A 42,295-nucleotide genomic window follows, 5' to 3' on the forward strand; every position below is an offset into this window, starting at 1 on the left:
CGCGAGTTGGCGGTGCGCCGCTGGGGAGGTGCCGGAATTGCCGAATGGTGATCGGCGTCGGGTCGCCTTGGTGACCGGCGCGGGCGGTCTGCTGGGCCGGACGTTCTGCAGCGCGTACTACCGGGACTACGACATCGTCGCGGTCTGCCGCGATCGGATCCCGCCGGTGCCGTCGCAGGAGGAGTGGTTCATCGATCCGCTCGCGCCGCGAGAGGAGTTGCCCGAGAACGCATCCCGCGTCTTCGTGCTGCGCGCCGACCTGACCCGCGAGGGTGAGGTGGAACGGGTGGTGGATCTGGCGCTGGCGAAGTTCGGCGGGGTGGATCTGCTGGTGAACAATGCCGCGCGGATGGAGATGCAGCCCAACGGCCTGGCCGACGGGGACGGCGCACTGGACGAGTTCGAACCCATGTTCGCCACGAATGTCGGTGTGCCGCTGCGGCTTGCGACCCGGCTCGCGCAACGCTGCTGGATCGGCGCGGACGTGGAGAACCACGAACGCAACCGCAATATCGTCAACGTGTCGAGTCTGTCCGGATCGCAGGTGTATCCGGGCGGGCAGGCCGTCTACTCCGCGACCAAGGCCGCGCTGGACCACCTGACCCGGCATCAGGCATTCGAATTCTCCGAATTCGGGGTGCGAGTGAACGCCATCGCCCCGGACTCGTTCCCGTACCGGGTGCCGACCCAGAAGGTCGCCGGAGCCATCGCCGAACTGGACGCGAGCACGATGACCGGTCTGGTCTTCGGGGTGCTCGGACCGGAATCGGAGCAGACCGGCACCCCGATCACGACCCCGGAGGCCGCGGCGCAGCAGCCCGGCTGACCAGCGCCCGGCATCGGGGTGCGGCGTGTTGCCTCCGACGCCGATCCGGGCGTCCTGCATACTCACAGCTAGTCGACCGAGAGGACCGACGCAGCTCTCCCTCGATCCGAAAGTGCCGAAACGACATGCGAGTCGACGGGCGGGAGATACCGGTCTCCGGCAGCCTCCTGCAACCACACAACCGGCGCACCAGCGACATCCTCCGGGTGATCGGGTCCGCGCTGCTGGTGGTGGTGGTCATCGCGGGATCGCTGATCACCCGGTCGCGCTGGGAGGCCCTGGAACGCTCGGTCTCGGACATCCTGGGCATCCTGACTCCGGAACAGTCCAATCTGGTGTACCTGCTGTACGGCGTCGCGATCTTCGCGCTGCCGTTCGCGATCCTGGTGCGGCTGCTGTTCCGCTGGCAGTGGAAGCTGCTCGGCGGCTATCTGACGGCCGGGCTGATCGCGGTGCTGGCGTTGTCGATCACCGACACCGGGATCTCCGCGCCGCGCTGGCATCTGGCCGAACCGCAGCAGCTCAACACCTTCCTGTCGCAGTTCCTGGACGATCCGCGCTGGATCGCGATGCTGGCCGCGGTGCTCACCGTCGCCAGTCCGTGGCTGCCCGCGTCGTGGCGGCGCTGGTGGTGGGCCGCGCTGCTGGCCTTCGTGCCGCTGCATCTGTTCGTCAGTTTGACGGTGCCCTCGCGGGCGATGTTCGGGCTGGCGGTGGGCTGGTTCGTCGGCGCGGTGATCACGCTCGTGGTCGGCACGCCCGCGCTGGAGGTGCCGCTGGACGGCGCGGTGCGTGTGCTGGGGCGGCGCGGATACACGGTGACCTCGATTCGGGTGGTGCGTCCGGCGGGGCCGGGACCGCTGCTGCTGTCCGCGGATACCGGGCCGAATCATCGGCTGACCATCGAGATGTACGGGCAGAATCAGCGCAGCCGCGGCATGTTGCGGCAGTTGCGGCGGTTCGTGGCGTTCCGAAGTAGTGAGCGCACACCGGTTTTCGCGTCGATGCGGCGCAGTGTGGAACATCGCGCGCTGCTGGGTATCGCGATCGGGGATCTGGGGCTGGCCAGCAACAAGCCGCTCACCGTCGCGGCGCTCGAGCGCGGCTGGACGCTGTACGCGCACACCGTTCCGCGCGGTGAGATCCTGTCGATCTCCGCCGGTGAGGAGGTGCACACCCAGGTCTGGCAGGCGTTGCGGAACATGCATCGCGCCCAGATCTCGCACGGTGATCTGCGCGCCGAGGAGATCCGCATCTCGGAGGGGCGGGTGCTGTTCGGTGGGTTCTCCGCCGCCGAATTCGGCGCCTACGACACCCGTTTCGAATCCGACGTGGCGCAACTGCTGCTGACCACCGGCTCGCTGTTCGGCGCGGAATCCGCCGTGCGCACCGCGATCGAGGTGCTGGGCCGGCAGCTGGTGATCGATGCCTCGCGGCGGCTGACCAAGGCCGCGATCCCCCGGCTGGTGCGCAATTCGGTACACGATCCGGGTGCGGTGATGAAGGAGGTGCGCGAGCAGGTCCTGCATCAGACCGACGAGGATCGGATCGAGGCCGCGCACATCACGCGGTTCTCCCGCAACCAGTTCATCCAGCTGATCCTGCTGATCGGCCTGGTGTACGTGGCGTATCCGTACATCAGCCAGGTGCCGACGTTCTTCACCGAGCTGCGCTCGGCCAACTGGTGGTGGGCGCTGCTGGGGCTGACGGTCTCCGCGCTGACCTACGTGGGTGCGGCGATGGCGCTGTGGGGGTGCGCGGGCGAATCGGTGAATCCGCGCAATCTGCTGCTCATGCAGGTCGCGAACACCTTCGCCGCGACGACCACACCGGCGGGTGTGGGCGGTCTCGCGCTGAGTGTGCGGTTCCTGCAGCGCAGCGGGATGGGGGCGGTGAAGGCGACCGCGGCGGTGGCCTTGCAGCAGGCGGTGCAGGTGATCACGCACGTGGTGCTGCTGATCGTTTTCAGTGTGGCAGCGGGGGTTTCGGCGAATCTGTCGCATTTCGTGCCCAATGCGACGGTGCTGTACTTCGCGGCCGGCGCGCTGCTGGGGGCGCTGGGGATCACCATGTTCGTGCCGACGGTGCGACGCTGGCTGCGCACCGAGGTGCGGCCGCAGCTGGCCGAGGTGGTCAGCGAATTGCGCACGCTCGCACGCGAACCCAGGCGGCTGGCGATGATCGTGCTGGGCTGCGCGTCGATCACGCTCGGCGCCGCCGGGGCGCTGTGGGCCGCGATCGAGGCGTTCGGCGGGCACACCACGTTCGTGACCGTGACCGTGGTGACGATGATCGGCGGGACGCTGGCCTCGGCCGCGCCGACGCCGGGCGGGGTGGGCGCGGTGGAGGCCGCGCTGATCGGCGGGCTGGCGGCGTTCGGGGTGTCGGCGGGGATCGGGGTGCCCGCGGTGCTGTTGTATCGCGTGTTGACGTGCTGGTTGCCGGTGTTCTGCGGGTGGCCGATCATGCGGTGGTTGACGCAGCACGAGATGATCTGAGCGGCAAGCAGTCCCGCATCGCCGCCGGACTTCCGGGAAGCGTCCGCACGGGCGACGATTACTCCGGATGTCGCATCTCCGGAGAAGTCTGCGAACGCCCGGGATTGCACGGCGAGGGCATGATTGCTCCTGAACCGCAACGCGTCCCGTGCCTGGAGACACGAGACTCGTTGCGGTTGAAGCGATCAGCAGATGCCTGCTACGAGCTACGCCGAATAGTCCTTGCGCAGATCGACCTTCACGACCTTGCCGCTGGCGTTGCGGGGCAGTTCGGGGACGATGATCAGATCCTTGGGGTGCTTGTAGCGGGCCAGGTTCTCGTTCAGGAACGGGCCGAGTTCCTCGAGGGTGAGGGTGTCGTCCGGATTCAGCAGGGCGACAACGGCAACCGGCACCTCGCCCCACTTCTCGTGCGGACGTCCGACCACGGCGGCCTCGTGGATCTTGGGATGCGCGAACAGGACGTTCTCCACCTCGGCGCAGTAGATGTTCTCACCGCCGGAGATGATCATGTCCTTTTTGCGGTCCACCACGTAGACGAAGCCCTCCTCGTCCCGGCGGACCAGGTCGCCGGAGTGGAACCAGCCGCCCGCGAACGCCTCCGCGGTGGCCTCGGGCTTGTTCCAGTAGCCCTGCATGAGAGTCGGTCCGCGATAGACGATCTCGCCGATCTCGCCGGGGGCGACGTCGTTCATCTCGTCGTCCACGACGCGGGCCTGGATGGTCGGGATCGGCTGGCCGACCGAACCCAGTTTGCGGATCGCGTCGTCACCCTCGAGCACGCAGGTGATCGGCGACATCTCGGTCTGGCCGAACACCGCGACGTTGCGCGCGTTCGGGAAGCAGTCGTCCATCGCGCGCAGCACGGTGTCCGAGGCGGGCGCGGCGCCCCAGCACAGCATGCGCAGCGCCAGCTTGCGGGTCTTGACCGTCGGCTCCTCGCAGATCATCTGCCACTGCACCGGCACGCAGAACGCCGCGGTGGCCTGCTCCTGCTCGACCGCGTCCAGCCATTCGGTGGCGTTGAACGCGCCGAGCGGATGCAGCACGGTGGTGCCGCCGAGCATGAAATACGGTGTGAGACTGCCGAGTCCGGCGATGTGGAACAGCGGCGAGGTGCAGAAGCCGATCGAGCCCGCGTCCAATTCCATTGCGCGGATACAAGTCAGGGCCTGGGCGTTCATGTTCTCGTAGGACAGCACCGCGCCCTTGGGGCTGCCGGTGGTGCCCGAGGTGTACATGATCAGCGCCGGGGTGTCCTCCGGAATGTCCAGCGGCACATGGGGTTCGCCCTCCTCGACGAGCAGCTCGTCGTAGCCGAGCACGCCCTCGCCGCTCTGCCCGCCGATCACGACGCAGGTCTCCAGCGCGGGCGCCTGCCCCATCACGCCGGTGGCCAGCGGGACCAGCATGGTGTCGGTGACGATGGCCTTGGCGCCGGAATCGGCCACGATGTAGGCGACCTCGGGCGGGGTCAGCCGGAAGTTCACCGGCACCGCGATCGCGCCGAGCGCGTTGATGCCGAAGACGGCCTCGATGTACTCGGTGTAGTTCAACGCCAGCAGCAGCACCCGATCGCCGAACCCGACGCCGCGGCGGGACAGCGCGTCGGCGAAGCGCAGCGACCGCTCGTGGAACTGCCGCCACGTGGTGTCGTGCCCCTTGAACCGGAACGCGACCTGGTCGGGGCGCATCACCGCATGCGTGGCGACCTGATTGTTCCAGTGGTTGCGGCGCGATCGGATCGGCTCGGCGAGCGACTGGGCACCGGTGGTCATGCACGAACTCCCTTCGGAACCGCCGCACGCTCGCGCACCGGCTGCCCCGATGGCGTCCACGGCTGAACAACTGTGAGAATACCAGCTAACTTTTTGCCGTGACAAGGATTACAAAGAGGATCCTAAATCGGTCAGGTCGGTGCAGAACACAGCAGCTCAGATCATTTATTTACATCTGTCAGAAACCTCCGGAATTTCTCCGGCACCCTGAGAGCGCGAGTTAACCGCGCAAACTTACGCTTACATCAAGGGTTGTCCCAGCCCGCTCGGGCATGCCACTATCGACGCATTCGGGCAGGGAGCCGCGGACGGCGCGAGCACCAGATCCGACGGCGGCGATCCCTGGAAAACTCCGCAGCGTCACCGGGGTCGTCGCCGATCGACTCGAGCAGGAGGACATCGATGTTGCGCACCAGGTTCACCGAGCGATTCGGCGTGGAACATCCGATCGTGCAGGGCGGGATGATGTGGGTCGGCCGGGCCGAACTCGTCGCCGCGGTGGCCAACGCCGGTGGTCTCGGCTTCATCACCGCACTCACCCAGCCCACCCCGGACGATCTGCGCCGCGAGATCGAGCGCACCCGCGAGCTGACCGACAAGCCGTTCGGCGTGAACGTCACCATCCTGCCCTCGATCAACCCGCCGCCGTACGAGGAGTACATGAAGGCGATCATCGAGTCGGGCGTGAAGATCGTCGAGACCGCGGGCAGCAACCCCGAACCGTTCCTGCCCTACTACAAGGACGCCGGAATCAAGGTGCTGCACAAGTGCACCAGCGTGCGGCACGCGCTCAAGGCCGAGCGGATCGGCGTGGACGGCGTGTCCATCGACGGTTTCGAATGCGCCGGACACCCGGGTGAGGACGATGTGCCCGGTCTGGTGCTGATCCCCGCGGCCGCCAAGGCGCTGGAGATCCCGATCATCGCCTCCGGCGGCATCGGCGACGCGCGCGGACTGGTCGCGGCGCTGGCGCTGGGCGCGGACGGGGTGAACATGGGCACCCGCTTCATGTGCACCCAGGAGTCGCCGGTGCATCAGAAGGTCAAGGAGCAGATCGTCGCGCAGGGCGAGCGCGACACCCAGCTCATCTTCCGCACCATGAACAACACCGCCCGCGTCGCGGACAACGAGATCAGCCGCAAGGTCGTCGAGATCGAGAAGGCCGGCGGCGTCTTCGAGGACGTGCGGGACCTGGTCGCCGGTGCGCGCGGACGCCGGGTATTCGAGGACGGCGATCTGAACGCGGGCATCTGGACCGCCGGACAGGTCCAGGGCCTCATCGATGACATCCCCACCTGCGACGAGCTGATCTCGCGCATGGTGAGCGAGGCGGAGGGCCTGATCACCGATCGACTGGCGTCGTTCGTGCGCTGAGACCGTCCGCGGTGCGGCCGGCCGAGGGGTAGGTCCCCGGTCGGCCGCACCCATGTCCGGGGTGAATATGCCTGTGGCTCAGGCGCGTTCGGATCAGGCGCGTTCGGCGACCGCGTTGAAGTCGTGGCTGGCGATGATCTCGATCCCCGGCGGTACGGCGTGCAGGCGCTGGACGGTTTCGAAGGCGCGGTCCCGGTCGGCGTCGGCGAGTTGTCCGGGCATGGGGGCCTTCTCGCGAATCAGCTTGATCTGCAAGGTGTTCCACACCGCGTCACCGGCCAGCAGCACGTGCGTGCCGTCGTTCACGGCCAGCAGCACGCCGATGCTGCCCGGGGTGTGCCCGGCCAGATCCAGCAGCACCACCGAACCGTCGCCGAACAGATCGTGACTGGCCGGGAAGGTCAGCACCGGCGGGCCCTCCAGGTGCAGCGGCTGCACCGCGCGGTCGCGCAGCGGGCCGCGCACCACGCCGTAGGGGGCGGTGCCGCCCGTCATCGCCCACTCGTATTCCACTGCCGGAACACGCAATTCGACCGATTCGGGAAGTTCCAGCAAACCGGACACGTGATCCCAGTGCAGATGGGTCGCGATGGTGAAGTCGATGTCCGAACCGGACAGATTCCGCCCGGCCAGCGCGTCCTCGAGTCCCAGCACCGGTTTACCCGGGGCAACGAACATTCCCATCGGGAAAGGCAATCCGGGCACCACCCGCTTGTGCACGTCCGCGCACATCGCCGGGTCGATCACGAACCGGGCGCGGGGATGTTCGACCAGGAACGCGCCCATGCCCATGGGGAGCGTGCCGAGGCTGCGCACGCCCTCGGCGACCAGCGCGGTCGGCGCGGAGGTGCGCGCCTGCAACAGCGCGGTGAGGCGAACCAGGTTGCGCGGGTGCGGGATTCGGGCGGGTTCGAGGCCGGCCAGGAACACCGGATCGGGACGCCGGGGACGCAGCAGACGTCGCGGGGTCGCCACGAGAGCCGCGCAGCACTGCGCGAGGGTGCCCAACGTGCCGGGTCTGCCGTCGGAGAAATCGGTCACATCACCACCTTTGCCGAACGTGCCGGATCCGGCGAAAACCGGCTCGGAGCTCGTGTGCTCAGTCACAGCGACACCGTAGCGATCCTGGTGCGCACAGCAAAGCCCTTCTCCGCGCGCCGACTGCCCGGCATAATCGTTCGAGGTACCTGACGGCCGGCGGACACCGCCGAATGCGGGGAGGAGAAGCCGTGCGGCAGCGTTCTTCGGTCGAAGGCCGGTGGTCGGATCCGACCTCGGCGGCAGTGACGGCCATCGCGGAACTACTCGGCGTCCCCGCGGACCAGGTGTCGGTCACTAGCCCGTTCAACGATCTGGGGCTCTCGTCGGTGCAGTTGGCGCGGCTCACGGCCGTGCTGGAGGACGCACTGGGCGTGTCGATCTCGCTCACCGATCTGTTCGACCATCCCGATATCGAGCGACTCGTCGAACACACAGCGACCCGATGACGGCCGACTCCGGCGGCACCCCACCCCCCGCACCCGTTCCGGGACAGCGGGATTCGACGACCACTGTGGAATCCGCGGCCGTGCCCCCGGTCGCGATCATCGGCATCGGCGCGCGCGTGCCCGGCGCGCACGGCGTCGACGAGTTCTGGCGGCTGCTGCGCGAGGGCCGGGACGGGACCGGCGCACCGCCGCGCGACCGTGCCGGGGCGCGGCACGGCGGGTACCTGGACGGGCTGGACGCGTTCGACAACGACTGGTTCGCGATCTCCGAACGTGAAGCGGCCGTGCTGGATCCGCAGCAGCGGCTCGCGTTGGAGGTTGCCGTCGAGGCCCTCGACGACGCCGGTGTCGGCTACCGGGTGCGCGGCTCGCACACCGCGGTGCTGTTCGGCGCGTGCGGCTACGACCACGGCTCGGTGGTGCTCGGCAGCGGCGGCCGGGACGCGCCGTACGCGGTCACCGGCTCGGCGCTGAGCATCATCGCCAACCGGCTGTCCTACGCCCTGGACCTGCACGGACCGAGTCTGGTGCTGGACAGCGCGTGCTCGTCCTCGCTGGCCGCGGTGGACCTGGCGCTGCGGCTGCTCGCCGACCGGACCGTCGACCTGGCGATCGTCGGCGGGGTGAATCTGACTCTGCTGCAACACACCTCGGACTATATGGACCAGGCCGGATTCCTCGCGCCGGACGGTCGGTGCAAACCCTTCGACGCGGCCGCGGACGGCTACGCCCGCAGCGACGGCTGCACGGTGCTGATCCTGCAACGCACCGCCGACGCCCGCCGCGAAGGCAACCGGATCTACGCCGAGATCATCGGTGCCGCAGTCGGTTCCGACGGCCGCTCGAACGGCCTCTACGCCCCCAACGGCCTCGCCCAGCAGCAGGTCATCCGCCGGGCGTGGGCCCGCGCCGGCACCGCGCCCACCGCCGCCGGATACATCGAATGTCACGGCACCGGAACACCATTGGGCGATGCGGTGGAGGTCGGCGCGCTGGCCGCGGTGCTCGCCGAGGGCGACCGCACCCACCGAGTCTGGATCGGTTCGGTGAAATCGAACATCGGCCACCTCGAGGCCGCCGCCGGAGTAACCGGCGTCGCCAAGGCCGCCCTGCACATCGCCCACGCCACCATCGCCCCCAACCTGCACTTCCACACCGAGAACCCCTTGCTCGACCTCGCCTCCCGCGGCCTGGCCGTCCCCACCGAACCGATCGGCTGGGCAGCGGAATCCGCATCGAGCAGATACGCCGGAGTAAGCTCCTTCGGCTTCGGCGGCACGAACGCACACGTGGTACTACGCGGCGTGGATACCGTTGCCCCCCAACGCAACACCGATCCCCCCATCCTGCTGACGATCACCGGCCGAGACGAAGCCGACATCCGCCAACAGGCCACCCGCTGGGCCGAAGCCCTCAACCGAAACCCCGCCTCCCTCCCCGAATTCGCCGCCGCCACAACACGATCCCTCCCCGAACAAATCCGAGCCGCCATCGTCGCCCGAAACCGCACCGACGCAATCGCACAATTGCTGGAACTCGCCGAGACACCCCCACCCGCGAATCCCACACCAACACCACCCGCCGACACCCTCCGGCCAGAGGGCACTGACTTCGGGCCAATCCCCGCGAAACCCGTTCGGGCAGCACACCCGCCAGGCCAGCACACCAACTCCACATCCGGCGCGACCCCCGCACAAAACACCCGAGCCGCACGTGCCGCATCGCCCGAGGACAGCTCCACAACCATGCTGGACACGACACGTGGCCGCACTTCGGCCACGGAGACCCCAGTCGACTCCGCGACCACCCCCGTCCCGACCGGTACGAATCGCACTGTCGCGATATCCGTGGAAAGTGCTGCGGCTGCGGCGGATTCCGCGATCACATCCGGAAGCGCGCCCACCCCGACCAGAGCGGGCGACGGCGACGCGACATCCAGGAACGAAGCCGCAGCTACAACCGACACCGCGATCACACCCGCGTATTCAGTCGGTCCGACCGGAATCGCGGGCACAGGGAACGAGACCACGGCAGCGACCGCCAAGTTCGCCATCACGCCCACGACTGCAGCCGGGCCGAACGGCACGGACACGACGGCCGACAGCGCGGCTGATTCCGCAGTCACATCCACTGATGCCACCGTCTCGACCGGTGTGGACGGCAACGACGCGCCGAACAACAGAGACACTGCGACTACCACCGACTCCGCGATCACATCCGCCGGTGTGGCGGTTCCGACCAGTGCGAACGGAATCGACGAGACGTCCGAGCAGGGAGTCGCGGCTCCGGCAGATCCCGCGGTCACATCCGGAAGCGCGTCCACCCCGACCAGAGCGGGCGACGGCGACGCGACATCCAGGAACGAGACCGCAGCCGACTCCGCGATCACACCCGCACATTCGGCCGGTTCAACCGGAATCGCGGGCACGGGGAACGAGACCACGGCAGCGACCGCCGACTTCGTCATCACGTCCACGAACGCGGCTGGGCCGAACGGCGCGGACGCGATGGCCGACGGCGCGGCTGCGGCAAGTTCCACGATCGCATCGGCGAGTGCGGCCGGGCCGAATAGAACCACGGACACCGGGAAGCGGACGGGGGCAACGGACGCCGACTCCACGATCACTTCTGGGAGTGTGGCTGGGCCGACCAGTACGAATGGGACCGGTGTTACGTCCGGGGAGGGGGCTACGGTCGGCTCCGCGATCGTGTCGGCGAATGCGGCCGGGCCAAGTGGAGCTGCGGACACCGGGGAAGGTGGCGGGAAGCGGTCGCAGTCGGCGGCATTTAGTCGCAATACGTTGGGACACAACGTGAGTGGAGACTTGGCCGGGGCTGTGTTGCCGCGGAGTGCGCGGGTTCATGGGCCGGTTGGGGGGCGGCGGCGTGGGCGAGTCTTGTTGGTGTTCTCGGGGCAGGGTGGGCAGCACGAGCGGATGGGGCGGGGGTTGGCGGCGCGGTATCCGGTGTTCGCGCGGGCGTTGGCGGAGGCCACCGATGCGGTGAGTGCGGCGGGCGGGCCTCGGGTGTGGACGCCGCGGCACGGGTTCGGGCACAGTCTCGAGACGACCGATATGGTGCAGCCCGCGCTGTTCGTGTTCCAGATCGCGCTGGCGGAACTGTTGGCGCACTGGGGAATTCGGGCCGATGCGGTGATCGGGCACAGTCTCGGCGAGATCGCGGCGGCCGTGGTGAGCGGTGCGCTCTCGCTGGGCGACGGTGCGCGAATCGCGGTGGCGCGCAGTGCGATTCTGGCGCATCTGGACGGGCGCGGGGCGATGGCGATGCTGGAGGCCACGCCCGAGGAGGCCGGGCGGCTGGTGGAGCCGGTGCGCGCGCATGTCGCGGTGGCGGCGGTGAACGGGCCGCGATCGGTGGTGGTGTCCGGGACGCCACGCTATGTGGACACGCTGATCCGCCGGGCCACCCGGCGCAGCTTCTACGCGCGGCGGATCGCGGTGGATTTCGCCGCGCACAGCCCGCAGGTCCGCGAACCCGCCGCCGAACTGCTCGCCCGGCTCGACGGAATCACCCCGCGCACACCGCGAATCCCGCTGTACTCCACCGCCCGCCGCGGCGCACGCATCACCTCCGCCGCCCTGGACGCGCGGTACTGGTCCGAAAATGCCGAGCACACAGTCGAACTCGCCACGGCTCTGGAATCCGCGGCGGCCGACGGCTGCACCACTGCGATCGAGATCTCACCGCATCCGATTCTGGCCCCGGCGATTCGGGAGTTCCCCGAGTTCCGCGAGGCCACCCACCCGATGGCCGATCGGGACGACGAATCCGCCGCCTTCCTGGACGGCATGGCCCACTGGTACCTCGAGGGCCGCCCCGCCGACTGGTCCGCGCTGGGCACGTTCACCGGACCGATACTCGAAAGACGTTGGCGGCATGCGATTTTCCCGCTGCTGACCGCCACCGGCCCCACCCCCGCACCCGAGGACCTGCGCGATCACGTCGTGCGCGGCGTGCCGGTGGTCCCCGCGATGTACTGGCTGCGCCGCATGCTCCGAACCGCAGGAGAACGAACCACCCGCCTGACGGATTTCACCGTCCGCGAGGCCACCGACCTCGCGGCCCTGCCCGACACCACCTGCCACGCCCGCGCCGACCAACTCACGGTAACCGGTCCGATCCCGCTGGCCACCGCCCGAATCGCCGCCGAACCCACCCCCGCGGAACTCGTCGCCTGGATGCGCACCATCGACGCCCACCGCATCGCCCAACCCGGTATGCGCCCCGTCGACCCCCGTGAGTTCTACGCGATGCTCCGCGCCCGCGGCCTCGAATACGGCCCCCGCTTCCGCACCCTGCGCGGCATAGTCGCCGAATCCTCCAGCGCCATCGGCCTTCTCGGCCACATCCCCCTCGACACCGCCGCCCTGGACGGCTGCCTCCAACTCATCGCCGCCGCCGCGGGCCCCCACCTCCCCGCCGACGTCCTCCCCCTTCCCACCCACCTGGATTCGGCCTGGCTGACCCCCTCCTCCGACGTCCTACTCGCCCAGGCCCACGCCTTCCTCCGCTCCACCACCCCCACCGGCCTGCGCTGCGACATCCTCGCCACCGACCAACACGGCGCACCCGCCGCCGCCCTCCTGGGCATCCACATCCACTACACCCCCCTCCCCACCACCCCGAATACTTCCCACTCCCCCAGCCCCACAACCCATCCGAACGCCACACCGCGCCCCACCAACCACCCTCCCACCAACCGACCGGCCGCGGAAGATTCCCTGGTACCGGACACAGAGGCAGGCTGGAACAATCCGAACGCATCCCCGTATTCGGTTGGCACACAACACACCATCAGCCGCAATCCCACTCGACCCGATCAACCGCACACGAACGGCCCCACCGACGCGGACAGACGGACAGACAACTCCGGCAGCGTTGAAGGCACGTATTCCGATGGCGCAGAACATTATCTGCACACCGCTGAGCAATCGAACACCACCGCAACACATCCGGGCGCAACGCCGCACACTATCGGCGAAGAACCCGATCAACCACATGCCGACGATCCCCTCGGCGCGGGCAGTCAAGCAGCTCGCCCCGGCGGACGTGAGACCACACTCTCTATCGGCGCGAACAACTATCGATGGCACACGGCCGAACACTTCTACGGACCCGCAATACATCCGGACGCCGCACAACACACTATCGGCGGCAATCCCACACGGCCGGACCGCCGAACGCTCGCCCCCGAAGAAGCTGAGGGCACATATTCCGGTGGCGCAGCGGGCTACCAGTGGCATGGAGCCGAATACTTCCATGCCCCCACAACAGATCCGGACACCACACAACACACCATCGGCAGCAATCCCGCTCCGCCCGATCGACCGGATCTCCGGACAGTCGGCTACGACGGCGCGGAGGGCCCGTATTCCGGTGGCGCAGAATATTATCAATGGCCTGCCGCCGGGAACCTCGACGGGCGTGCAGTAAATCCGGACACCACACAACACACCATCGGCGGCGATTCCACTCGGCCCGATTCCCGGGCGGTCGGCTCCGACGGAGGCGAAGGCACGTATTCCGGTGGCGCAGACGGTTATCAATGGCCTGCTGCCGGAAACTTCGATGGGCGTGCAGTACATACGGATGCGGCACAACGTCCTGTTGGTTACGACCGGGGTCGGGCCGATGCGCAGGGTGGCGGAGGTGCGGGGTGGGAGTTCGGGGAGTACACGCATTCCGGTGTGCGGCAATGGGATCGGGCTGGGGTGGATGAGGGTGGGCATCGGGTTGTTGGGCGGGGTGAGTGGGATCGGGGGGTGTTGGGGGCGCATGGGTTGGGGGCGGTGTTGCGGCGGGAGGCTTGGGTTCGGGTGGGGGCGCCGGAGGTGGGGCGGGAGGCGCGGGTTCGGCGGGTGTTGGTGATCGGGGAGTCGCGGCTGGCGGTGGGGTTGGCGCGGGATGTGGATCGGTGGGTGCCCGCGGAGCGGGTGGCGCGGGATCCGGGCGAGGCCGGTCCGATCGTGTCGGCGACGCTGACCGGGCGTACGGATCCGACCGCGGTGGTCGCGGTGTGGCCCGCGGCGCCGACGCCGGGATCGGTGGTGGCGGAGATCGGGCGGGGACTCGGACTGCTGCAACGGATTCAGGAATGCGATGCGATGGTGTCGCTGACTGTCGTACTACGGGATCGCGCGAGCGTGATTCAACAGGGGATCGCCGGATTGGTGCGGTCGCTGCAACTCGAGTCGGGTCGTCCGGTGCGGTTGGTGTGGGCGGGCCCCGAACGTGCCGAGCCGGGCCCGCTGACCGGGCTGACACTCACGATGGACGGGCCGGACGAGGTGCGCATCGGGCCCGGCGGTGTGCAGGCCAGGCAGTTCGAACCGGTGTCCTTCCTCGCGCGTCCGGTCGAAATCCAGCCTGCGGGAGCGTATGTCGTGACCGGCGGGCTCGGCGCCCTGGGCGCGGTGGCCGCCCGCTGGCTGCTGGATTCCGGTGCGGGGGATGTGGTCGTGCTGACCCGGCATCCGCGCCCGCTGCCACCGCTGCTCGAGGGTCTGGAGGACCGGATCGTGGTGTTGCGCTGCGACGTCACCGATCCGCGCGAACTGGCCAACGCGCTGCACGACATCCGCGAGTGCGGCGCACCCATCCGCGGCCTGATCCACGCCGCGGGCACCCTGCATGACGCCGAATTCAGTTCCGTCACAACCGATCTCATCGCGGAGATGTTCGAGCCGAAACTCGCCGCGACCGCCGACCTGCTCGACCTGACCGCCGCCGATCCCCTCGATTTCGTCCTGCTGTTCTCCTCGGCCACCGGCGCGCTGGGCGCACCCGGCCAGGCCGCCTACGCCGCCGCCAACGCCGCCCTCGACGCGCTCGCCGCAACCCGCGCGAACCGCAAGGTAATCAGTATTGGTTGGGGCAGTTGGGAATCCGGCCTCGCCGCCACCGCGGGCGGCGCCGAACACCTTCGTCGCGCGGGCATCACCCCCTTCACCACCACCCGCGGCACCGCGGTCCTGGACGCCCTGCGCGGCTACCCCGGCCCCCACGTCCTGGCCATGGATTACACCCCCACCACCGATGACTCCCCGATAGCCCACCGCCTCCGCACCGTCCTGCCGACCCAATCCGACTCGGCCCCAATACATCCCACACCTTCGAACCATCGGACGGACTTCACCCATCCGAGATATCCGAACCCGGCGCGATATCCCGACCACGCGATCGGTCCCGCAGACCTGTCACAGTCGGACCAGTTCTACTCGGCAACAGGGTTTCCCGCCCCCGCTCACCCGGCGAACGATTCCGCGTACCTCTACGGGCCGTCCAGCCGGTCCGGACAGGATCCTGCCGCAGATTCGCCGACAGACACCAGCATTTCCGAAGACAAGGCCGAGCGGCACTCGATTTCAGAATTCACGGATGCGTCCGCGAATACATCTGTGGTACAGGTGATTCGGTCGACGCTGGCCGCAACTCTGGGCATCGCGCCGGAAAGCATTGCGGCAGAGGTGGATTTCACCGGCCTCGGATTGTCCTCACTACTGGCGATCGAATTACGGCGGACGCTCGAAGCGCGACTCGGAATCCGGATCGCGACCGCAGAATTGTTCGAGCATCCCACGGTGGCAATGCTCGCCGCGGCATTGTCCGCGCGACTGTCCGACGATCGAGGAGGGAACCGGTGAACGGATCGGTCGATGCACTCGCGGCAGCAGTGGCGAAATGGGCCGCAGCACGCCCGGACGCACCCGCATTCACCGCCCTGTCGTATCCCGCCGGAGAATGCCGATCACATTCGCTGACCTTCGGCGGATTACACAGCGCCGCAGGTGTTCTCGCGGCGAAGATCAGCGCGGACACCGATCCCGACGATCGGGTCGCCATCCTGTGCGACCACGGCCTGAACTACGTGACAGCCTTCCTGGCCTGCCTCTACGCCGCCCGAGTGGCCGTACCGCTGTTCCCGGTACAGGGCAACCGCAATGCCGATCGCCTCGCGGCCGTACTCGACGACGCCCGCCCGACGCTGAGCCTTGTCGACCCCGGCAGCGAAATACGCACCGCAAGTGGCGAATTCGAGACCGGAAAGATCCTCCCGGTCTCCATCGCCCCCACCGACACCGCAATCCCCCCACAACCGGCCACCGACTGTCCGGCCTATCTGCAATACACCTCGGGTTCCACGAAAACCCCTGCCGGCGTGGAAGTCTCCCACGACAACCTCGCCGCGGCCCTCGACCAATTACGCACCGGAATGCCCGTGGTGAACCACAAACCCGTCGTCACCTGGCTACCGTTCTTCCACGATATGGGCCTGGTCTTCGCGCTGTCCCTACCGCTGTACACCGGCGTGCACGCGGTCACCCTCCCACCGGCCGAATTCGCCAAACGCCCGATCCGCTGGCTGCGAGCCTGCGGCGACTACCGCGCCGGAGCCACCGCGAGCCCCAATTTCGGTCTGGCACACGCCATTTCGTCCACCACACCCACCGAACGCGCCGAGCTGGACCTGTCCGAACTGGAACTCGTACTCAACGGCGCGGAACCGATCCGGCCCGAGGTCCTCACGACCTTCACGAATACCTTCTCCCCCTACGGTTTCCGACACACCGCCCACACCGCCGGCTACGGCTTGGCCGAAGCCACCCTGCCGGTCGCCTTCGGCACACCCGACCAACCGCCCGCGACCGCCGAATTCGACCGTACCGCCCTGGCCGACGGACGCGTACTCCGCACCGAACCCGGCACGGGAATCCGGCTGGTCGGCTGCGGAACCCCGGCGGGACAACACATCCGACTGGTCGACCACTCCGGAACGCCCGTGGCGGCGAACGAGGTCGGCGAGGTCTGGGTGCGCGGCCCGAACGTCTGCGCCGGATACTTCCGCAAGCCCCACGAAACTGTCGAAACCTTCGGGGCCAACTCCCCCGGCGAACACGAGAGCTGGCTGCGCACAGGCGATCTCGGCTTCCTGCACGAAGGCCAGCTCTACATCGCCGGACGCCGCACCGACATGATCGTGATCGCGGGCCGCAACCACTACCCGGCCGATATCGAATCCACCGCGGCCGATTCCGCGCCGGAGCTCCGCCCCGGCCACGTCACCGCGTTCGGTGTGGACGAGGGCACCCACGAGGCGCTGATCGTGATCGCCGAACTCGACGAGTCGCCCGGCGACACCACCGAACTGGCCCGCCGCATCCGCGCCGCCGTCGCCACCGCGCACGATATCGCGCCCGCCGAAGTGGTCCTGGTCGCACGCGGGCAGATCCCGAAAACCTCCAGCGGCAAACTGCGGCGTGGTGAATGCCGAATCCGCTACCGCCGGGACGAGTTGCTCCGCGTGGATGTCGTACCGAGGGTGTAGACCTTATCCACACCCATCCACAGATCGTCACGGAGGAGTTTCGATGGCTACGACCGATCCCGTGCACTGGCTGGACGAACCGGAGGAGCACGACTATCCGGCGGCGGCCGACTATCTCGAACTGCTCGCCGATCCGCATACCGTGACGAATCTCGTGCGGCGTCTACGCGCCGCGCCGATCGTGCACAAGAAGGCCAAGGACATCCTGCGCGCGGCCCAACTCAGCCTGCTGCCGCCGGACAATCCGCATGTCCGAGCCGATCTCGCCAAGATCCTGACCGGTAAGGCGCTGTCCCCGATCCTGCTGGTCCAGGGCGATCTGACCACCGGCACCCCCATCCAGATCGCCGACGGTTACCACCGCGTCTGCGCCTGTTATCACGCCGACGAGAACATCCCCATCCCCACCAAACTCGCCGCACTGCGCGATCCCGCACCATCTCCCGACGACGATCCGGCCGATCCCGAGTCCGCACAGCCCGATCCCGGAAAGCAGAAGAAGCGGAAGAAGTAGCGCGGTGAGCTTCTCCACCCTGGCGCTGGTGCTGGCGCTCGGTCTGGTCGGACCGCTGCTGTCCTGGCGCGCGAGCTGGCACATTCCGGTGATCGTCGGCGAACTGCTCGCCGGAGTCGTGTTCGGCGCGACCGGTTTCGGGGTGTTGCGGCCGGGTGACCCGATCTTCTCCTTCCTGGCCGATATGGGATTCGCGCTGGTCATGTTCGTCGCGGGCACCCATGTGCCGGTGCGGGATCCGGCGGTGCGGTCGGCGCTGGCGGTCGGGGCGTTGCGCGCGGTGCTGGTCGGCGCGTTCGCGGCGGCAGCCGGATTCACGCTGGCAAGCTGGTTCGATACCGGGCACGGCGCGATGTACGCGGTGCTGATCGCGTCCTCCTCGGCGGCGTTGGTGCTGCCGATCATCGATTCCCAAGGGCTGCAAGGTAAATCGGTGCTGGAGTTGACCGCGCAGGTGGCGATCGCCGATACCGCCTGCATCGTGGCGTTACCGCTGGTCATCGACATCTCGCAGGCCGGACGCGCGACGCTCGGCGCACTGGCCGTGGCAGCGGGTGCGGTCGCGCTGTTCCTCGTGCTGCGTTATCTCGAACGTTCCGGCCTGCGGCGGCGTGCGCACGAGGTCTCCGAGGAACGCAAGTTCGCGCTGGAACTGCGCGTCAGCCTGGCCCTGCTGTTCGCCCTGGCCGCCCTCGCGACCCGCACCCAGGTCTCGATCATGCTGGCGGGTTTCGCGGGCGGACTGGCGGTGGCCGGGGTGGGCGAACCGCGCCGGGTCGCGCGCCAGCTGTTCGCGATCACCGAGGGATTCCTGGGCCCGCTGTTCTTCGTCTGGCTCGGCGCGCGCCTGAACCTGCGCGAATTCGCCGACCAGCCACGACTGATCCTGCTCGGACTCGCCCTCGGCGTTGCCGCGGTGCTGGCCCATGCCCTGATGCGACTGCTGGGTCAGCCGATCGGCTTCGGCGCCTTGGCCGCCGCGCAGATCGGCGTCCCGGTCGCCGCGGTCACCGTCGGCACGCAGCTGCACGTCCTCGAACGCGGCGAGGCCGCGGCCCTGATGCTCGGCGCGCTGCTCACCATCGCCGTCGCCGCCCTCGCCGCGGCGGTCGCGGCCCGGTCCTCGCACCGCGGCAACTGAATTCCCCCGAACCGCTCGAATCCACCTGCGCCCGCCGCACTCTCGATCGGCAGGCAAACCTCGGGCAATACGGGGATTCGCCACCGCTGGGTCACGAGGCGAGCCGGAACGCCCGCGCCGGACACGCCCGCGCATCACTCGCACGCGGACCGAATTCGGTGTGCCAGCGCCCGATTCGACAATTCGATGTGATGAAGGTCACTTATAGATCGCAGGTCGAACCGCGAATCTCTGCGCCGCAGGGGAATATCCGAACGACACGATGCCGCCGACCGTGACCTTATCGACCGGCGAACAACATCGAGTCCGGCGCGACATCTCGGACTATCCGTCTGTTGCGCAAGTGGATGGCGACACCGAGCCGATCACTCAGTACCCGACAGTCGCCGCAGATCGTCTCGCGCAGCAAGGAAGTCGAACCGCAGAAGCAGTATTGATCGTCCACGAAACACGAATGATCGAAGCCGATCAGATGGCTGCGAACCGAAGATGTGCACCGGAAAGCACATGAAGAGGTAGGGCTTCATGGCAGAACGCGTGAAGCACGGAATTACTCCGGCGAGGCGGTGGGTCCCCGGCCGAGCAGTCGATCCGTCTCGCGCCGTTCACGTTTCGTGGGACGTCCGGCACCACGATCCCGGCGCGGCATGGTCGCCACGATTTCGGGTGCGGGTGGTGCCGGGCTGTTGTCGATCAGGCACTGGGCGGCGATGGCCGCTCCCACACGCTTGGTGATGACCTTCTCGACAACGACGATGCGGTCCAGCCCGTTGATCCGGGCACGCACCTCGTCACCGGGTTTAACCTGGTGAGCAGGTTTGACCGCAACGCCGTTCACCTTGACGTGCCCGCCGCGACACGCGGTCGCGGCGGCAGACCTGGTTTTGAACAGCCGGACAGCCCAGGTCCAGGAGTCGACCCGGGCTGTACTCGGTTGCGTCGGTGGCAGTTTCGCCTCCAGAGCGATACCGGCCGGAAATCAGGCGACGCGACGCGCGGTGACGATCGAGTTCGGATCGAGGTGCGCGTAGCTGACGGTCTCACCCGACTGCGGTGCCTGCAGGATCTTGCCGTCACCGGCGTACATCGCGACGTGACCGCCGCCCTCCTGGATGACCAGGTCGCCGGGCTGCAGGTCCTGGTAGGCGACCGGCTTGCCGATGTGCGACTGCTCGAAGCTGGTGCGCGGCAGGTTGACTCCGGCCTGCTTGTACGCCCACTGCACGAGGCCGGAGCAGTCGAAGTTCTGCGGGCCCGAGGCACCCCAGACGTAGTCCGAGCCGATCTTGCTCTTGGCCGCGGTCAACGCGATGTTCTGCGGGCCCTGGTGCTCGTTCACACCGGGCAGTGCCGCGGTCAGACCGGGGATGTTCGGCTGCTGCAGGCTCTGCGGCGCGAGCGCCTTCTGCGCGGCCTTGATCTGATCCGCGTGGTCCTTGATCAGGTCGGCGTGATCGGCGAGCGCCTGATTCACGGCCTTGACCTGCTGCGTGAACGAGGAATCGACCGGCACATCGAAGTCACCGACGCCGGGCACGTTGATGGTCTGGGCCATGGCCGAGACCGCAGGCATGGCACCGGTTGCCGAGGCAACCGCACCCATGACGAGCGCACCCTTGACGGAATTCGGGAGCCGAGATTCCCGTTGCAAACTGTGTTTACCCACCGAGCTGAGTCTCCTGTTTCTTCCACTCCACCCGCCTACCGAGTTAGCTGACGGGTTCGGGCCGGGAAGATCGGTCCTACCTCGACCGACCTCGTATAGCCGGGCGAGGATTCACCCCACTACATCTGGGTCCTCGGTTCGGCGAACGAGCTTGCGCCCGAACACCGATTTGGCGGTGACTCGACGAGCCGCTTCCCCTACGAAGCGGCACACTCCATCAAGTCACGAGAAGATTACGACCAGCACGTGATGTTGTCCACCCCACAGCACGGCGTGTTGCACCGGCATCGTCAAAGCCCCAGCACAGGGCGCGATTCGGCGTGTCGCCGCGGCGGGTAACGAGCTGATCTCGGGAAGGACACGGCCGTTGTCGACGCGGGTGGGAACGTTATGAACTCGACTCGTTCCGTTATCGACCGGCTAATCCCGGGCGTTAACAACCGATTCATCCCGAATCCGCACAGATCGCGGCCGCCGGTGTCGCACACCGGGCCTTCGCGCACACTGATCCACCCGGCCGAATGCGAACCCGATCCGACGGACGAACAAACAGCAGGGCTCAGCCCCGGCCACCATCGCGCTCGGCCAGCGTGCGTTCGAGATCCTCGATGCGGCGGTGCGCGTCGGCGAGCTCGACCTCGAGCCGGCCCAGCGCCATCACGAGCGGGCCGACCGCGAGATCGGCGACGAGTTGCGGATCGTCGTACCCCTGGCCGATGGCTTGCAGGATGTTCTCGCGAATACGTCCGGCGAGCACGGCTTTTCCGGGGACGTGCCACGATTCGACGACCGCGGCGGTACCGCCCTCGGGCACCTCGACCTCCGGCAGACCGGCATCGGGTTCCTCGCTCATGACTCTCCTGTGCCTCGACCCCCGCGGTGTCGCGAGGTCACAACTGCGCCAACAGCTACCAGGGTAGAGACCGGATTCCCGCGCCGCACATCCCTTACTAGTCGCGTCTACCGAACGCCGTAGATATCCGAAGATTCTCCGCGCGACGCACTACCGTGGAGCGGCATGGACCCCGTGCGCAATCCGTACGCCCCCGGCGCGGGACAGCGCCCACCCGAACTCGCCGGACGTGCGAAGCAGCTCGACGCCTTCGACGTGGTACTCGAACGCATCTCGCGCGGGCGACCCGAACGCAGCGTCATGCTCACGGGTCTGCGTGGCGTCGGAAAGACGGTGCTGCTCAACCAACTTCGCTCGGCCGCGCGTGCCCGCGATTGGGGCACCGGCAAATTGGAGGCCCGGCCCGATCAGGAGTTGCGCCGGCCGCTGGCCTCGGCGCTGCACATGGCGGTGCGGCAGATCGCGGTGGCGCATCGCAATCTGGAGATGGTGGACGACTTCCTGGGCATACTCAAGGCTTTCGCGTTGCGCGCGACCGTCGACAAGGGCATGCGCGAGCGCTGGCAGCCCGGTATCGACGTCCCGGCGGTGACCGGCCGCGCCGATTCCGGCGATATCGAGATCGATCTGGTCGAATTGCTGATGGAGGCCGCGCAGGTGGCCCGCGACATCGGTGTGGGCATCGCGATCTTCATCGACGAGATGCAGGATCTGGGTCCCGCGGACATCTCCGCGATCTGCGGCGCGTGTCACGAATTGAGCCAGGAGGCAGCGCCTTTGATCGTGGTGGGCGCGGGCCTGCCGCATCTGCCCGCGGTGTTGACCGCCTCCAAGAGCTACTCCGAACGGCTGTTCAGCTATCACCGCATCGATCGGCTGGATCGGGATTCAGCGGATCTGGCGCTGATCGCCCCGGCCGAGCGCGAGGAGGTGAAGTTCACCTCCGAGGCGCTGGATTCGTTGTACCTCAAGGCCGATGGCTATCCGTACTTCGTGCAGGCGTACGGCAAGGCGACGTGGGATCTGGCCGCGCAGAGCCCGATCACCGTCGAGGACGTGGAGTTGGCCGCGCCAGCCGCCGAGGAGGAACTGGCGGTCGGGTTCTTCGGGTCGCGGTACGAGCGGGCGACCCCGGCCGAGCGGGAGTACATGCGAGCGATGGCCGAACTGTCGGGGGACGACGGTCCGGTGGCGACCGCGGCCATCGCGAAGGAGTTGGGCCGCCGCCCGGCCTCGCTGTCCCCGGCACGGGACGGGTTGATCAAGAAGGGCCTGATCTATTCGGCCGAGCGGGGGACGATCGGGTTCACGGTGCCGCACTTCGGCAGGTATCTGCGCAGCGTCGCGTGAGGTCAGGGCTGTTCGAATGGAGAAGATCGCTTAATCTAGCCATATCTAGATGATTCTGTAGATATGGCTAGATCTTTCTGTTCGACAACCCTCTCACGGGAATCTATCCGAATCTTGCAAAGATCCAAGACAGCGCTAGATTTTCGATACAACGCAAACCGCTTCTCGCACTGAGCATTCCGGCCCGTAGCGGCACTCCCGCGATCCCATTGCTCTACACGCATCTTCATGGATCGCTAGATATACCTAGAAAGATCAACCGACCAGGTCACACAGCATTCCAGCCGAGAACGCCGCCACACCTCCCGGAATCACCGCCCCGCCCCCGATCGACGACCGGCCGCAATTCCACAACGTGTGCATAACACCAGGTTGAACCGGTTAACGCACTGGAAATCCAACCCGACAACCGGGCAAGAGCGGACTCGCACCAGGAGGACGTCATGTCCACGATCGCACTCCGCGCCGCCGATCCCGACGGCCGGAACGCCACCGTCAGCGCCGACGACGGCACTCCGCTCGCCGTGCGCGTCTTCGGGCCCGACGACGCCTCGTTGACGGTCGTCTTCGTGCACGGCCACTGCCTGCGCGCGGACTCCTGGTCCTTCCTGCGCGAACATCTACTGCCGCACTGGAATTCGAGCACCCGCATGGTGTTCTACGACCATCGCGGCCACGGCGATTCGGGCGCGGCCGATCCGGCCACCTACACCATCGACCAGCTCGGCCACGATCTGGATGCGGTGCTGCGCGCGGTCGCGCCGACGGGACCCGTTGTGCTGGTGGGACATTCGATGGGCGCGATGGTGGTACTGGCCTACGCTCGGCTGCATCCCGCGGCGATCGGAACCCGGGTGACCGGGATCGCCCTGCTGGCGTCGACGGCGGGCGGGGTGACCAGTGTCGGGCTGGCCCGGGTGCTGCATCGGCGCGCGGTGAGTTCGTTCCGGACCGCGGTGCGGCGCGCGCCGCGAATCATGCAGGCGTCCAAGCAGTTCGGCAGCCGGATCCTCGAACCGATCATGCGGGAGGCGAGTTGCGGCGCCCGCGCGGTGAGCCCGCGCATGGTCGCGGTCGCCACCGCCATGCTCAACGACACTCCCCTGCTGACCATGGCCAGTTTCCTGGACTCGCTGATCCGTTTCGACGAGACCGCGACCCTCGCGCTGCTGGCCGATCTGCCCGCGCTGGTGCTGGCCGGTTCGGCGGACGTCATGATCCCGTTCGCACATTCGGTGGTGCTGGCCTCACAGCTGTCCGCCGCCGAACTGGTGCGTCTGGACGGCGCGGGGCACAGCGTCATCCTGGAGCGCACCGAGGAGGTCGCGATCGCGCTGCTGGCGCTGGTGGACCGCGCCCGCGACGCCATCGGCCCGGCGGAATCGGATTACGCCGTCGCCGGATGATCTTGTCGGGCCGATGAGAAACACCAGGTCCACGCCGTATTCGAGCCGGAAATAAAAAGTTCGCGTACTGTGTTGTAGATCACGATGTGCGGTCGATCACAGTAAGATCATCATCGATCGCATACCGGGGCGGCACAGCGCCGAGTCGCCTCACACGGCTCGAGGAGGTTTCGATGACACGCAGCGATATCGCCGATCTGCATTTCGCCGTTGGGCAGCTCCAGCAGTGCATCGGCGCACTGCGCGGCCACTACGGCGACGCCCACTCGGTCCGTCGCCTGGAGAACGACCTCGAGCGGCTGCTCCTGGACACCGAGGATTTCGAGCAGACCCCGCCGCCGGAAATCGGTTCCCGCCGCCCCCAGGACGTCATCTACGTCCCGGACAGCAAGTCCGACGAGGCGGCCTGGATGGGCGCCCAGGACGAGGGTCTCGGCTTCCACTCCCGCCCCCGCACCAAGTAGTCGATCCCGTCTCCCCGCGACCTCGGCCTGCCGCCGGACGCGGGGAGACGCGGGCTCGGGTCGGAAGTTGAGAGCGGCGCATTTCCGGATGCGCGGGCAAGTTACCCGCTGCCCCTTCGCCTCTCCGCGACTTCAGCACTCCTGTCGAGCGCGTCGAGACCGCCAGTTCAGGACGCAGTCGAGATTCGGCCGTACCCGGTGATTCCGCTCGGTCCCGATCGTGCGCGCGGGTCGGCGACACAGTCACGTCGCTGGTCGGGTGCCCGGGGGACATTTCGTGAACGCTTCCCGGGTGGACCACGGAGTAGGTCCGGCCGACGATTCCTGATTGCGAAGTCGGGACGTTTCGGTTCGAGCGTGATGCGGGTGGATAACTTCGGCGACGACACGAACCCGCTCGCAGAGGACTCCGGGCAATCGGTTCGAGGGTGTGATCGGAGTGCGGTCCGCGGGGGCGGATCGCGAACGCGCCGGAGGTCTGCGCGGTGCACACCGATACGCGATCCGGTAATTCGATCTTGATATCAACCTCCGCACAGCCGTCCGCCGATCATGGTCGGCCGGATTGTTGCTGGTGCCAGGGGGTCCGGCAGTCGAACTCCGGGTAGCGAAAAGTGCGAATTTCGAGGGGTGGCCGAATTGTCTTGTTACTCAAGATAGTTCATGAATGTTGCTCAGTATTCGCCCGTGCGCACCCCTTCGGATGAAGATCAGAAAATGTGGCGCAAATCATATGAATGCAGGCGGTCCGATATTCCCGAAGCCCGTGACAGGTCATAGCAGGGGTGCCGTATGGTGCTCAGCATCACATTCGATGCCGGAGGTAACGATGACGTTCCGCGGGGCAGATAGGCGAGGCATCCTGCCGTGAGTGAGCTTGCGAGCAAACCAGTGACGACACAGCGCACAGTTTCCGAATCGGGCGCAGGGGTTTTCGGCCGGGGCCGCGCGAGCATCCCGGACCGCACCCTGCGCACCGACAATTGGTGGTTGCAACCGACCCTGACGGTGCTCGGCCTGGCCGCGTTCGTCATCTACGCGACGGTCCGCGCCTTCTGGCGCGGCGCCTACTGGGTTTCGGACTACCACTACCTGACGCCGTTCTACTCACCCTGCGTGAGCACCTCGTGCGCCGAGGGTTCCAGCCACTTCGGGCACTGGTTCGGCGCACTGCCGAGCTGGATCCCGCTGGGGTTCCTGGCCCTGCCGTTCCTGCTGCTGTTCCGGTTGACCTGCTATTACTACCGCAAGGCCTACTACCGGTCGGTCTGGTTCTCCCCGCCGGCCTGCGCGGTGGCCGAGCCGCACGCGAAATACACCGGCGAGACCCGACTTCCGCTGATCATCCAGAACGCACACCGCTACTTCTTCTACATCGCGGTGATCGTCTCGCTGATCAACACCTACGACGCGATCATGGCGTTCCACGGTAAGAACGGCGGATTCGGTTTCGGCCTGGGCAATATCATCCTGGTCGCCAACGTGGTGCTGCTGTGGGCGTACACGGTCTCGTGTCACTCCTGCCGCCACATCACCGGCGGCCGGCTCAAGCACTTCTCGGCGCATCCGGTGCGGTACTGGATCTGGACCCAGGTGTCCAAGCTGAACACCCGCCACATGCAACTGGCCTGGACCACCCTGGCCAGCCTCGCGATCACCGACTTCTACGTCATGTTGGTCGCCAGCGGCACCCTCACGGACCTCCGGTTCGTGCACTGATCTCGATGAATCCCCCAGTCTCTCAGGAGTATTCGGTCCATGCCTGAAGTCGAACGGCACAAGTACGACGTCGTGGTGATCGGCGCGGGCGGCGCTGGTCTGCGCGCGGTGATCGAGGCACGTGAACACGGTCTGTCGGTGGCGGTGGTATGTAAATCGCTGTTCGGCAAGGCACATACCGTGATGGCCGAGGGCGGCTGCGCGGCATCGATGGGTAATGCCAACGAGAAGGACAACTGGCAGACCCACTTCCGCGACACCATGCGCGGCGGCAAGTTCCTCAACAACTGGCGGATGGCCGAACTGCACGCGCAGGAGGCCCCCGACCGGGTATGGGAGCTGGAAACCTATGGGGCGCTGTTCGATCGGACCCCGGACGGGCGGATCAGCCAGCGCAACTTCGGCGGCCACACCTATCCGCGACTGGCGCACGTCGGCGACCGCACCGGTCTCGAACTCATCCGCACCATGCAGCAGAAGATCGTCTCGCTGCAGCAGGAGGATTTCGCGGCGACCGGCGATTACGAGGCGCGGATCAAGGTCTTCGCCGAATGCACGGTCTCGGATCTGATCAAGGACGGCGACCGGATCTCCGGCGCGTTCGGGTACTGGCGCGAATCGGGCAATTTCATCCTGTTCGAGACGCCCGCGGTGGTGCTGGCCACCGGCGGAATCGGCAAGTCCTACAAGGTGACCTCGAATTCCTGGGAGTACACCGGCGACGGCCACGCCCTAGCGCTGCGTGCCGGGGCGACGCTGATCAACATGGAGTTCCTGCAGTTCCACCCGACCGGCATGGTCTGGCCGCCGAGTGTGAAGGGCATCCTGGTCACCGAGGGTGTGCGCGGTGACGGCGGCGTCCTGAAGAACACCGAGGGCAAGCGGTTCATGTTCGACTACATCCCCGCGGTGTTCAAGGGGCAGTACGCCGAGACCGAGGAGGAGGCCGATCAGTGGTTGCGGGACAACGATTCCGCGCGCCGCACCCCGGACCTGCTGCCCCGCGACGAGGTGGCGCGGGCGATCAACGAGGAGGTCAAGGCCGGTCGCGGTACGCCGCACGGCGGGGTCTACCTCGATATCGCCTCGCGGCTGCCGCGGGAGGAGATCCTCAAGCGGCTGCCCTCGATGCATCATCAGTTCAAAGAGCTCGCGGACGTGGACATCACGTCCGAGCCGATGGAGGTCGGGCCGACCTGTCACTACGTGATGGGCGGGATCGAGGTCGATCCCGACACCGGCGCGGCGGTCGTGCCCGGATTGTTCGCCGCGGGTGAGTGTTCCGGCGGTATGCACGGCTCGAATCGGCTCGGCGGCAACTCGCTGTCGGATCTGCTGGTCTTCGGCCGGCGTGCCGGATTGGGCGCGTCCTCGTACGTCGAACAGCTCGCCGAACGTCCGCGGGTTACCGAGGACGATATCGCCGAGGCCACGAAAACCGCACTGGCGCCGTTCGATCCGCCCGCCGAGGGCGCCGCGGAGAATCCGTACACGCTGCATTCCGATATGCAGCAGACGATGAACGATCTGGTCGGCATCATCCGCAAGGAACACGAACTGGCCGAGGCCATCGAGAAACTCGGTGTGCTGCGCGAACGCTACGACCACGTCACCGTCGAGGGCAAACGGCCGTTCAACCCGGGCTGGCATCTGGCCCTGGATCTGCGAAACATGTTGCTGGTCAGTGAATGTGTGGCCCAGGCGGCGCTGATCCGGACCGAGAGCCGGGGCGGCCACACCCGCGACGATCATCCGAAGATGGACGCGGACTGGCGCAACAAGCTGCTGGTCTGCCGGGTCGATCCCGAGGACGACGCGCAGACGGTCCCGGGCGTCACCGTGACACCGGCCGACCAACTGCCCATGCGGGACGAGCTGCTCGCCCTGTTCGAACTGAGTGAACTCGAAAAGTATTACACCGCAGCGGAACTCGTGAAGCATCCGGCACAGGTCGCCGAGTCTTCCGCGAAAGGGGATGAGTAGCAATGGGTTACGACGCGCACTTCCGAGTATGGCGCGGCGACACCGACGGTGGCGGCCTGCAGGACTTCACCGTCGAGGTGAACGAGGGCGAGGTCGTACTCGACATCATCCACCGGTTGCAGGCCACCCAGGCTTCGGATCTGGCGGTGCGCTGGAACTGCAAGGCGGGTAAGTGCGGCTCCTGTTCGGCCGAGGTGAACGGCCGTCCGCGGCTGATGTGCATGACGCGGATGTCCACCTTCAGCCCGGAGGAGGTCGTCACGGTGACGCCGATGCGCACCTTCCCGGTCATCCGCGATCTCGTCACGGACGTCTCGTTCAACTACGAGAAGGCAAGGGAGATACCGTCTTTCACCCCGCCCGCCGATCTGAAGCCCGGTGACTACCGGATGCGGCAGGTGGACGTGGAACGTTCGCAGGAGTTCCGCAAGTGCATCGAATGCTTCCTGTGCCAGAACACCTGCCATGTGGTGCGTGATCACGACGAGAACAAGACCGCGTTCTCCGGTCCCCGTTATCTGATGCGGGTGGCCGAACTGGAAATGCATCCGCTGGATGTGGCCGATCGCAGTGATATGGCGCAGGACGAATTCGGCCTGGGTCTGTGCAATATCACCAAATGCTGCACCGACGTCTGCCCGGAGCACATCAAGATCACCGACAACGCCCTCATTCCGATGAAGGAACGGGTCGCGGATCGCAAATACGATCCGATCGTCTGGCTCGGGAACAAGCTGTTCCGGAGGTAGCCGAGCGACGTACGTCCGGGTCCCGGCGACAACCGGGACCCGGACGTACGGTTTCAGCTCTACAGGGGTGGGTTCGGTTGGGGGACAACGGAAATCGGCGACGCGCCATTGCGTGCGAACTTACAGTGATGCCCGTGTGAACACACGATGACGCCGGTGCGAACAGCTACAGCTGGGTGACCACACCAACGGCGACGAGTGCGACGAGCAGGCCGAACAGCACTGCGGGCAGCACCGATCCGGTCATTGCGTACACACCTCCCGCCGATACCGCGAACAGCATTCCGACGATCAGACGTTCGATCCAATCGCCCGGGAACAGCCTCCGGTACCGGGGAGTGTTTTTCAGCCCTCGGTCCATATATGAGCTTTACCCATAACCGACATGAGCAAACATACTTTCGTTGCACAACGGCCACCGATTCGTGATCATCACCCGCGCTGACCTGCGGCGAATTCCCGGCAGCCGATCACGAACCGGACGGCCCGCGCCGCTGCGGCCCGTCCGGCGCGCCGCGATCAGCGATCGTCGAAACGTCCGCGCTGGACCGCCGTGGTGAACGCGGCCCAGTCGGTGGCGCCGACGATCAGCGCCGGGCCGTCCGGATTCTTGCTGTCGCGCACACCCACCCGCCCGCTGCACAGGAAGGCGACCTCCACGCACTCCCTGGCGCCGCTGCGACTGCTCTTGAACCATCGAGCGCCCGATAGCTCGCTGCTCATCCTCATCTCCTAGTGTCCTTTTCGTCGCGAACCGCTCAGATCGCGTACTCCTTCGCGATCTGCCGCAACAGATTTCGACTGGCGTGAACATCCAACGCGCAGCGCAACAGAACCTCGTGCGCATGCCGATAGCGCCGCACGTCGGCTTTCCTCTCGAGATACAGATCTCCGGTGAACCCCTCCACATAGACCACGGGAGGTTCGACCGGCTGCCCCTTGCTGTCCGTTCCGAACTCGAGGATGACGAACGGGCCGGTCGAAAGGCCCAGGGGGACACCGGCTGCGAAGGGCAGGATGCGCAGCGTGACATTGTCCCGAGTACTGAGATCGGCCAAGTGCCGCAGCTGCGCCGCCATCACCCTTGCACTTCCGACGACGCGGCGCAAGACCGACTCGTCGAGCACCACGTCCACCATCGCGGGATGCGCGCGCCGAGTTATCAACGCCTGCCGCTGAAGTCGCAGCCCAACGCGTCGTTCGAGTTCGGCGTCGGTGTCCTCGGGATAGCCCAGGCGATTGAGCGCGCGGGCGTAGTCGGCGGTCTGCAACAGACCCGGCACCAACTCGGACTGATAGGACATCAGCCGCAGCGCCGAAGCCTCCAAACCCACGTAGACATCGAAGTTTTCGGGAATCAGATCGCCGTAGGCGTGCCACCAGCTCTTCACCGCGGCCTGCTGGGCCAGCCCCTTGAGGCCGTCGGCGATCTCGTCCGGAATGCCGTAGATCCGGCAAAGTTCCTGAATGTCTATGGTGCGTATGCGATCTGCCTGTCCCTTCTCCAACCGCTGTAGTGTGCTGGCGCCCCACTCCATCAGCCGCGCGGCCTCGGCGATGGTGAGGCCGCCCTGAGTTCGCCAGTCGCGCAGGTATCTTCCGAGTTGGCGCCGGGGCAACGTCGAGGACAGGGCGCTCTCGGAACTCTGGTTGTCGGAACTCGCGGACACAGCACACTCCGTTCTGATCGGATGCCGCCGGGCATCGAGTGCGGGTCGGAGATTTCGTGGGGCCCCCGCCGAACTACCACCACCCCGACCCGGACGTCACATCGGCGAGGGGGGCTCTCATCCACTATGGAGAATCTTCCTCCCCCAAGCGGATTCGCTGCTGGACATTCGCCTGAATTCGTTCTGGATATCCACACCGGGCCGATTTGGTTGCCGATTAGTGGATGCTGGAAGTGTGCTCGGGGATAGCATCTAGTCCGGAACAGGTCTGAAGAATCTCCGGGAAGCATCAGGATTCGCATGCAGGAACGAGGAGTCATGGCCGTACACGTCATCGGGTCGTCGTTGATGACCAGCGATTGCACGCCCCACCGGGCCCGCAGCGTCGGACAGGAGGGCTGGGTCGTTTCCTACCTGCCCGGCCGCACCCTGACCTGCGCGCAGGCGGTAGCTGCGTTGCAAGTAGCCGAAGCGGTGCCACCACTGCTGGACTCGGTCGGAGGGTTGGCCACCAAGGTGGGCCTCACCCTGTTGGAAGCACTGGGTATGGCCATCAACCAGCAGCCCTGGGACGAGCAGCCCGCACCCCGGCGGTCGGTTCGCCGGTACGGGGAGGTGGCGGCATGCAACTGACCAACCTCAACATGCCCGTCGCCGGTTTGCTGCGTTGCGCGAACGATCCGGGCATTCTGACCGTCGAACAGGCCCATGCCGCAATGCAACTGCACCTGGAATGCTCGGTCGACCTGTGCCGGGTGCGGCGTCGCGCCCGCGCGGTCCTGGTCGAAGAGGGCCGCTGCGTGCTGGACCAGCGGGCGCTACCGTGACCGCGCTGGAGCCGGTGGGCAGCCGGAAGGTGGTGCGGCTGCTCCCTCCGCCCAGCCGCACCACACCCCGGCACGCCGCGCCCGAGGGACGGCATGCGCCCGGGCCCGGACGTCAGGCGGCCGCGGCCTATCTGACCTCGGTAGCCGAGCGGCCGCGCGAGCTGGGACGGCATCGTGCGGCGTTGCCGCGCACGGCATTCGGCGCGGGGCCCGCACACGCCGGGATCAACAACTACGACCGCATGCTGTTCTGGTTCGCCGGGGCGCTGCTGAGTCTGCGGATCGCGTTCGTCGGCGAGAACACCATCGACGAGTACTGAGTCCGGCCGCGCGGGTGTCGGCGTGGGGCCGATGGCGCAAGTGTGCCGCGTTGCGTCACAGGACATTTCGGTGAGGTTCGCTCGATCGGAGCGGTAGGGTTGCTGACTACCTGCGCATATATGTGCTGCGGAAGGGTTGCCGGGGCCGATCCGGCGGATGCTCGGGGATGACATCCGGCGGATCGGGTGCACAGCGGCGCGCGAACCTCGGTGGATATCACCCGACCGGGGTTGCGGGCGCGGCCCGGGCCCTTATCCTCTTCGTTATCGGGGCGGGTCCGTTGGTCGAGGTTCCTGCTCGTGTGTGAGAGGAACCGTATGGCCCGACGCAAGCAGTCCGCCGACGCGCAGGGATCCACCGCGCGGGGCACCGGGCCCTGGCCGGTGGCCGAACCGGACGAGAACCGGTGGGGCACAGCGCAGAACCGGCGGTTGCCGCCCGAACCCGACGGGCAGCGCTGGGACAACGGGAGCACCGCGCGTCATCCGGCGCCGGCGCCCGCGCCGACCGCGCGCGCCGACACCGGGCAGAACCGGCGGTTGTCCGCGTCACCGGAGGGTGAGCGTTGGGAGGCGGCGCAGACGCGGCGGGCTCCCGCGGCCGAGGAGGACGGGTACGAGAGCACCCCACCCCGGCGGCGAACCCCGGCGGCCGAGCCCGACGAGGACTACGAGGAGCCCACCCCGAGCAGACGACGGGCCGGGCGACTACGGGTGCAGGTGCCGCCGATCGTCAATCCGTATTCGATCGTGGCGCTGGTCGCCGCGCTGCTGGGGTTGTTCCCGGTGGCGATCGTGTTCGGATTCATCTCCTTCACCCATCCGCGCGGTCGGATGATGGCGTTGTTCGCGCTGCTGATCGGGGCGGTGGAGGTGACGGCGCTGGTGGGGGTGCTGGCGATGTCCGGATATACGTTGCCGCACAATCCCTTTCGATTGCAGGCGGGATCGGCTCCGGCGAGTCAGAGCTCGAGCGCGCCGACGAATACGAACGAGACCGCGCCGCTGCAAGTCACCGTCAGCAGTGCCGCGCCGACCACGGCTGCGCAGACCGCGGTCGCGCAGGGGCAGGCGTGCACCGAGTCACAGGCCGCGCTCATCGGCAGCACCTCGGACGGCAACACCCTGCTGTGCCTGAAGGGCGCCAGCGGATATCGGTGGACCGGGCCCTACACCGTCTCGACGGCGGTCTACGACAAGGGCTCGAAATGCGATGCGAGCGGGGACAAGTCCGCACGCACCGCAGACGGTCGCGCACTGGTCTGCGAGGGGCAGGGCCGCGCCGCCACCTGGACGCTCTGGGTCGAATAGGGCCGGATCCGAGTGGGGCCGGGCGGCAGACTCCCCGGTTCGTATGCTGCATGGTGCGGACAACCACCGCGTTCCACACCGATCGATGCAGACGGAGGATATTTTCATGGCCGAACGAGTTGCCGTAGTTTCCGGAGCCGCGCGGGGGATCGGCGCGGCCGTCGCCCAACGCCTCGCCGCGGACGGACTGGCCGTCGGTGTGCTGGATCTGGACGCCGCGCACTGCGCCGACACCGTGCGGGCCATCACCGAGGCCGGTGGGAAGGCCGTGGCGCTGGGTGCGGACGTGTCGAAGGAGGATTCGGTGGCCGCCGCGGTCGAGGAGCTGGCCGGATCGCTCGGCGCGCCGACCGTGCTGGTGAACAACGCCGGGATCCTGCGGGACAACCTGCTGTTCAAGATGTCGGTCGATGACTGGGATTCGGTGCTGGGCGTGCATCTGCGGGGCGCGTTCCTGATGACCCGCGCGGTGCAGAAGTACATGGTCGAGGCCAAGTGGGGTCGCGTGGTCAACCTCTCCAGCACCTCGGCGCTGGGCAACCGCGGCCAGGCCAACTACTCCGCGGCCAAGGCCGGTATGCAGGGCTTCACCAAGACGCTCGCCTTCGAACTGGGCAAATTCGGCGTCACGGCCAACGCCATCGCGCCCGGATTCATCGCCACCGATATGACCGCCGCCACCGCGGCCCGCGTCGGGGTGGACTTCGAGGACTTCCAGAAGGCCGCCGCCGCCCAGATCCCGGTGCAGCGCGTCGGCACCCCGGCCGATATCGCGCACACCGCGTCATTCCTGGTGAGCGAGGGCGCGGGATTCGTGTCGGGTCAGGTCATCTACGTCGCGGGCGGACCCACCAACTGACCTCCGGGCTGGACTCGAATCCCGCTGCACCTGAACATGTTTCATGTGGAACCGAGGCATGCGGAGTGATCGACATCACTCCACATGCCTCCCGGCAACACATTTCGTTGATCCGCTGCGTCGGTCGCATCACCTCACGCCCATGAGCGTGCGAAGCGTGAGCCGAACGTCGGCATGCACGGCCGGCAATCGGGATCGGCCGACTGACGTTGGCGCACAACGGATCAGGCAACGCATGCGCGTCGACGGTCCGAGCGGGTGAGAAGATGAGCCTTCGCCCCGGATCCGCATGCACAGAATGGTGCGTGCCGAAGCGTCATCGGAGCGCTCGAGTGCCGGGACCAGCCGACTCAGGGCCGGACCGTGGAGCATCAGAGATGAGAGTCCGGACATCGACCCGACCGCCGGTACTACGCCAGGCGCAGTGGGGGCGCACCCCAGGTCGGGAGACGGGGATCGAGATGCGGGGCCGCGTCGAGGGGCAAGGGCGGGCGACCCGGGTGGGGTGTTGCGGCGTCAGGGGTGGGAATCGATGAGGTCGGGTTGGTGGGTGGGGAGGGTAGGTTCGCGGTATGAGGCGGCGGGTGGTGCGGCGGGGGCTGGTGAGTTATGGGTTGTTGGGGCCCAGTTTGGTGGGGGTGGGGGGTTTTCTGGTGCTGCCGATCGTGGTGGTGGCCTGGTTGAGTGTGCACAGTTGGAATTTGTTGGGGCCCATGCGGTTCGTGGGGATGGCGAACTGGCGGGCGGTGTTGGGGGATCCGGCGTTCGGGCATTCGTTGCTGGTGACGTGCGGGCTCGCGGCGATCGTGGTGCCGGTGCAGACCGTGCTGGGGTTGCTGGTCGCGTTGCCGTTGGCGCGGCGGCGGGGTGGGACGGTGTTGCGGGTGGTGTTCGCGCTGCCGTGGATGTGTGCGCCGGTCGCGGTGGGGGTGGTGTGGCAGTGGATGTTCGCGCCGAGTGGCGGGGCGATCGATGCGGTGCTGGGGAGACGGATCGAGTGGCTGTCCGAACCCGCGCTGGCGCTGCCATCGGTTGCGGCGGTGAGTGTCTGGTCGAATTTCGGGTATGTGGCGCTGTTCTTCGTCGCGGGGATCCGGGCGATTCCGCCGGAGATCCTGGACGCGGGCGCGCTGGACGGGGCGAGCGGATGGCGGCGGACGCGCTGGCTGGTCTTGCCGCTGCTGCGGCCGACGATGTTCTTCGTGCTGGTCACCGGGGTGCTGACGGCGTTTCAGACCTTCGACACCGTGTACGCGCTGACCAAGGGCGGGCCTGGGCATCGCACGGATGTGGTGGCGATGCGGATCTTCGACGAGGCGTTCGTAGCCGCACGGCCGGGACGTGCCGCGGTGATGGCGCTGGTGGTGTTCGCGGTGATGTTCGTGATCACCGTCGTACAGCATCGCTACTTCCGGGATCGGACGGTTCATGAGTACTGAGTCGGTTGTCATCCCTTCTCGCACAGGGTCTTTCGTGACACAGGCCTGGCTGCGGAGTGGGGTGGTCTATCTGCTGCTGATCGCCGGAGCCCTGCTGACCGTCGCGCCGCTGGTACTCAGCGCGCTGACCGCCGTGAAGACTCCGGACCAGTTCGCGACCGGATCGGCACTGGCACTGCCGAATCCGGTGACCGGGGACAATTTCGGCACCGTCCTGAGCGGGGGCCTGGGCCGGGCCGTGCTGGTGACCGCGCTGATGACGGCCTTCATCACCGGCGGGCAACTGATCACCTCGATCCTGGCGGCATATGCGTTCGCGCGCACCGAATTTCCCGGGCGCGACATCCTGTTCTGGATCTACCTCGCGACCATGATGGTGCCCTCGATGGTCACCCTGATCCCGCTGTACCTGATGTTCGCGAAGCTCGGTTGGCTGAACACGTTCTGGGCGTTGATACTTCCGTTCGTCTTCGCCTCGCCGTACGCGATATTCCTACTGCGGCAATACTTCCGGTCCATCCCGGAGGAGCTGCTCGGCGCGGCGCGGCTGGACGGCGCGAACACCCTCGACATCCTGGTGCACGTGATGGTGCCGATGAGCCGGCCGATTCTGGCGACGTTGGCGCTGATCACCGTTGTCACACAGTGGAACAGCTTCATGTGGCCGCTGGTGGCCAGCAGCGGTGACACCTGGCAGGTGCTGACCGTCTCGACCGCGACGTTGCAGACCCGATACAGCGCGCAGTGGACACTGGTGATGGCCGCGACCACGTTGGCGATCGTGCCGCTGGTGCTGCTGTTCATCGTGTTCCAGCGTCAGGTCCTGCGATCGATCGCCACGACGGGGCTCAAATGATCAGCGCGGCAAGGATATCCCCGAAGTCCTCGACCCGGGTCGTGCTGGCCCTGGTACTCAGCGCGGTACTGCTGATCGCGGCGGCGCTGTGGCTCGGACATTCCGAGGGCAGTTCGGGACGCACCGTGGTGCGGATGCGGATCTGGGACGAGAGTTTCATCCCCGCCTATCGGGCCTCGCTCGACGCGTTCCAGCGCGCGAATCCGGATGTGGAAGTACGGATCACGGTGGTGCCGTGGGCTTCCTATCAGCAGAAACTGCGGCTGGATGTGGCCGGGGGTACCGCCGACGACGTGTTCTGGACCAATACTTTCGAGGATTACGCGGATTCTGGTCGGCTGCTGGATGTCGGCGCGCTACTCGGGGCCGATGCCGCGCGGGCCTGGGACACCTCCGCGGTCACGCAGTTCAGCCGAGACGGAAAGCTTTGGGCGGTACCGCAATTCGTGGACGGCGGGACGGCGGTGTATTACAACCGGACGCTGCTCGCGGCCGCGCACATCGATCCCGCCGCATTGTCCGGACTGCGCTGGGGTGGTGACGGGGATACGTTCGCGCCGATGCTGCGCCGGCTCGCGGCCGTCGCGCCGTGGGCGTACAACGCGGGCAACGACTTTCAATCCGTCGAACTGCCGTTCCTGGGGTCGGCCGGTGGGCGGCTGCAAGGGCCGGATGATCGGTTCGTCTTCGACGGTCCGCAGGGGCGACAGGCGTTCGGCTATCTGGTCCGGTTGATCGCCGGCAAGCTCGCACCCTCGGCGGCCGATACCGGCAACGACGCGGATTTCACCAGAAATGCCTTCCTGCAAGGGAAGATGGCGCTGTTCCAATCCGGCACCTACAACCTGGCGACGATCGCACAGCAGGCGAAATTCCCGTGGGGTATCGCGATGATTCCCGCCGGGCCCGCCGGACGGGTCAGTACCGACAACGCGATCGGCCTCGCGGGCAATGCGGCGACACGTCATCCGGACGCGGTGCGTCGCCTGCTGACCTGGCTCGGCAGCGCCGAGGGCAACCGCTACCTGGCCACCTCCGGCGCGACCATCCCGGCGGTCGTCGCCGATCAGCGGGTATATCGAGATTACTGGGCACACAAGGGGATCGACGTCTCGCCGTTCTTCGATGTGCTCGACGGCCCACGGATCGACGGGGGCAGCGGGGCCGGGTTCGCGGCGGCCTACGACCTCATCACGCCGATTCTGTCGGAGATGTATCTCGGCCGGACGCCGGTGCCCGAGGCGCTCGATAGTGCTGTCGCCGCGGGTAATTCCGCGATGAGTGATCGATAACGCTGCGACGGAACCTGGTGGGCTCCGCAACTCGGGCGAGTTGCTCACCGCCGATATTCGAGTGCTGCGACCTAACGGACGAAAGATGTTGCCGCTGTTCAGATTCGACTGATGTCGACCAGCGGCGTGCGTGGCCCGAATTTCGGCTTGCGGGCCTGGCCGGAGATCTCCAGCAGGCGGACCGCCCGATAGCGGTGTGGGCGAAGGGGTTCCAGGTATTCGACCATGGCGTCGTCGTCGATCGGGTGGCCGAGCAGGGTCCAGCCGATGATCGACGCGAGATGGAAGTCGCCGACCGACAACGCATCCGGGTCGCCCAGGGCGCGCTGGGCGATCTCCGCGGCGGTCCACACGCCGATGCCGGGGACCATGCGCAGCCGGTCGGCGGCGGCCGTGGGGTCGAGGTCGGCGGCCTGTTCGAGTTTGTCGACCATGCGCGCGGCCAGCACGATCGTCTTCGAACGCTGTGGATCGACGTTCGCGCGGTGATACTCCCAGGACGGGATGTGCCGCCAGGTGTGCGCGTCGGGCGGGATGCGCATGGGTATCGGCGTCGGGCCGGGGGCGCGATCGCCGAATTTGCCCACCAGCCGCCGCCAGGAGGCCCGCGCGGAGACCGTGTGCACCCGCTGCTCGAGAACCGCCGGGACCAGTGATTCGAAGATCAGCCCGGTACGCAGCATGCGCAGGCCCGGGAAGCGGCGGTGCGCCTCGGCGATCTTCGGATGCTCCGGGGCGAAATCGGTGAGGTCCTCGTCGAGGCACAGCATCCGCGGCAGCTGTTCGACGAATTCGGTCGCGCCGGGACCCCACGCCCGCGCCGCCACCGCGCGCGGCCCGGACTGCGCGAGCCGATAGGTGACCGGGCCGCTCGGCATGCGCGAGACGTGCCAGTGCGCGCCGTCCGCGGTGGTGGTGTGGCACGGATCGGAGCCGCCGCGACGCAGGGGCGCGAGCGTGGCCGCCAGATCGATCGGCAGCTCCGAGCTCACCGTGCGCTGCGCGTCGACCCTCGATTCCACCGGAACATTGTGCGCCATGCCCGGGACACGGGCGGATGCACCCGACTCGGAGGTAGTGACATGCATCACCCACCTATTCGGAAAAGGCGATTTCAGACCCGATCGATACGCCCCCGGAAGCGGCGGACTGTAACGCGACTGTCATAGGGTGCGATTTCTGAAAGGATTCATCAAGTCGCCGATTCATGATCCAGCAATCGGTCGGCACAATTGTGACGGAGGACGCGAATGCTCACGACAGTTCTGAATCAGCTGCTGAACATCTGGGGTGGAATCTTCGCCGGGAGCTCCGGCTACCAGATCGCACCGGGCACCCTGCCGTTCGGCAGCTGAGCCCGGATTCGTGCGCACCCGTGACCGAGGCCGGGTGCGCACTACCGCGAATCCGGCCGGTCGAGCAGGAACTGCGCGAGATGGGTGGCCGATCGGCCGGCCAGTTGGGCGGCCTGGGTGCGGCAGGAGAACCCGTCGGCGAGGAACTGCGCGGCGGTGTCCTTCCGCAATGCGGGCAGCAATCCGTTCTCGGCCACCGCGACCGAAATGTCGTAATGGCCGTGCTGCATACCGAAATTCCCAGCAAGTCCACAGCATCCGGAAACTTCGGTCACCGTGGCACCGGTTCCGCGGAGTATTTCGCGATCGGCGTCATATCGCATGACCGCGTACTGATGACAATGCGGTTGCACCACCACCCGATGTCCGGTGCGGTCCGGGGATTGCCAGCCGGGGTCCGCGGCGAGGAATTCCGCCAGGGTTCGCACCGCACGCGCGGTGGGCTCGGCGCGCGGGTCGTCGGGGAGTAGGGCGGGCAGGTCCGACCGCAGTGCGGCGGTGCAGGAGGGTTCGAGGCCGACCACGATGCCGCCCGCGCGGACGTGGGCGTCCAGGGCGTCCAGGGTGGCGCGCAGCCGGGTGCGTGCGCCGTCGAGTTGGCCGGTGCTGATCCAGGTGAGACCGCAGCAGACGCGGCGTTCGGGGAGGTGTACCCGATGGCCCAGTGATTCGATGAGTTCTACTGCTGCCCAAGCTATTTCGGGGTCGAAGGCGTCGGTGAAGCTGTCGATCCACAGCATCACGCCCGGTTCCGCGGGTGAGCGCTTGCCGCGGCGGGTGGTCCACATTCGGCGAAAGCTCTTGTCCGCCAACGCCGGAATCTCGCGTCGGGGATCGATACCGGCCGCTCGGAAACCGATCCGGCGCAACAGCGCGAAGCCGGCGACGGCATTGAACACCCGTGGCACACGCACGCCCAGACCCAGCCAGCGCGGTAGCCAGCCCAGCGCGTAGTGATCGATCGGGCGGAGTCTGCGCCGGTAGCGGCGGTACAGCGTTTCGGATTTGTAGGTGGCCATGTCGATTCCGGCCGGGCAGTCCGCGTCGCATGCCTTGCAGGACAGGCACAGGTCCAGTGATTGCGCGACCGCGTCCGAGCGCCAGTCCAGGTCGCCGCGCACGACCTCTTGGAGGACGCGGGCGCGGGCGCGGGTGCTGTCCTTCTCGTCGGCGGTCGCCAGGTAGGACGGGCACATGAAACCGCCCGTCGCACGAGAGTCCGCGCGGCACTTGCCGATTCCGACGCAGCGGTGCACGGCGGTGCCGATATCGCCGTCCGCGGGGAAGGCGAATCCGCCCGCGGAAGGTGTCGCGCGCAGGCCGGTGAGGCGCAGGTCCGCATCGATCGGGTTGGGGCGCACCAGGACTCCCGGATTGAGGATGTCGTCCGGGTCGAACAGCGTTTTGAATCCGGCGAAGGCGTCGAGTGCGGCCGGGGAGTACATGCGGGACAACAGTTCCGAGCGGGCGCGGCCGTCACCGTGTTCGCCCGACAGCGAGCCGCCGTGGCGGACGACCTGATCGGCGGCGTCGGTGAGAAAATCCCGGAAACGTTGCGGCGCATCGGTTATCGGCAGATCCAGCCGGACGTGGATGCAGCCGTCACCGAGGTGGCCGTAGAGCAGGCCGTCCACCTCGTGCGAACGCATCAACTCCTCGAAGTCGCGCAGGTAAGCGCCCAGATTCTCGGGCGGCACCGCGGCATCCTCCCAGCCCGGCCAGGCGGGGCGGCCGTCGGGAGTGCGTCCGGCCAGGCCCGCGCCGTCGGCCCGGATTCGCCACAGGCGTGCTGCCACAGCGGGATCGGTGACAATGCGGCTGTCGGTCGCGTGGGCGGTGCGGCAGAGCCTGGCCGCGAGGTCGCGGGCCTCGGCGGCGGTGTCGCCCGCGCATTCGACGAACAGCCAGCCCCGGCCGTCGGGCAGTTCGGGGACCGTGCCGCGATGGGCGCGCACGACGTCCACGAGCCGGGCGTCGATACCCTCCACCGCGATCGGGGCGACCGCGGTGATCGTCGCGACATCGTCTGCGGCCGTGGGCATGTCGGGATAGCCGAGTACCACCAGGACCGTCGCACGGGGTACCGGGACGAGCGTCACCGAGGCTTCCAGCAGCAGACCGCAGGTGCCCTCGGTGCCGACGAACGCGCGTGCGGCGGACGGATCACGTTCGGGCAGTAGATGTTCCAGGCCGTATCCCGATGCCTGCCGTTCGAATCGGCCCAGTTCGGTGCGGATCACCGCGAGCCGGGATCGGGTGAATTCATCGAGGCCCGGGATCGTGGAGAGGCCCGCGCCGAGTAGTCGCTCGGTACCGGTGCCGTCGAGTATGCGCAGCTCACGCACGGAATCCGAGGTCCGGCCCCACGCCATCGCGTGCGGGCCGCAGGCATTGTTGCCGATCATGCCGCCCAGGGTGCAACGATTCTGAGTGGACGGATCCGGGCCGAAACGCAAACCGGACTCGCCGGCGCGGCGCTGTAGCGTACTCAGGACCACACCGGGCTGCACTCGCGCGCAACGACTTTCGGTATCCACCTCGAGTATCTCGGACATATACCTGCTGAAGTCCAGGACCAGGCCGGTACCGATCGCATTGCCCGCCACCGACGTCCCCGCACCACGCGCGGTCACCGGCACCCCCTCCTCGCGCGCCGCGGCCACTACCGCCGCCACATCCGCGTCCCCACGCGGGAAGACCACCGCCGTCGGCGGCACCCGATAGTTCGAAGCATCCGAGGAGTACTCCGCCCGCCGCCGCGCCCCGGCGTCGACCTCGCCGTCGATCCTGCCCTCCAGCGCCCGCAGCCACGAATCGGTCATGAACCCAGCCTATGCGCGCTACCGGAAGATCCGCGCTCCCCTCGACCCACCTGCTCGAACGCATCGTCAACGTCGTCATCGAAGCCGCCCCCGATATCCGCTTGGCAACCCGCCCGTTGGCAACCGGCCCGCTGGATCCACAACCGCCGTCCCGCACCCTGAGCAATCTCACCAATGCACCCTGGACGCAGTCTCGACCAACGCGCCCTGGGTGCAACCTCGACCCAACACCCCAGGCGCAATCTCAACCAGCACACCCCGGGTGTCAATGGCCATATGGAAGTCGCCGTTGGTGGCCAAGTGAGGTATCCACTGGTGGCCAGGGAAAGTCCCCACCCTCTTGCGGGTGGGGGTCGTTATTTCAGGGGCGGTCACCTCGCTTGGTCCGGT

33 protein-coding genes, 1 pseudogene and 1 riboswitch (1 of these 35 cut by a window edge) are annotated in these 42,295 nt (G+C 67.3%); of the genes and pseudogenes, 24 read left to right on the top strand and 10 right to left on the bottom strand.

Annotated features, from left to right (window positions below; all coding sequences use genetic code 11):
* The 3 genes from NRB20_RS35075 to NRB20_RS35085 form a co-directional block, all read left to right on the top strand.
* On the top strand, positions 1–51 hold the 3' portion of the coding sequence (locus NRB20_RS35075; RefSeq protein ID WP_153415721.1) for a 2OG-Fe(II) oxygenase. The gene continues 726 nt to the left of window position 1, outside the view; 51 of the gene's 777 nt are visible here — the last part of the coding sequence; its start codon lies beyond the left edge, outside the window; its stop codon occupies positions 49–51.
* Positions 38–826, top strand: coding sequence for an SDR family NAD(P)-dependent oxidoreductase (locus NRB20_RS35080; RefSeq protein WP_227834174.1), 789 nt, complete (start codon positions 38–40; stop codon positions 824–826). The genes NRB20_RS35075 and NRB20_RS35080 overlap by 14 nt, the downstream gene beginning before the upstream one ends.
* A gap of 125 nt (positions 827–951) precedes the next feature.
* Positions 952–3,324 (top strand): lysylphosphatidylglycerol synthase transmembrane domain-containing protein, encoded by a 2,373-nt coding sequence (locus NRB20_RS35085; protein WP_153415722.1) that lies wholly within the window; start codon positions 952–954, stop codon positions 3,322–3,324.
* Between the two features lie 206 nt (positions 3,325–3,530).
* Here NRB20_RS35085 and fadD5 read toward each other — a convergent pair whose 3' ends face one another.
* The gene (fadD5, locus tag NRB20_RS35090; protein ID WP_153415723.1) at positions 3,531–5,102 is read right to left on the bottom strand and encodes a fatty-acid--CoA ligase FadD5; all 1,572 of its coding nucleotides are present in this window, start codon (positions 5,100–5,102) and stop codon (positions 3,531–3,533) included.
* Between the two features lie 402 nt (positions 5,103–5,504).
* Here fadD5 and NRB20_RS35095 point away from each other — a divergent pair, with 402 nt between their 5' ends.
* Positions 5,505–6,476: an NAD(P)H-dependent flavin oxidoreductase gene (locus NRB20_RS35095; RefSeq protein ID WP_194290119.1), complete on the top strand. Its 972-nt coding sequence runs from the start codon at positions 5,505–5,507 to the stop codon at positions 6,474–6,476.
* Between the two features lie 93 nt (positions 6,477–6,569).
* On the opposite strand, the gene NRB20_RS35100 is transcribed toward NRB20_RS35095, so the two are convergent.
* Positions 6,570–7,583 carry an MBL fold metallo-hydrolase gene (locus NRB20_RS35100; protein ID WP_319945798.1) on the bottom strand — a complete coding sequence of 338 codons (1,014 nt, stop codon included), beginning with the start codon at positions 7,581–7,583 and terminating at the stop codon, positions 6,570–6,572.
* A gap of 122 nt (positions 7,584–7,705) precedes the next feature.
* On the opposite strand from NRB20_RS35100, the gene NRB20_RS35105 reads away from it, so the two are divergent.
* The 6 genes and pseudogenes from NRB20_RS35105 to NRB20_RS35130 all read left to right on the top strand — a co-directional run bounded on the left by NRB20_RS35105 (position 7,706) and on the right by NRB20_RS35130 (position 19,475).
* Complete coding sequence (locus NRB20_RS35105) at positions 7,706–7,963, top strand: acyl carrier protein (protein WP_319945799.1); 258 nt, start codon at positions 7,706–7,708, stop codon at positions 7,961–7,963.
* Complete coding sequence (locus tag NRB20_RS39135) at positions 7,960–15,627, top strand: type I polyketide synthase (protein WP_153415725.1); 7,668 nt, start codon at positions 7,960–7,962, stop codon at positions 15,625–15,627. The genes NRB20_RS35105 and NRB20_RS39135 overlap by 4 nt, the downstream gene beginning before the upstream one ends.
* Complete coding sequence (locus NRB20_RS35115) at positions 15,624–17,309, top strand: fatty acyl-AMP ligase (RefSeq protein WP_319945800.1); 1,686 nt, start codon at positions 15,624–15,626, stop codon at positions 17,307–17,309. Before NRB20_RS39135 ends, NRB20_RS35115 begins: the two co-directional genes overlap by 4 nt.
* 43 nt (positions 17,310–17,352) lie before the next feature.
* Positions 17,353–17,736: pseudogene (locus NRB20_RS35120) on the top strand (hypothetical protein); the annotation flags it as partial.
* A gap of 91 nt (positions 17,737–17,827) precedes the next feature.
* Positions 17,828–18,964 (top strand): cation:proton antiporter, encoded by a 1,137-nt coding sequence (locus NRB20_RS35125; protein ID WP_319945801.1) that lies wholly within the window; start codon positions 17,828–17,830, stop codon positions 18,962–18,964.
* A gap of 274 nt (positions 18,965–19,238) precedes the next feature.
* A complete protein-coding gene (locus NRB20_RS35130) occupies positions 19,239–19,475 on the top strand; it encodes a hypothetical protein (protein WP_153415726.1) in 237 nt (78 codons plus the stop codon).
* A gap of 39 nt (positions 19,476–19,514) precedes the next feature.
* Here the strand turns inward: NRB20_RS35130 and NRB20_RS35135 are convergent, their stop codons facing one another.
* From NRB20_RS35135 to NRB20_RS35145, 3 genes are all read right to left on the bottom strand, one after another.
* On the bottom strand, positions 19,515–19,913 hold the full coding sequence (locus NRB20_RS35135) for an RNA-binding S4 domain-containing protein (RefSeq protein WP_153415727.1): 399 nt from the start codon (positions 19,911–19,913) through the stop codon (positions 19,515–19,517).
* Between the two features lie 30 nt (positions 19,914–19,943).
* On the bottom strand, positions 19,944–20,567 hold the full coding sequence (locus NRB20_RS35140; protein WP_153415728.1) for a C40 family peptidase: 624 nt from the start codon (positions 20,565–20,567) through the stop codon (positions 19,944–19,946).
* An 81-nt stretch (positions 20,568–20,648) separates the two neighbouring features.
* A riboswitch (cyclic di-AMP (ydaO/yuaA leader) is annotated at positions 20,649–20,815 on the bottom strand.
* Between the two features lie 374 nt (positions 20,816–21,189).
* Complete coding sequence (locus NRB20_RS35145) at positions 21,190–21,483, bottom strand: hypothetical protein (RefSeq protein WP_153415729.1); 294 nt, start codon at positions 21,481–21,483, stop codon at positions 21,190–21,192.
* Positions 21,484–21,648: 165 nt separating this feature from the next.
* Between NRB20_RS35145 and NRB20_RS35150 the strand changes: the two genes are divergently transcribed.
* From NRB20_RS35150 to NRB20_RS35175, 6 genes are all read left to right on the top strand, one after another.
* On the top strand, positions 21,649–22,833 hold the full coding sequence (locus NRB20_RS35150) for an ATP-binding protein (RefSeq protein ID WP_153415730.1): 1,185 nt from the start codon (positions 21,649–21,651) through the stop codon (positions 22,831–22,833).
* A gap of 443 nt (positions 22,834–23,276) precedes the next feature.
* Positions 23,277–24,239 carry an alpha/beta fold hydrolase gene (locus NRB20_RS35155; protein WP_153415731.1) on the top strand — a complete coding sequence of 321 codons (963 nt, stop codon included), beginning with the start codon at positions 23,277–23,279 and terminating at the stop codon, positions 24,237–24,239.
* Between the two features lie 173 nt (positions 24,240–24,412).
* Entirely contained in the window at positions 24,413–24,703 is a 291-nt protein-coding gene (locus tag NRB20_RS35160; RefSeq protein WP_153415732.1) for a hypothetical protein, read from the top strand.
* A gap of 891 nt (positions 24,704–25,594) precedes the next feature.
* Positions 25,595–26,422 carry a hypothetical protein gene (locus tag NRB20_RS35165; RefSeq protein ID WP_319945805.1) on the top strand — a complete coding sequence of 276 codons (828 nt, stop codon included), beginning with the start codon at positions 25,595–25,597 and terminating at the stop codon, positions 26,420–26,422.
* A gap of 39 nt (positions 26,423–26,461) precedes the next feature.
* Positions 26,462–28,405, top strand: a complete 1,944-nt coding sequence (locus tag NRB20_RS35170; protein WP_153415733.1) for a fumarate reductase/succinate dehydrogenase flavoprotein subunit — start codon at positions 26,462–26,464, stop codon at positions 28,403–28,405.
* A 2-nt stretch (positions 28,406–28,407) separates the two neighbouring features.
* Entirely contained in the window at positions 28,408–29,154 is a 747-nt protein-coding gene (locus NRB20_RS35175) for a succinate dehydrogenase/fumarate reductase iron-sulfur subunit (RefSeq protein WP_153415734.1), read from the top strand.
* A gap of 166 nt (positions 29,155–29,320) precedes the next feature.
* On the opposite strand, the gene NRB20_RS35180 is transcribed toward NRB20_RS35175, so the two are convergent.
* From NRB20_RS35180 to NRB20_RS35190, 3 genes are all read right to left on the bottom strand, one after another.
* A complete protein-coding gene (locus NRB20_RS35180; RefSeq protein WP_153415735.1) occupies positions 29,321–29,515 on the bottom strand; it encodes a hypothetical protein in 195 nt (64 codons plus the stop codon).
* A gap of 158 nt (positions 29,516–29,673) precedes the next feature.
* Positions 29,674–29,877, bottom strand: coding sequence for a DUF397 domain-containing protein (locus NRB20_RS35185; protein WP_153415736.1), 204 nt, complete (start codon positions 29,875–29,877; stop codon positions 29,674–29,676).
* Positions 29,878–29,912: 35 nt separating this feature from the next.
* A complete protein-coding gene (locus NRB20_RS35190; RefSeq protein WP_319945802.1) occupies positions 29,913–30,824 on the bottom strand; it encodes a helix-turn-helix domain-containing protein in 912 nt (303 codons plus the stop codon).
* Between the two features lie 300 nt (positions 30,825–31,124).
* On the opposite strand from NRB20_RS35190, the gene NRB20_RS35195 reads away from it, so the two are divergent.
* The 8 genes from NRB20_RS35195 (at position 31,125) to NRB20_RS35230 (ending at position 37,728) form a co-directional block, all read left to right on the top strand.
* Positions 31,125–31,457, top strand: a complete 333-nt coding sequence (locus NRB20_RS35195) for a hypothetical protein (RefSeq protein ID WP_227834175.1) — start codon at positions 31,125–31,127, stop codon at positions 31,455–31,457.
* Positions 31,448–31,651 carry a hypothetical protein gene (locus tag NRB20_RS35200; RefSeq protein WP_153415737.1) on the top strand — a complete coding sequence of 68 codons (204 nt, stop codon included), beginning with the start codon at positions 31,448–31,450 and terminating at the stop codon, positions 31,649–31,651. The genes NRB20_RS35195 and NRB20_RS35200 overlap by 10 nt, the downstream gene beginning before the upstream one ends.
* Positions 31,648–31,971 (top strand): hypothetical protein, encoded by a 324-nt coding sequence (locus tag NRB20_RS35205; RefSeq protein ID WP_153415738.1) that lies wholly within the window; start codon positions 31,648–31,650, stop codon positions 31,969–31,971. The genes NRB20_RS35200 and NRB20_RS35205 overlap by 4 nt, the downstream gene beginning before the upstream one ends.
* Positions 31,972–32,289: 318 nt before the next feature.
* Positions 32,290–33,282 (top strand): DUF4190 domain-containing protein, encoded by a 993-nt coding sequence (locus NRB20_RS35210; RefSeq protein WP_153415739.1) that lies wholly within the window; start codon positions 32,290–32,292, stop codon positions 33,280–33,282.
* A 106-nt stretch (positions 33,283–33,388) separates the two neighbouring features.
* Positions 33,389–34,141, top strand: a complete 753-nt coding sequence (locus NRB20_RS35215) for an SDR family oxidoreductase (RefSeq protein WP_153415740.1) — start codon at positions 33,389–33,391, stop codon at positions 34,139–34,141.
* Between the two features lie 572 nt (positions 34,142–34,713).
* Complete coding sequence (locus tag NRB20_RS35220) at positions 34,714–35,580, top strand: carbohydrate ABC transporter permease (RefSeq protein WP_153415741.1); 867 nt, start codon at positions 34,714–34,716, stop codon at positions 35,578–35,580.
* Positions 35,581–35,614: 34 nt separating this feature from the next.
* Entirely contained in the window at positions 35,615–36,436 is an 822-nt protein-coding gene (locus NRB20_RS35225) for a carbohydrate ABC transporter permease (protein WP_319945803.1), read from the top strand.
* The gene (locus NRB20_RS35230; RefSeq protein ID WP_153415743.1) at positions 36,433–37,728 is read left to right on the top strand and encodes an ABC transporter substrate-binding protein; all 1,296 of its coding nucleotides are present in this window, start codon (positions 36,433–36,435) and stop codon (positions 37,726–37,728) included. Before NRB20_RS35225 ends, NRB20_RS35230 begins: the two co-directional genes overlap by 4 nt.
* A 98-nt stretch (positions 37,729–37,826) precedes the next feature.
* Here NRB20_RS35230 and NRB20_RS35235 read toward each other — a convergent pair whose 3' ends face one another.
* Positions 37,827–38,768 carry a DNA-3-methyladenine glycosylase family protein gene (locus tag NRB20_RS35235; RefSeq protein WP_153415766.1) on the bottom strand — a complete coding sequence of 314 codons (942 nt, stop codon included), beginning with the start codon at positions 38,766–38,768 and terminating at the stop codon, positions 37,827–37,829.
* Between the two features lie 356 nt (positions 38,769–39,124).
* Positions 39,125–41,905 carry an FAD-binding and (Fe-S)-binding domain-containing protein gene (locus tag NRB20_RS35240; protein ID WP_153415744.1) on the bottom strand — a complete coding sequence of 927 codons (2,781 nt, stop codon included), beginning with the start codon at positions 41,903–41,905 and terminating at the stop codon, positions 39,125–39,127.
* Positions 41,906–42,295: the final 390 nt, after the last annotated feature.

Origin of the sequence: Nocardia macrotermitis, assembly GCF_009604405.1 — a bacterium.
GTDB lineage: Bacteria > Actinomycetota > Actinomycetes > Mycobacteriales > Mycobacteriaceae > Nocardia > Nocardia macrotermitis.

Coding starts and splice junctions, on each gene's coding strand:
- NRB20_RS35085 (WP_153415722.1), top strand. CDS start 952: ATGCGAGTCGACGGGCGGGAGATACCGGTCTCCGGCAGCCTCCTGCAA.
- fadD5 (WP_153415723.1), bottom strand. CDS start 5,102: ATGACCACCGGTGCCCAGTCGCTCGCCGAGCCGATCCGATCGCGCCGC.
- NRB20_RS35095 (WP_194290119.1), top strand. CDS start 5,505: ATGTTGCGCACCAGGTTCACCGAGCGATTCGGCGTGGAACATCCGATC.
- NRB20_RS39135 (WP_153415725.1), top strand. CDS start 7,960: ATGACGGCCGACTCCGGCGGCACCCCACCCCCCGCACCCGTTCCGGGA.
- NRB20_RS35140 (WP_153415728.1), bottom strand. CDS start 20,567: ATGGGTGCGGTTGCCTCGGCAACCGGTGCCATGCCTGCGGTCTCGGCC.
- NRB20_RS35145 (WP_153415729.1), bottom strand. CDS start 21,483: ATGAGCGAGGAACCCGATGCCGGTCTGCCGGAGGTCGAGGTGCCCGAG.
- NRB20_RS35150 (WP_153415730.1), top strand. CDS start 21,649: ATGGACCCCGTGCGCAATCCGTACGCCCCCGGCGCGGGACAGCGCCCA.
- NRB20_RS35155 (WP_153415731.1), top strand. CDS start 23,277: ATGTCCACGATCGCACTCCGCGCCGCCGATCCCGACGGCCGGAACGCC.
- NRB20_RS35160 (WP_153415732.1), top strand. CDS start 24,413: ATGACACGCAGCGATATCGCCGATCTGCATTTCGCCGTTGGGCAGCTC.
- NRB20_RS35170 (WP_153415733.1), top strand. CDS start 26,462: ATGCCTGAAGTCGAACGGCACAAGTACGACGTCGTGGTGATCGGCGCG.
- NRB20_RS35175 (WP_153415734.1), top strand. CDS start 28,408: ATGGGTTACGACGCGCACTTCCGAGTATGGCGCGGCGACACCGACGGT.
- NRB20_RS35180 (WP_153415735.1), bottom strand. CDS start 29,515: ATGGACCGAGGGCTGAAAAACACTCCCCGGTACCGGAGGCTGTTCCCG.
- NRB20_RS35185 (WP_153415736.1), bottom strand. CDS start 29,877: ATGAGCAGCGAGCTATCGGGCGCTCGATGGTTCAAGAGCAGTCGCAGC.
- NRB20_RS35195 (WP_227834175.1), top strand. CDS start 31,125: ATGCAGGAACGAGGAGTCATGGCCGTACACGTCATCGGGTCGTCGTTG.
- NRB20_RS35200 (WP_153415737.1), top strand. CDS start 31,448: ATGCAACTGACCAACCTCAACATGCCCGTCGCCGGTTTGCTGCGTTGC.
- NRB20_RS35210 (WP_153415739.1), top strand. CDS start 32,290: ATGGCCCGACGCAAGCAGTCCGCCGACGCGCAGGGATCCACCGCGCGG.
- NRB20_RS35215 (WP_153415740.1), top strand. CDS start 33,389: ATGGCCGAACGAGTTGCCGTAGTTTCCGGAGCCGCGCGGGGGATCGGC.
- NRB20_RS35220 (WP_153415741.1), top strand. CDS start 34,714: ATGAGGCGGCGGGTGGTGCGGCGGGGGCTGGTGAGTTATGGGTTGTTG.
- NRB20_RS35230 (WP_153415743.1), top strand. CDS start 36,433: ATGATCAGCGCGGCAAGGATATCCCCGAAGTCCTCGACCCGGGTCGTG.
- NRB20_RS35235 (WP_153415766.1), bottom strand. CDS start 38,768: ATGGCGCACAATGTTCCGGTGGAATCGAGGGTCGACGCGCAGCGCACG.
- NRB20_RS35240 (WP_153415744.1), bottom strand. CDS start 41,905: ATGACCGATTCGTGGCTGCGGGCGCTGGAGGGCAGGATCGACGGCGAG.